Origin of the sequence: Sharpea azabuensis DSM 18934, assembly GCF_000702165.1 — a bacterium.
Lineage (GTDB): Bacteria > Bacillota_I > Bacilli_A > Erysipelotrichales > Coprobacillaceae > Sharpea > Sharpea azabuensis.
In genome coordinates, this window is record NZ_JNKU01000022.1 from 1 (window position 1) to 44,370 (window position 44,370).

Consider the following 44,370-nt stretch of genomic DNA (forward strand, 5'->3'; position numbering starts at 1 on the left):
CTTCATATTTTTCCTGGGCTTTTACAGGAATATATCTATCATGCTCCTTGAAATTGCTCCAGGTACGGTATGAATTTCTTTTTATCTCTCGGGAAATGGTGGAAGGACTTCTATGAAGTGCCTTTGCAATCCCGCGTATACTCATGCCCAGAGTGAGAAATTGATAGATGCAGGAACGCTCATTTATGTTAATATGGTTATAGTTCATAGGCTTATCTCCATTCTATGTTTTTTTTGGTCACTCACATAGTAGCATAGATAATTCCTATGAACTTTTCATGTGTTGCACTTGTTATGATAATTTATCCATAGAAAAAGCCCATCTTAATCGATGGACTTAAATGTTTTCATAAAGTGTTCAATTTTATCTGTTGCTTTCTTTAGCTCATCAAGTGAATAGGCATAGGAGATTCTAACATAACCTTCACCGCCACTGCCAAATGCACTTCCTGGGGTAAGCGCAATACGTTCTTTTTTCACAAGTTCAACACAGAAATCATAGGAAGAAAGGTGTGTAGAAGTAATATTGCTGAAGGTATAGAAGGCGCCTTCGGGCATGAAGGTTGGCAAGCCGATCTCATTTAAGCGAGCAACCAGAAAGTTACGACGACGACGATAATCATCACGCATGTTTACAACATCATTTTCACAAGACTTTAAGCCAGCCAGGGCACCATATTGAGCAGGGGTATTTGCACAAATAGCACCAAACTGATGAATCTTCACTATTTCGTCAGTCAAGTCTTCATGGGCAAGTAAATATCCCACACGCCAGCCAGTCATCGCAAAGGCTTTTGAGAAACCATTGATCGTAATGACCTGATCTTTGATTTCATTGAAAGAAGCCAGTGAACAATAATCATGATCATAGCTTAATTCTGAATAGATTTCATCGCTGATGACAATCAGTTCATGCTTTTTAATAATGGGTACAAGCTGAGCAAGTTCTTCCTTTGTCATCATTGCGCCAGTAGGATTATTAGGATAATTCATGAGAAGGACTTTTGTTTGCTTTGTTATGGTTGCTTCAAGTATTTCTGGCTGGATCTTGAACTGATGTTCTTCATCAAGAGGAAGAAAAACCATTTTACCATTTGCAGCCCTGATGGCTGATTCATAAGCTACATAGCCAGGGTTAGGAATGATGATTTCATCACCAGGATCAATTAATGTTCTGATGGCAAGATCGATTCCTTCGCTACTACCAGTTGTTACAATGACATTCTTATTGGCATCATATTCAACACCATAACGCTCTTTATAGTAATGACAGATAGCCTGACGCAATGCTAAAAGGCCGCGATTGGCAGTATAGTGTGTTTTGCCGTCCTGAACAGCTTTGATTGCCTGATCACAAATGTCCTTAGGAGTATCATAATCAGGCTCACCAACGCCTAGAGATATCACATCATCAAAAGTGCGCGCATAGTCAGAAAACTTTCTTATTCCTGAAGGTTTGATATTGATGATGCGCTGACTTACTTTATCCTTTATATTCATATCTATTCCACCTTTACCTATTTTAAAAGAAAAAGGCCCACCAAATAAATTGATGGAACCTTTGAGAATTAACCAAGTCTGTTGTAGTATTCAACAATTAACTGTTCGTTGATTTCCTGATTTAATTCAGATCTTTCAGGAAGTCTTACATATTTACCAGTTCTCTTGTCAGCATCAACTTCAACGAAACCTAAAGTTGCAGTCTGTGCTTCTAATGCGTTCTTGATAACATCTAACTGTAATGATTTTTCTTTTACAGATACTGTATCACCAGGCTTAACAATAGTAGAAGGGATGTTGTTCTTCTTGCCGTTTAATAAGATATGACCATGGTTAACTAACTGTCTAGCCTGTCTTCTTGTAGCAGCAAATCCCATTCTATATACAACATTATCTAATCTTGATTCAAGTAAGAATAAGAAGTTTGCACCTTGTACGCCTTCCATCTTAGTTGCTTTGTTGTAAGTGTTGTGGAACTGTTTTTCATTTAAACCATACATATGTCTTACTTTCTGCTTTTCAGCTAACTGTAAGCCATATTCAGTCATCTTGTGTCTTCCCTGACCATGCTGACCTGGAGCATATGGTCTCTTTGCTAATTCTTTTCCATTTTCCAATACTGAGAAACCTAATCTTCTAGACTTCTTCCAAACTGGACCTGTGTAACGTGCCATTCACGTTTCCTCCTTATTGTATATTTGCAATAAGTAGAGTTCATATTCTATTTTACGAATGTTCCCATAAAGCCGTTGGTCAGCGGTTGACTACTAGACATCCTTTAAGTTGAGAACATAGCTGTAAAACTCCTATGTACCGCTATTCATACTGCAAGCAACATTATACCGTTTTTTACTGCTGTGTCAATGAATTTTTCTTCAATTCATCGCCTATTTTAGGTAATATAAGCAAGGGGGTGAAATAATGCGAACATTTAAAGAAGGCGATATCGTCCAGCATTTCAAAAGAGAAACGGTTGATCCAGCGACAACAACTTATCTTTATCGTATTATTGGGATAGCTACACATTCAGAAACACGTGAAGAAATGATGGTTTATCAGGCACTTTATGGTGATCAAGGATTATATGTACGTCCTTTAGAGATGTTTATGAGTGAAGTGGATCATGAGAAATATCCTGAAATTCATCAAAAATATCGTTTTGAGAGAAAAGATGATTGATGTAAATGATTTGCTGATGAAAATACATAACAAATATGGTATGATTAGCTATATATAGAAAGAGGTTGGATTTATGGCAAGTGTTTCTTCATATATTAATCATATTATAGCGGTTGTGGGTTATCGTAACCTGATTATTATTGGCATTATCATTGTTCTTCTCATTATTGCCATTATTATTTATCGCTCATTACGTTTAAAAGTCTATCGTCAGGAAATTGTTGAAATAGAAAATCATGTGAATGGCATTAAGTCTTTGCCGATTCAATATCGTTTAGGCAGAGTTAAGTCAATTGCTAAAAACATGAGTGAAGTGGCAGTGAAATATACGAGCTTTGCAGCTGAATTTGAACGTCTTTCGGAATTCCAGCAAAATGAGCTTGGTGTACTGATGAATGATGTTGATGAACAATTGTTCTATGGGAAAATACGTGGGGTAGGACATAAAATCAATGAGCTAAAAGAAATGGCGGATGAATATGATCGTGATTCAAAGGCATTGCTTGCAGAAATTGAAAAAGTTACGGAAATCGAGAATGAACAACGTATAGAAATCATTAAGGTCAAAGAAAAATATCGTACTGTAGTTAATGCTTATGACAGCATTCGTGTAAAGGTTGAAAGTTTTGTACCTGAACTTGCTGATATCTTTAAGCATATTGATGATGATTTTGTGAAGCTTGAAGGCATGATGAATAATCAGTTATTTGCCGATGCTAAGACATTTACGAATGAACTTGATGAACGTATTAATATGCTTTCTGAAAGCATGAAAGACTTGCCTTCCTATGTTTCTGTTGTCAAACAGCTTTTACCAAGCAAAATTCATGATATCGAAAAAATGATTAATGAATTGGCTGATGATGAATATGCATTAGAAAAGTTCGATGTTGAAAACCGTTATGATACAATTGTAGATGAGCTTTCAAAGAGTACGGCATTAGTCAAAGATGTCCAAATTCAAGAAGCAGGCGTCATGCTTGAAACTTTAACAGATCATATTGAATCACTCGCTATTGATTTGAATACTGAAAGAGAGTCATTTGTGAAATTCCAGAAAGCATGGATGAAGTGTAAGCAGGTCTATGAAGATGTCAATGAAAAATATGAGAAGGCCTTAACTGATCTTGATAAGCTTTCGACTTATTATATTATTAATGAAAATGAAGTGACATTAAAAAAGACATACCGTGAATTCAAGGTTCTCTATGATAGCTATAAACAAATTGAAGAAGAAATTATTTCTGGACACTTCTCCTATAGTGATGCACTATTAAGAGTAGAAAAGCTTAATGAAGATGTTAAAGAACATAGTGATCATATTGCTGACTTCAATGCTCAGCGCAATGCTTACTACAAGACGGAACAGAAAGCTATTGAAGAACTTGAAAATATCAATATTGTCTTATTAGAAACAAAGAGTGAAATCAAGAATCGTCATTTACCAATGATTAATGATTCTTATAAAGATTATATTCAAGAGTCCTATGCAAAAGCTAGCGGTATCCAGTCTTTTAGAAATCGTCGTCCAATTAGTGTTGAAGAACTTTCTGAAAAAGTCAAGGATGCAAAGGATATTATTTATAAACTATATGACAATGTCCATAATCTTGTTGTAACAGCTGAAATGGTTGAAGAGGCAATTGTTTATGGTAATCGCTATCGTTCGACATATCTAGAAGTGAATACAGAACTTACAAAGGCCGAAGTGCTCTTTAGAAATGGCGAATATACAAAGGCTTTACAGACGGCTGTTGATATCATTGAAAAAATTCAGCCAGGATCTTATGAACGTTTGATTAAGAAACAGGAAACAGCTGCAACAGAAGGAGCTTAAGCTCCTTTTTTTGTTGTGATCAATCGTGATGTTTTGTATACTAAGTAAAAAGGAAGGAACTTATGAAGAAGAGAATTTATACTGCTGTACTTATATGTGCATTGATGCTTACGGGATGCACAAAGAAATCAACAAAACAAAATACAAGCCCCCATAATGTTGTGGCATGCTCAAGATCACTGGGGGAGATGTGGATGCTTTCAGGGGGCAAACTTGCTGGAATCACGGATGATGGAAAGGATCTTGGTCAGAAGATTAAAGTTGTCGGGACTTTAATGCGTCCAAGTGTTGAAGAAATCATTGCCTTAAAGCCAAGTCTTGTCCTACTTACAGGCGATATTCCAACCCAACAAAAAGTGAAAAAATCGCTCTCAGATGCTCATGTAAAAGTGAAAAGTGTAAACGTGGATAATTTTCAGGACTATGACAAATATATGAAAGAGTTCACTAAAATGAATAAGCGCTCAGATCTTTATGAGAAGAATGTTGTTGATGTATCAAAGCGCATTGAAGCAATTAAAAAGAAAGTGAATTTTAAGAAACAAACTTATTTAATGCTTCGCGTATCGTCAATGAAAAACAAAGTCTTAAAAAATGCTTACTTCGCCTGTGAAATAGCCAATGATATGAATATGGTCAATATTGCTCAGGATGACAGCGCCCTTGATGATATTAATGTTGAAGAAATCATGAAGAAGGATCCTGACTATATCTTTGTAGTCTATCAAGGAGAAGAAAAGCAGGCACAGGAAGCTTACAATAAGATTGCCGCAATGCCTGGATGGGATCAGCTTAGCGCTTTGAAAAATAAACATGTGAAAGTATTGCCTAAGAACTATTTCCAATTCAAACCTAATGCGAAATGGGACAAGGCTTATCAGTATCTCTATGACTATCTCGCTTAAAAAGATGATTTGTGTTGGCATGATTGTCAGTATCATTGCCTTGATCATTTCTTTAGTAGCTGGTTTATCTTTTCATGTAAGCCAGCTCTTTACTCTTTCAATTGATGAAAGCGCTAAGATTATCTTGTATAAAGTACGTCTACCACGTTTTTTGGCGGCTTATTTTGTCGGTGCCGCTCTGGCAATTGCTGGGTTGACATTGCAGAGTGCACTTAATAATGCACTTGCCTCACCAAGTGTGATTGGCATTAATGCTGGTGCTGGCTTCTTCACCTTATTGGCTGCTTTGCTTTTTCCTTATTTTTTGCATGCACGGATGTTTTTTGGCTTTATTGGTGCATTGGTCAGTGCACTAGCAGTTTATGGCATAAGTCATCAGGCAGGCGTCAGCAAGACGACTTTAGTACTTGCCGGGCTTGCTGTGAGCAGTTTAATGAGTGGTTTTGTGAATGCAATGATCACTTTCTTTCCAGCAACAGTGGGAGATAAAGTGGCTTTTAATCTCGGAGGTTTTTCAACAGTTATTATAAGTCAGCTTTATTTTGCCCTGCCTGTCATTATTATAGCTGTAGTCATTTTATTAAAACTAAGCCGGGGGATTGATTTATTGCTTTTAGGTGATGAAATGGCAACAAGTTTAGGTATTCATGTTGAACGTCTTCGCTTTATCCTTGTTATCTTGGTTGCACTTTTAAGTGGTGTCAGTGTTGCTATAAGTGGGCTAATCAGTTTTGTTGGGCTGATTGTTCCGCATATTGTCAGAAGACTGACGAAGGCCAATACGAAAGTCAATATTGTTGTTTGTGGTTTATTTGGGGGCAGTTTCTTGGTTTATTCAGACTTGCTTGCGAAGTATCTCTTTTATCCCTATGAATTACCAGTGGGTTTATTGTTGAGTGTGATTGGTGCGCCATTCTTTATTTATCTGCTGATTCATAAGAAGAGGAGACTGAAATTATGATTGAGATGCATGACTTAGTCGTGAAATATGGCAATCGTCAAGTCCTATATATAAAAAATCTCACATTAAAAAAAGGTGAAATAGTGACGATAATTGGCCAGAATGGGGCTGGGAAATCGACTCTGCAGAAATGTTTGACTAGTCTAACTGAATATAAAGGTGTTATCTTAATAGATGGAAAGAGTTTGAAAGAGCTTCCAGCACGTCAGCGCGCACAAAAAATCGTTTACTTGCCTCAGGCACAAAGTTCTCCTGCCATGCAAGTTAGAACATTAGTAAGTCATGGCCGATTTCCATATCTTGGCTATAGTCATACTTTAAGCGTTGAAGACAAACAAATTGTTGAGGAAGCTATGAAGGCTACACATGTTGATCTACTGAAGGATCGTTTTCTTGATGAATTGTCTTTAGGAGAAAGACAACGTGCTTTTCTCGCAATGGTCATTGCTACAGGAAGTGACTACTTGCTACTAGATGAACCTGGTACTTATCTTGACCTGATAAGCCAACATGAGCTGATGCAGATTCTGCAATCGCTCAAGAGAGCAGGGAAGGGAATTGTTCTCATTAATCATGATTTACCACTGAGTTTTTCAATGAGCGACCAGCTCATTTTGCTTGATCAAGGTCAGGTATTACAGGTGGAAGCACCGGATGATTTTATCAACCATCAAGAGCATTTACGCCGTATCTTTCATGTTGGCATGAAGAAAATTGAAGATCCTAGTTTGCTTTATCAATATGTTATTATTCAATAGGAGGAAAATATGGGGTTTGTTATGAATAAGGAAGACTTTTCAAAGACAATAGAAAAGCTTTCTAAAGATTATCGTTTATATGCACCAGTTTTGAAAAAAGGAGAGGGACGTTGTCTTGATGAAGATATTGTGCGTTATGACTTTGTCAAGAATGCTGATGACATTGAATTAGAGTTAAAATCCGATTACTCTTTTAAAGAAATTCTCTTGCCTTTATCAGAAACATTATTCTATTTTACGGAAAATGAAACAAAGGTAGCTGATAAGGATTTATCAGACGTCCTTGTTTTCTTAAGAAGCTGTGACTTACATGGCTTAAGAAGACTTGATGATATGTATTTAAGAAATGGTAAAGAAAAAGATTTCTTCTATAACCGTATTCGTGAACATGTGCATTTTGTCTTAATTGGCTGTACACATTCCTATAAGGATTGTTTCTGTGTTTCAATGGGAGCCAATAAGATTGATGATGGCTATGTTTTCTCGATAGAACCAAGGGATGACGAGTTTGCGAGTGAAATCAAAGATGATGCTTTCACATCTTATTTTGTTGGTCAAAAAGAAGATGTTGCTGTAAGTTATGTGACTGAAAATGAGACAAAGGTTAATGTTCCTGATCGTGTTCCTTTGTCAATTTATAAATCAGATATGTGGCGTGAGTATGATGCAAGATGTATTGGCTGTGGTCGCTGTACATTAGTATGTCCAACATGTACTTGTTTCACCATGCAGGACACATTCTACGATGCGAAAGGCAAAGTTGGAGAACGCCGTCGTGTGAATGCAAGCTGTATGATTGATGGTTATACGAATGTTGCTGGAGGAGGTAGCTATCGTCAGCCTAAAGGCGAACGTATGCGTTTTAAAGTCCTACATAAAGTGAATGATTTTAAAGCCCGCTTTGGCTACAACATGTGTACAGGATGTGGGCGTTGTGATGCCGTTTGTCCTGAATATATCTCATTCTCAACGCTTATTAATAAGCTTGATGCAGAAATTAAGAAGGAGGCAGAATAGTCATGGAAAATGCATATATTCCTTTTCCCTCTAAAGTATTAGATGTCATTAAACATACTGATATTGAATATACATTCCGTTTAGAATTTACTGGGGATGTTAAGCCCGGTCAGTTCTTTGAAGTATCCATTCCTAAATTTGGCGAAGCTCCAATATCAGTAAGTGGAATTGGTGATCACTATGTTGATCTGACAATTAGACGTGTGGGTGTTGTCACAAATGAAGTCTTTGAAAAATATGTTGGTGATTCTCTGCTTCTTAGAGGTCCATATGGTAATGGTTTTGATGTTGACCTCTATAATGATGGGGAAACAGTAGTTGTGGCAGGTGGTACAGGTGTATCACCAGTAAGAGGTGTTATTGATGCTTTAAGCCAGAGTGCTGATCCTCAAAATAAGTATGCGATTGTTGGCTTTAGAAGTCCTGAACATATGCTTTTTAGAGATGATTTAAAAGCATGGGATGAAAAGATGAATCTCATCCTAACTGTTGATGGAGCAGAAGAAGGCTATCAGGGCAATATTGGCCTAGTTACAAAATATATTCCAGATTTACCTATTAAAGATGTCAATACCGCAAAGGCTGTTGTTGTTGGTCCTCCTGCAATGATGCGTTTTTCTGTCATGGGCTTGCTTGAAAAAGGATTCAAGGAAGAAAATATCTGGGTTTCTCAGGAGCGTAAGATGTGCTGTGGACTTGGTAAATGTGGCCATTGCCGTATTGGTGAAAAATATGTCTGTATTGATGGACCGGTCTTTAACTATACTGAATCAAAGGGCTTAATAGACTAGGAGGAGCGAGAATATGGGATTAGATGTTAATGCAAAGAAAATGATGAAAAATGCCTTTCGTATCTCCAAGGTCAGAGGGGAAACAGCGTCACGTGTGCGTATACCTGGTGGCCTGATTGATGCGAAAAGCCTTGTTAAAGTAACAGAAATTGCAGAAAAATATGGTAATGGTCAGATCTTTTTGACAAACCGTCAGGGTATCGAAATTCCTGGTATTAAATGGGAAGATGTTGATGCTGTTAAGGAAGAGCTTCAGTCCATTATTGAAGCTATTGGGACTAATCAGGTTGATGATGAAACAGGCTATCCTGCGAGCGGTACAAGAAATGTTGTGGCATGTCCAGGGGCTCGTCTTTGTCCTTTTGGCTGTTATGATACAACGGAGCTGGCAAGAAAGATGGAAGATGTTATCTTCCCTAATAACCGCCATGTCAAGATTGCCTTTACGGGCTGTTCAAATGACTGTGCCAAGGTAAGAATGGATGATATTGGGGTCATTGGCATGACTGAACCACAATATGATCCTGATCGCTGTATTGGCTGCGAACAGTGTGTGAAATGGTGCAAGAAGAGATCAGTTGGTGCTTTATCCATGTTGAATGGTAAAGTCAAACGTGATGAAGATTTATGTATTGGTTGTGGTGTCTGTGTTCATTATTGTCCAACACGTGCCTGGACAAGAAGTAAGGAACACTACTTCCGTGTTGTCTTAATGGGACGTACGGGTAAGGTCAATCCAAGACTGGCAGAAGATTTTGCAAGATGGATTGATGAAGACTCTGTATTAAAGATGGGACATAATCTTTATGCCTATATTGAAGAATACATTTCTAAAGATGCGCCTAATGGCAAGGAACATGTTGGTTATATTGTAGACCGTACCGGCTTTGAGACATTCTATGAATATCTCATGAAAGATGTGACACCAGGACCTAAGGCTGAAATTGCAACGACAATGTACTGGGGCGGCAAACGTTATGACCGTTCCAACAATCTCAAATAATGAAAGGGATATTAATTGTCAGTCATGGCACACTAGATCAGGAAGCAAAAGCACGTTCACTCGATCTTCTCTATGAAGAAAATAAGCAAAGGGCAGAAATTGTCCTTGCTTGCTTTGTTTCTAAGAAGACAATTGTTGGAAACAATATGCTTTCTCTTGATGAAGCCATGAAGAAAATGCTGGAGCTTGGTGTTGATGATCTTCATATCTATAATACATTTGTCATTCCTGGTGATATCTATCACCATTTCCTTACTACAATTATTCCTTATGAAGCCTTCTTCAAGCGCTTTGTCATAGAAAAGCCATTGTTTCATGAAAATAGTGATTTTTCTTCACTTGCCCGCATGCTTACAAGGGAATATGCCATTAAACCCAATCAGACCTATCTTCTTGTTGGCCATGGCTCTTCTCCTCATACAAATAAGCTTTATGCATTTCTTGAAGCTGCTTTTATGAAGCAGCAAACAACTAATGTCCATCTTGTCTTAATGCATGGTCATCCTTCTATCGATGATCTTATGCCTACACTTCATACAAAACAAAAGATCATTCTTTTACCATTAATGATGAGTGCAGGTCATCATGTTGCTCATGACGTGAAGCAGTTTAAGAAATCATCCATTGAAACAAAACTTCTTGAACATGGCTTTGAGGTTGAAGTGATTGATAAGGGATTGGCTGAATATCGTACGATAAGAGATTATATTATGCATAATGAAAAGACTTCTATTTAAAATAGAAGCCTTTTTTCTACAAGTCTTTGAGCCATTGGATGATTTTCTTGAAGTTCAAGATGATTGTTATAAGTAAGATGATAAAAATGATTAATGCGATTATTAAGCCAATCATATTAATCCTCCCTCTCTTCCTTTATCATAATGGGAAATATCATAGACAGCAAGACATTCCAACTCGCTAAGACATTTTTGTTGTCACAAGATAAAAATAGTGTACAATAAGAACGATTAAGGAAGTGGATAAAGTGATATATCTAGATTATGTGGCAACAACACCACTTGCTCCAGAAATTAAGGAGACATATATAAAACTCTTAAATAAATATTTCATTAATGCAGATTCGGCCTATGCGCCTGGTTATGAAGTAAGCGGATTAATTGAAAAAAGCCGCAGTCATATCGCCAAGATGCTCAATGTCAGAAGTGATGAAGTGCTCTTTACTTCATGTGCATCTGAAGCTAATAATTTGGCGATTAAAGGGACAGCCTTTCAATATATGAATCGTGGCAAACATATCATTACAACTGCCATTGAACATAGCTCTGTGGCGAATAGTTTTAAAGAACTGGCTGATGTGTTTGGCTTTGAAGTCGATTATCTTCATGTTAATCATCAGGGTGCACTTGATCTTGATGAATTACGTCATCTTATCCGTGATGATACGATTCTTGTCTCAACGATGTATGTCAATAATGAGATTGGGGTGATTAATCCCATTCATGAAATTGCCTCCATCATTCATGCAAAGAATCCTAAGACAAAATACCATGTCGACTGTGTTCAGGCTTTGGGCAAATTGCCGATTGTTCTTGATGATATTGATCTTGCGAGCTTTTCTGCCCATAAGATCTTTGGCTTAAAGGGAAGCGGTTTATTATACAAGAAGCACAATACTTCTCTCGTCCCACTTATTAATGGCGGACAGCAGGAATTTGGCTTAAGAGGAGGCACAAGCAATGCGGCGAATGAAATTGTCTTTGCGAAGACAATGCGTCTTGCTTTAGAAGCAAGAGAAGAACATTATGCCTATGTGAGCAAACTTAACCACTATTTAAGAAGTGAGCTTTTAAAACGTCCGGGTATTGTGATCAATTCACCAGTTGAAAACTGTTCACCATTTATCCTCAGTATCAGTATTCCTCACTATAAGCCTGAAGTTCTTGTCCATGCATTAGAAACATATGATATTTATATTTCGACAAAAAGCGCATGTTCAAGCAAGCATACGGATGTCTCGCATACACTTGCGGCAATGCATTTAGATGATGAAATTGCAAAGAGTGCATTACGTATTTCCTTTTCCCATTTAACGACTCAACAAGAAATCGATACATTCCTAAAGGCCTTGGATGAAAGCCTGAAGAATGTCAAGAAACAGAGGTAGAAAGATGATTCCAAATCATATTATTGTGCGTTTTGGTGAACTGACAACCAAAGGCAAAAACAGAAAAAACTTTACAAGAAAACTACTAAATAATACCAAAGAAATCTTAAAAGACTTTGACAAACTGACCTATCAGCTGACCTATGATCATTTATATATCATGCTTAATGGCAGTGACCCTCAAGGTGTCATGGACAAGCTTAAGACGGTCTTTGGGATCCATTCCTTCTCATTATGTTATAAGGTTGATGCAGATCTCGAAAAGGTCAAAGAAGTCGCTGCCTATATCATTAATCATGATGAAGGCATGAGCTTCAAGATTGATACAAAACGAAATGACAAAAGCTTCCCTATGACATCATTGGAAATGAATAAGGCAATTGCAGGCTATGTGTTCCACAATACGACAAAAGAAGACTTACGTGTTGATGTCCATCATCCCGATATTCTTGTTAAGGTAGAATATCGTAAGGATTATGCTTATGTCATGGACAATGTGGTACTTGGAGCTGGGGGATATCCTGTAGGCATTGGCGGGAAGGCACTGTTGATGCTTTCAGGTGGCATTGATTCACCAGTTGCAGGTTATCTGATGATGAAACGTGGGATTGATATTGAATGCATTCACTATGCTTCACCACCTTATACAAATGAGAAAGCCCGTGAGAAAGTGCTTGATCTTGTTGATGTCATGAAAAACTATGGTCATGGCAAGATTACTGTACATATTATTCCTTTTACGCAAATACAGCTTTCTATTTATGATCATGCTGATGAATCGTACGCTATTACCATCATGCGTCGCATGATGTATCGTATCGCCCAGAAAGTTGCACAGGAAAGAAACTGCAAGGCTATTGTTAATGGTGAATCTGTTGGTCAGGTGGCAAGCCAGACACTCGATTCCATGCAGGTTATAAATGAAGTCATCAATACACCGGTGATTCGCCCTGTTGCCTGTGCGGATAAGCTTGAAATCATCAAGCTTGCAGAGGAAATTGGAACATATGATATTTCCATTCGTCCATTTGAAGATTGTTGTACAATCTTTACACCTCATAACCCAGCTACGAAACCCAAGAGCTATCGTTGTGAAGCTTATGAAAGTGAATGGGATTATCAAGCACAGATTGATGAAGCAGTTGCCAATAAGGAAACAATTGTCATTGACTCAACATATAAGAATGATGAAGAGGACGACTTATTCTAGTCGTTCTTTTTTTACAAAAAGTGCTATAATATCGTACTAGGAGGGATTTGATATGAATAGAAATCTATTAGTAGATTTCACGCATATCTATCAGCCTACAAAACCCATCCAACAGGATTTTGCCCACTTAGATATGAGTGATATGCATTCAGTCAAAATGTATTTAAGTGATGAAAGCAAGAAGGAATTAAGAAAGCGCCTTGCCCGTTATCCTATTTCTGGCATACATTTTATTGATTCAGGGGATTATCATTATGTGACGGAGTTCTTTGTTGAAAGAATCCATCGACCTTTTTCATTAATTCTCTTTGATCATCATAATGACATGCAGCCATCTTCATTAGCTGATATGACGACATGTGGCAGCTGGGCACTAGAAGTCCTTCTTAAGAATCACTATCTTGTTCAGCTTATCTTAGTTGGGGCAAGCCAGCGTCATATTAATGAAATACCTGTTCATTCTTCTAAGCTGATCACGATTTCAGAAGAAGAATTAAGAGAAGGGAAGCTGGCAAGAAAAGGAAAAAATATCTGTCATCAGGTACCTTTCTATATTTCCATTGATAAAGATGTCTTAAGTCAACATTATGCTTTGACGAATTGGTCACAAGGTCATATGCGTATGACAACACTCTTTCATATACTTGACATGATTTTTCAAAAAGAGAAGGTCATTGGTGTAGATGTTGCGGGTGAAATGGATGAGGATGATGGAGGAAGTACCTATTTAAAAGCTAAAGCACTGAATGACAAAACAAATCTTGCATTATATCAGTATCTGAAGCATATAAATGCAAAGAAAAGTTGAAAACAAAGCAAAAAATGAAAATTCCTATAGAAAAGTGTAAGCGCTTCTAGTAGAATAAAGATTAAGTTGTTAGGAGGATTTATACATGTCTAAAATAATGTCAGTCAATGCTGGAAGCTCATCATTAAAATTCCAGTTGTTTAAAATGCCTGAAGAAGAAGTGATTTGTTCAGGTGTTGTTGAGAGAATTGGTCAAGCCATGGGAAGCTTCACAATGAAACATAATGGTGAAAAGAAAGTTATTGAAGAACCTATTCCGGATCATGGAAAAGCTGTTGATATGCTTTTAAAAGCGTTAATAGATGATGGTATTGTTGAAAAGCTTGAAGAAATTGATGCCGTTGGTCATCGTATTGTCCAGGGTGGGCCATACTTTAGTGACTCTGCTGTTGTCGATGATGATGTGATCGCAAAGGTCGAAGAACTTGCAGAATTAGCACCATTGCACAATCCAGCTCACTTAATTGGCTATCGTGCGATTGCCAAAAAGTTGCCAGGTGTGAAACATGTCTTTACATTTGATACCGCCTTCCATCAGACAATGGATGCGGAGAGATATTTATATCCATTACCTTATGAATATTATACAGACTTAAAGGTACGTAAATATGGTGCTCATGGTACGAGCCATAAGTATGTCAGTGAACAGGTGATTGATATGCTTGGCAATCCAAAGCATTCAAGAGTCATTGTTTGTCACCTTGGCAATGGAGCAAGCTTAAGTGCTGTTCAGGATGGTAAGTGCATTGATACATCAATGGGCTTCACACCTTTAGCTGGTGTAATGATGGGGGGAAGATGTGGTTCCGTTGATCCATCTATTATGCCTTATTTATGTAAGAAGCTAAACAAAACACCTGATGAAATCCTATATATCTATAATCATGAATCAGGTATGAAGGGTGTTTCTGGTATTTCTAGTGACTCACGTGATGTTGAAAATGCCCTCTTTAATAAGGATGGCAAAGCAACAGCTGAACAGAGTGAACGTGCTTTATTGACTTCACTTCTCTATGCTCGTATTGTTTCTAAATATATTGGTCAGTATTATGTGGAATTAGGTGGTTGTGATGCGATTGCCTTTACAGCTGGTGTTGGTGAAAATGCGGCTTATTTACGTCGTTTGATTATTGATGACTGCTCAAGAGCACTTTCTGTCTTCCTTGATGAAGAAGCCAATAATATTCATTCTAGCGAAAATAGAATTATCTCTAATGAATATTCTAAGATTGATGTCATGGTTATTCCTACTAATGAAGAAGTCATGATTGCAAGAGATACAGTCAGATTATTACACTTAGATGCATAATGTGAGGGGAACTACAAGTCGTAGTTCCACCTCTTTTTCTTTGTGCTATAATCTTTTTGGAGGGGCTTATGGAAATACGTGATAATGTTTGTACATATATTAGATTTAAAGGTGATTGTTCATTTAAAAAGATGGCTTTTAATGAAGTTGATGCGATGATCTTTGCCTTATTATCCTATGTGGATTTTAGAGGAATCCTTGATCAGCCATGTACATTAATAGATGCCTATCGAAGACTTTTAGTCGTTGAAGAAAAGGGCATTGATGATAGCCGTCCCCACATGTCCACAAGTCCGGATTTATTGGAAATGGTCAAGCTGATGGCAAATTCAGTACGTTTTCATGATATTGTTCTTGATCATTATGTGGATGAATATTCACTTTCACAAAGTGAACAGTTTGCGGCTTTAATGATAACTTTCATGCCACGCTTTCATGTCTTTAGTTTTAGAGGAACGGATGATTCGCTAGCTGGCTGGAAGGAAAACTGGGAAATGATTTATAAGATGCCAGTATCTGGACAAACCAAAGCCTTAGCCTATATTCAACAACATATTTTATCAAAATGGTATCACAGCTTTGATCACTACTGGCTTGTTGGTCATTCAAAGGGCGGTAACCTAGCTGTCTATGGGGCATGCTGCCTTGAGGAAAAGCAAGCTAAAAAGATCGCTGGTATTTACAATTTTGATGGACCTGGTTTTCGTTTTCCACTGACCAATTTCCCACACTATACAGCATTAAAGTCACGTATTCATAGCTATACCCCTAGTTTTTCAGTCATCGGTATGACTTTTGAGTATTATCATAAGGATTATACGATACAGTCATTTGAAGAAGGCTTAGGTCAGCATCTTGGCTTTAGCTGGGTTGTTTGTAATGATCACTTTGTCCGCAGTACGCGTGATGAAGAAAGCAAACAAGTAGAAGAGCTGTTTCATAGCTGGCTAAGCGAAATTCCTTTAGATGAACGTGAACAGTTTGTTCAATCATTATTTGAAGTGCTTGAGCAGGCCAAAATCACTAATCTACAGGAATTTCTTCATATGGATATGAAAGCAATGATTGAAGTGGTCAAGGCAATGGGTGGCATTGATGGCGAAAGAAGGAACTTGATTATTCGTATTCTAACGCTCCTAGTAGCCAAAAGTGCCAAACCACGTGTTGAACGCTTAAGCGAGAACGTTGAGAAAATTGGTAATGCATTAAGCTTGAATACACAAAAGATTATCGATAAATTCAGTAAGAGAGGTAACGACAATGAGTGATATGAATTTAACTGGTCCTTGGCCAGGCCCTGAAGGCCTGATTCCAGAACCACCAAAGAATGCTGCTGATGCGAATGGGCATACGAGAAATTATTTAGACAGTATTTTAATTGAAGAACGCATTATTGATGCGATTGAACCAGATTTACATTTTGACTTATGGGGTAAGTCATTTGCCTCACCCATCATGATGCCAGCTTTTTCTCATTTAAATAAGGTTGGAGAAAATGGCCGTACACCAATGGAAGAATATGCCCAGGCAGCCAAAGAACTACAGGTTGTCAATTGGGTAGGCATGGAACCTGATGATGAATTTGAAAAGATTGCCGCTGTCGGTGCGAAAACAGGACGCATCATTAAGCCATTCAAAGATAAACAAGAAATCTATCGCCAGATTGACAAGGCGCATGAATGTGGAGCGATTGCTGTAGGTATTGATATTGATCATGTTTTTGGCAAGGATGGCAAGTATGATGTTGTTGATGGGATTGAACTAGGAAGTGTGACATGTGAGGATCTTAAGAATTATGTCAACTATTCAAAGGTGCCTTTTGTCGCTAAGGGTGTTTTGAGTGTGACTGATGCGCTTAAATGTAAAGAAGCCGGAGTCGATGCCATTTTTATCTCGCACCATCATGGCCGCATGCCTTTTGCGATTCAGCCTCTCGCTATCTTGCCGCAAATCAAGAAGGTGCTAGCGGGTACAGGAATGATGATTTTTGTTGATTGTCATATTGATGATGGCTATGATGCCTATAAGGCACTTGCTTTAGGAGCGGATGCTGTATCAGTAGGACGTGGAATTCTACCTGGCTTGTTGAAAGAAGGCACTGAGGGTGTCATCAAGAAAGTCAATAAAATGAATGAACAATTAAGTGAGTTAATGGGTTATACAAATGTGCATAATGTCAATGAGTTTGACCCAAGTGTTCTCTACATTTATGGCCATCAGTTTGAAAAGGAGTAAAGAAATATGCTTGAAGTAGGAAGTCTTGCACCAGATTTTTCATTACCGGATGAAAATGGTGAGATCCATAAGTTAAGTGACTATCGTGGTCAAAAAGTGATTTTATATTTCTATCCAAAAGACAATACCGCCGGATGCACAAGGCAGGCATGTGGCTTCAAAGACCGTTATCCGCTTATTCAAGAAAAGGGTGCTGTTGTTTTGGGTATTTCAAAAGATTCTGCCAGAGCACATAAGAATTTTAAGACCAAATATGATTTACCCTTTACTTTGTTGTCAGATCCTGAACACCAGGTGATTGAAATGTATGATGTCTGGAAGGAAAAGAAGAATTATGGCAGAGTCTATATGGGCATTGTCAGAAGTACTTATCTGATTGATGAGAAGGGCATTATTGTCAAAGCTTTAGAGAAAGTCAAACCTGATCAGAATCCTCAGGATATGGTGGATGTGCTATGAGAATCATCTTCTCACCGACAAAGAAAATGGTTCATGATGAATATGCCTCCTATCAACATCTGCCCGTCTTTCTTGATGAGACAAGCAAGATCTTAGCTTATCTTCAGTCATTAAGCTTCGAAGAACTCAAGAAACTATGGAAATGTAATGACAAGCTAGCGAAAGAGAATTATGAACGTATTCAGGATATGGATTTAAGGGGTCATTTGACACCAGCTCTTTTTGCCTATACAGGTTTGGCTTTTAGCCATCTTGCCCCCAATATTTTAAGTGAAGAGGCTTATCAATATCTTGAAGAACATTTGCGTATTCTTTCAGGCTTCTATGGTGTCCTCAAGCCCTTTGATGGCGTAACGCCTTATCGCTTAGAAATGCAAAGCAAGACAAAGATAGAGGGCTATAAAGATCTTTATATGTTCTGGGATTATAAGCTCTACGAAGAAGTTATTGATGAGAGTCATCTGATTATCAATCTTGCCAGCAAGGAATATGCCAAGTGTATTGAGAACTTTCTAAGTGATGAAGATCTGATGGTAACGATTGTATTTGGTGAATATAAAGATGGCAAGGTCATTTCCAAAGGTACAAAAGCGAAGATGGCAAGAGGTGAAATGGTACGCTATCTGGCAATGAATAGAATTGAAGATCTTGAGGGTATAAAAGGCTTTGATGCTATGAACTATCAGTACGATAAGACACTGAGTGATGAACGCACATATTATTTTATAGAAAATGATGTTGAGGAGTGATGTCATGAAGAAACTCTATTTCACAAGACATGGCCAGACATTCTGGAATGTTGAAAACAAAATATGTGGGGCAACGGATATCGGTTTAACAGAACTTGGTCATAGACAGGCTATTGCCTGCGGGCAAGCTATTCTTGATGCCCATTTGCCTATCGATCTCATTCTCTATTCGCCTTTAATAAGAGCTAAGGATACAGCTATGCATATAAGTGAAATCACCGGTATTAAGGCGATGGAAGAAAGAAGGCTTAAGGAACAGAATTTTGGTAAGTTTGAATCAACACCCCGTGATGGTCATGATTTCTATCTTGCGAAAAGGACATTCTGTTATGACTTTGATGGAGGCGAAAGCATGATGCAGATGGCTCATCGTATCTATGGGCTGCTTGATGAATTAAAAGAAAGTGACAAGACGTATTTACTAGTGGCACATAATGGTATTGCACGCATTGTTGCGTCTTATTTTCACAATATGACCAATGATGAATTTGCGAGTGCGGGCATTAAAAACTGTGAAGTTGTGACTTATACATTCAAGGATGTTTAAGATAAAGGAGTAAATGATGTTAAAAATAATTGAAAAGATCAATGCATATGAAGAGATTCTTATCTATCGCCATGTCAATCCAGATCTGGATGCCTATGGCTCACAGCTAGGCATGTATGCCTTCTTAAAAGCAAATTATCCTTTTAAGAATATTGTGCTTATGGGACAAGAGGATGAAGGCCTCAATAAAATCTTCTTACCTGAAGGCATGCCAATTACAAAGCCAACAGGCAAGAAAGCATTAGCCATCGTACTCGATACTGCCAACAGAGAACGAATTGATGGTGATTTATCATTAGCACAGGAAGTGATTAAGATTGATCACCATTTAGTTGTTGATCAATATGGTGATTTAAATTATGAACGCGTGGATGCTTCTAGCTGTGCTGAGATTGTGACATTGTTGATTGGGGAAGTACTCGGCAGTTACAATCTAAGTGTGCAGGGAGCACGGGCACTTTATATTGGGATTGTGGGGGATTCTAATCGCTTCCTCTACCGTAATACTTCAAGACATACTTTTGAAGCAGCTTCAATCTTGATTGATCAAGGTATTGATATTGAAGAAATCTATGCTTCAATGTATGTGCGTAAAGAGAAGGATTTGCAGGTTACAAAATATATTCTGAATCATTATAAGAATGCAGGTGGCTTTGCCTATTATTATCTTAGTGATGAGACCCTAAAAACACTTGGCATTAGCCGTAATGAAGGTTCAAATTATGTCAATGTTTTAAGCAATGTTGAAGAATTCAAAATATGGGGTGCAATTACTGAAAATAAGGAAGCAGGCAATATTCGTGTTTCCTTGCGTTCAAGACATTATCCGGTCAATGAAGTCGCTTCACGTTATCATGGTGGGGGGCATATGCTTGCAGCAGGCGCCACACTAGAAACAATTGATCAACTGCCTGATCTTATTAACGATGTGCAGGAGGTGATTGCACATGGACGAGAAGAAGAGTGAGGAGAAGAAAAGAGAGAAAAATCCTTTTAAAGAGACATTACTCGCCCTGCTTATTACATGCATTATGTTTGTGGCGAGCGAGTATTTTACTTTAACACCGATTAACTTTCATAGTCGAACATTTCTTGTCACATTGGCTATTACGATTGGCGTCTTCGTCTTTCTGCGTTTGATTTTTTTGCATCGTTTTGATAAGTTGCAGTGGCTTTTATGCCTATTGATCGTTGTAGCTCTTGGCGTGAATGCAATTGGTCCTTATTTATCGACAGAAATGTTGAATGCGAAAAAGTATGCGCGTCAAATACAGCTGACAAAAAGCAATGATTTCTATAAAGATAATGAGAAAGTGACAGAGAATGCCATCCCTGTTGTTGACAAGCAATCGGCAATTAAGCTTGGTGACAAGAAGATGGGCTCAATGAGTGAATATGTCAGCCAGTTTGTGGTTGATAATACGTATAACCAGATCAATTACAATGGTAAAGCTGTTCGTGTGACGACACTTAACTATGGTAGCAATCTTAAATGGCTGACGAATCACTGGTCCGGGCTTCCCGCCTATATCATGGTTGATATGGTCACTCAGGATACAAAGATTGTGAAACTTGAAAACAAGATGAAGTTTACCATTCATGATCATTTCTTTCGTAATATTAATCGCTATATTCGTTTCCGTTATCCAACTTTGATGTATGCGAAACCAGCGTTTGAAATTGATGAAAAGGGTAACCCGTTTTATGTTGCGCCAGTCTACACTTATGAGATTGGATTATTTGGCGGCAGGGATATTAAGGGAGCGATTGTCGTTGATGCATCAAGTGGGCATGTGCGCTACTACCGCAGGGAAAAAGTGCCTAAATGGGTGGACCGTGTCTATCCTGCTGAGCTCATCTACAAGCAACTTGAAAATTCAGGCAAGTATTCAGGGGGCTTTTTCAATAACTACTTATCACAAAAAGGTGTCCTCAAGCCGACAAAGGGTTATTCCTATCTAGCTATTGATGATGATATTTATATGTATACAGGCTTTACATCAGTCTCGGGAGATAGCAGTAATGTTGGTTTTGCCCTTGTCAATATGCGCACAAAGAAAGCCAAATTCTATCCTATTGCAGGAGCAACAGAAGCGAGTGCGATGAAATCCGCAAAAGGCAAGGTGGAAAACTATGGCTATGATGCGACATTCCCTATCTTGTTGAATGTTGATAATGTCCCTAGTTACTTCCTTTCTTTAAAGGATGAAGAAGGCCTGGTTAAGAAATATGCCTTTGTCTCAGTCGAGAATTATGAGATTGTCGGCATTGGTGATAGTGTAAAAGAGGCCCGGGAAAATTATATGAAGCTGATTAATGATTCAGGGCATGCGAAAATCAAGACCTTGACAAATAAAACTGAAGGCAAGATTGCTTCCATCAAGGAAGTCGTTGTTGATGGCAATACAACCTACTATTTCACTTTAGAAAATGATACGAAGACATATATTGCTTCCATCAAGGTAAACCCACAGCTGCCTTTAAGCAAAGCAGGGGATGAAGTCAAACTGACTTATCTTGATGATAGTAATGAAGCAAAAACTGTCACAAAACTTATATTTATCACAACCAAAAGCTAATCATCATGGTTAGCTTTTTTGGTCTATAATTATAAGGGCTTCTATGTTATAATGTATGGTATTGTGGGGTGATTATCATGAAATCTAAGATTATGATTGTCGATGATGAAGAACATATTAGAGAATTGGTAAGATTCTATTTAGATAAAGAAGGTTTTGAATGCATTCAGGCGGCAAATGGTGAGCAGGCGATAGAAATCGTTGAAAACCAGTACATTGATTTGGCCATTGTGGACATAATGATGCCTGGTATGGATGGCTTCACGCTTGTTGAAGAGATGCGTCAGTATCGTGCATTTCCTGTTATTATGCTGACGGCAAAGTCACAGTCAAAAGATAAGCTCAAAGGCTTTTCTCTTGGTGTTGATGACTATGTCACAAAGCCATTTGATCCAGAAGAGCTATTAGCCCGTGTTAAGGCAATCTTAAAACGTTATTCCATTAATTCTTCGAATATTGTTGAGATTGGTGATGTTGTCTTTGATGGTGATAAATATGAAGTACGCTATCTTGATGAAACGATTCATCTGCCATTGAAGCAATTTGAATTAGCCTTTGAGCTCGCTAAACATCCTAATCAGATCTTTACACGTGAACAGCTTATTGAGAAGATCTGGGGCATGGACTATGACGGCTTTGATCGTACTGTAGATGTACATGTTAAGCGTATACGTGAAAATCTCAAAGGTTTACCAGGCTTTAAGTTTGTAACAGTTCGTGGTGTTGGCTATAAGCTTGAGGTGGAATAATGAATCTCAAATCTGTTTATTCGAAATTGTTTATGGGATTTCTTATTACCCTCATCCTTTCTTTTAGCGCAACGGGCTATTATATTGTTAAACGCTCTTCAAGCAATACACAAAGTGTTGCTTTGGAAGAATTGAAGGGTAGAAATGAACATATCGCGGATCTAGTAGAAGCTGTTGATGAACAGGATATTAGACGCATCCTTGATGATTATGCCAAGACAAGCAAGAGTGCCTTTCATATTGAAGGGGGTACGCTTCATGATAGTTTTGGCAAAGTTCAGATTGGCTTAGTGCTTGATGATGCCTCAATGAAGTCAATGAAAGACAAGGAAGGCGTTGTCAAGATGAGAAATCATGATAATTTCTATCAGTACTCCAAAAGCTATAAAATTCATAATCAAATCTATATTATTACTGTCCAGAAAGATGTCAGCAAATCCGCATCAGCCTTTTTAGATTCTTTTATCTTGTCAGGTGTGATCATGTTTCTTGTTGGGACAGTGGTATTTTTGGTTGTGAGTGATATTATTGTTAGACCTATTAGTAAATTAACGGCTGCCACAAAGGAACTATCAAAAGGGAATTACAAGGTTCGTGTTGGCTATGCGGGAGACGATGAGATTGGCAAGCTCTATGTTGCCTTCAATAAAATGGCTGTTGAGCTCAATAAGCAAGAAGCAAGAAGACAACAGTTTATCTCCGATGTTTCCCATGAGTTCCAGACGCCATTAACAGCCATCAGTGGTTTTGCGGGTATCTTGAAAATGGAAGATTTGCCCGCTGAGCAGCGTATGAAATATGCGGATATTATTGCCTTTAATGCTAAAAGACTCTCAACACTCTCAAAGAATATGTTGCAGTTGACTTTGCTGGAAGGTGAAGATGTCCAGCTAGAAAAAAGCAAATATTCCCTTATTGATCAGCTCAACCGTGTCATTGAGACGGAAGACAATAATGCTTTATCAAAAGATATCGAAATTGAATTCAAACATCCTCGTGGTGATATTGAAATCGTTGGTGATGAAGCAAGAATGGAACAGGTCTGGATTAATCTTATTGGCAATGCCATCAAATATACTAATGAACATGGTGTCGTGACGGTAGATGTGCGTAAGACGACAAAGGATATTGAAGTACGTGTAGAGGATACGGGGGTAGGCATGAGTGAAGAAGCCATCAGTCATATCTTTGAACGTTTCTATCGTGAAGATAAATCTCGCAGCGTAGAAGGCAATGGGCTTGGTCTATCAATTGTTAAGAGAATCATAGATTTACATGAATTCTCTCTTGATGTGACAAGTCAGGAAGATGTTGGCAGTGTTTTCACTGTCAAGATTCCCTATGCACCATTTAGTGATTTTGCGAAAAGATTAAATATAAAAAGAGATAAAGAACATGAAAATACTGGAAAAGAAGATTAAAGAAGAAGGATATGTAATTGAACCGGATATTCTCAAGGTGGATAGTTTCCTCAATCATCAGATTGATGTGAGTTTGTTTCAGGAAATGGGACAGGCCTTTCAAAAACATTTTGGGGATAAAAAGATTAATAAGATTCTTACGATTGAAGCAAGTGGGATTGGTTTAGCTGTGATTTGTGCACAGTATTTTAATAATTGTAAAGTTGTTTTTGTGAAAAAGGCAGCTTCAAAGATTACGGATGATCATGCCTATACAACAACTATTCATTCCTTCACCAAAAATACAGATTACACTGCCCGTGTTTCTGCTGATTATTTAAATGAAGATGATCATGTGCTTATTCTCGATGATTTTCTTGCCAATGGTGAAGCCATATTAGGGATGTATGATTTATGCCAGCAAGCACATGCGACTGTTGAAGGGATTGGAGTTGTTATTGCGAAAGGATTCCAGTCTGGCATGAGAAGAATTCAGCAAGAAACTGGATTGGATGTTTATGCCCTAGAAGTCATTGAAGGCTTTGAAAAGGGAAAAGTTATATTAAGGAAGTAGATATATGTATCTAAAAAGAGTAGAACTGCAGGGGTTCAAGTCTTTTGCGGATAAGAGTGTAATAGAATTTGAACCTGGTGTAACAGGCATTGTTGGGCCTAATGGCTGTGGAAAATCGAATATTACCGATGCGATACGCTGGGTGCTTGGTGAAAAGAGTGCAAAGGCCATGCGTGGGGATACGATGACGGATGTTATTTTCTCCGGCTCAGAAGATCGTAAGCCACTCAATATGGCAGAAGTGACTTTGGTTTTTGATAATGAAGATCATTACCTTGATAATGACAGCAATGAAGTCGAAATCACAAGACGTATTTATCGTGATGGTGGCGATGCAGAATATTATATTAATCGCCAGCAATGTCGTTTAAAGGATATTACGGATCTTGTGATGGATACGGGACTAGGTCGTGATTCTTTATCAATTATCTCCCAGAATTCCATCAATGCCTTTGTTCAAAGCAAGCCAGAAGAGCGCCGTGGGATGTTTGAAGAAGCTGCTGGGGTTGCACGCTATAAGCAGCGTAAGAAGGAATCTGTCGCAAAACTAGAGCGGACAACGACAAATCTTGAACGTGTTGAAGATATTGTCAATGAGCTTGAACGCCAGCTCAATCCCTTGAAACGACAAAAAGAAAAAGCAGAAACCTATCTGTCATTAAAAGATCAGCTTCAGGAAATTGAAGTCAGTGTTCTTGTCAAAGAAATCCAGAAATTTACAGAAGAACTCAAAACTGTTGATCAGGAATTAAAGAAGCTTGATAGTGATAAAGTGCAGAATGAAGCCCAAATGACACTTAATGAAGGCAAGAAAGAAGAACTTGAAGCGAAAATGTATCAGCTTGATCAGGAAGTCAATGACTTGCAAGGGAAACTTTTAGCAGCAATGAATAGAGTCAATGACTTAGAAATGCAGAAAGTTGAGATTGACGCTAATCGTAAACATATTCTTGAATCGACAAATAAAGAAGACCTTGAAGCAAAAATTGCCAATATGAAAGCGATGCTTCAGGATGCATTAAGTGAATATAATGATCGTGTTGAACGTTATAATGAAACAAAGAAAGAAAAAGAAGAACTGGATGAAAGAACACGTCAGTGTGATATTGCATCAAACAATCAACGCAACAAGATTGAAAATATCAATATCTCTTTGCATCAGCTCCGGGCAACAAGAGCCCAGATCAAGGATCAGCTTGAAAACAAATCAGGCTTGTCTTATGGGGTACGGACCATCTTAAAAGCTGCCGATACACTAGCTGGTATAAGAGGTGTTGTCAGTGATTTGATTGTCCCAAATGAAGGCTATGAAAAGGCCGTTGGGGTATCGCTTGGGGGCAGTGCCCAGTTTATTATCACAGTGAGTGAACGTGATGCCAAAAATGGTATCAATTATTTAAAGCGCAATAAGGCTGGACGTGCAACATTCTTGCCTTTGGATGTCATCAAGGGGCGAACAATACGCAGTGATCTTGCCATGATTGCGACAAGTAGTGAAGGCTATTTGGGCGTTATGAGTGATTTTGTCACATATGACAAGGATATTGAACAAATTGTCCTGAACTTGCTTGGACAGATTGTTGTCACTGATACACTGGATCATGCGACAAGACTCTCAAAGAATATTCATCATCGTCTCAAGGTTGTTACCTTGGAAGGTGACGTGGTCAATGTAGGTGGTTCATTAACAGGTGGTAGTTTAAAGAATACCAACAACACTTTCACCCATAAAGGTGAGCTAGAACGCATTGAAAAGCGCATTGGTGAAGAGGAAAACAACCTGCGTAATGCAAGAATGGAATTAGCGCGTTTGGAAAATGAGGGGCGTGAAATTCATCAGATGTTCTTGCAAAAACAGGTCTCATTTGCGAAACTTGAGGTTGTGGTTACCAATAAGATGAACGACTTGCAGGTTGCGAAAAGCGAATATGAAGCCCTCACCCATCAGTCAGCCAACTTAGAAGAACTTGAAGCAGATCCTTCTGATAACAAGCTTCTCGATGAACTCAATGAAGCAAAGCGTGAACGTGATGCATTGAAAGAAGAAATTCAATACAAGCGTGACATGCGCATGCGTTATGTCAATGAAAATGATATGCTTTCAAGTGAACTACGTGAATTGAGGGCAACACAGAGGGTGATTGAAAAGGGCATTACAGATCATCGTATTGCGAAAACAAAATATGAAACAGATATTCAGAATGCTCTCAACCGCCTTAATGAATCCTACCAGATGACTTATGATCATGCCTTGGAGTTCTTAAATGAGGACGTTGATCTTGATCAGGCTAAAGAAACGGTTCGTTCACTCAGAATGCGAATTGCCTCTCTAGGCAATGTCAATCTTGATGCCATTCAAGAATATGAAGATGTTTCATCGCGTTATGAGACACTCAATAAAAACCGTATCGAATTACGTGAAGCACAGGATGCATTGATGAAAGCCATCAGTGATATGGATCAGATTATGGTTGAACGTTTCTCGGATACATTTGAAAAGATCAATACGGAATTTAACCGTGTCTTTAGATATCTTTTTGGCGGTGGCTATGCCCAGCTCAAATATACGGATCCGGATAATATCTTAGAGACGGGTATTGATATCGAAGCCCAGCCACCAGGAAAAGCGGCTAAGCTTCATTCCTTCTCGGGGGGCGAAAATGCCTTAATTGCCTTGAGCTGTCTTTTTGCGATGATGTCCGTAAGAACCGTGCCTCTTTCTATTCTTGATGAAGTAGAGGCAGCCTTGGATCCTGCCAATGTTGAAAGATTTGCGAAGTACTTACAGGAATATTCTGACAAGACACAGTTTATCGTTGTTACCCATCGTGAAGGTACGATGGCCCAATGTGATTTATTATATGGGGCAACGATGCAACAAAAAGGTGTAACGAAACTTGTCAGTGTAAAGTTTGAAGATGCCACACAGATGGCGAGTGCTTAATGGAGGAGAAATATGGGATTTTTTAAGAGTATTAAAGAAGCCATTGTCGGTAAGTCGGCAAAGACAAATGAAAAATATGTAGCGGGTCTAGATAAGTCATCAGAAACCTTTTCTTCACGAATGAATGCTCTAGCAGCTCGCTATCGTGAAATTGATGATAATTATTTTGAAGAACTTGAAAACATCCTGATCATGAGTGATGTGGGTGTGAATATGGTGATGACGATTGTTGATGAAATTAAGAAGGAAGTGCGTCTTAATAATATCAAGGATCCCCGTGAGATTAATGAGATTATTGCGGATAAGATGTTTGTCATTTATGCCAATGATTCCATTATGACAACTAAGCTCAACTATGCCAAAGAAGGCTTAACGGTCATCTTGATGGTTGGTGTCAATGGGGCTGGCAAGACAACAACCATTGGCAAGCTTGCCCATAAGATCATGGAAGAAGATCATAAGAAGGTCATGGTGGCTGCTGGTGATACATTTAGAGCTGGGGCAATTGATCAGCTGGCTGTCTGGGCAGAACGCTTAGGAATTGAATGTGTTACAGGCAAAGAGGGTGGCGATCCTTCATCAGTTATTTTTGATGGCTTAAAAAGAGCGAAAGAAGCTCATGCTGATGTCTTAATCTGTGATACAGCTGGCCGCTTACAAAACAAAGTTGGCTTGATGAAAGAGCTTGAGAAAATGAATCGCATTATTAAGCGTGAAGTGCCTGATGGACCTCAAGAAACCCTTCTTGTCATTGATGCAACAACAGGTCAGAATGGTGTCAATCAGGCTGTTGAATTCAGCAAGATTACCGATATTACAGGTATTGTCTTAACGAAGATGGATGGCACAGCTAAGGGTGGTATTGTGCTTTCTATTAAGGATATGTTGAATATTCCGGTGAAGTTTATTGGTCTGGGTGAAAAGATTGATGACTTACAGGAATTTGATCTTGAACAATATATTTATGGCTTATGTCATGACTTGATGGGGTAGGCATGGAAGATTTATTAGAGAAGAAAGAACATATTATTTTACTTCATGATATGTATGGAGATTTATTGACAGATAAACAGAATCAGTATATATCTTTATATTATGAAGAAGACTTGTCTTTAAGTGAAATTGCAGATGATTTACATGTCAGTAGAAATGCCGTCTATGATAATCTCAAAAGAGCAATTAAGCTAATGGAGAAGTATGAAGAAAAACTTCATCTTTTAGAGCGTCATCAAAAGCGTATGGCTTTGATTGATGAAATAGAAGAAGAAAATAAGAAGAAACATGAAGATATTGATGAATATCTTGAGATGTTGAGAAGATTATAGGAGGACATTATGGCTTTTGAATCATTATCAGATCGACTTCAAGAGTCTCTTAAGAAAATTAGAGGACAATCCGTATTAACTGATGAAAATATGGAGGATATGCTAAGGGAGATTCGTTTAGCATTACTTGAAGCAGACGTAAACTTTAATGTAGTAAAAGAATTCATTGATCATACACGTGAAAAGGCTAAAGGACAGAATGTTGTTGGTTCATTAAAACCAGGACAGCTTGTTGTTAAGATTGTGCATGATGAATTGGTGGAATTGCTTGGGACAGAGGTCTCTGAAATCAATGTTGATAAGAATCCAACAATCATTATGATGGTTGGTCTACAAGGTTCAGGTAAAACAACTTCAGCAGGTAAGATTGCGAAATATTTACGTGATAAAAAAGGCAAGAAGCCATTAATGGTTGCAGCCGATATTTATCGTCCAGCTGCCATTGAACAGTTAAAGACTTTAGGTGAGACACTTGATGTTCCAGTGTTTGCGAAGGGTACCGAGTTCTCAGCTGAAGAGATTGTCACAGAAGCTTTGGAATATGGCCGCACCAACAATAATGATGTGATCTTGATTGATACCGCTGGACGTTTACAAATTGATGAACGCTTGATGAAGGAGCTTGAAAACCTTAAAGCTATTGCCAATCCGGATGAAATTCTTTTAGTTGTGGATGCTTTAGCCGGTCAGGAAATTGCGAATGTAGCACAGAGTTTTAATGATCAGCTTGGTGTAACTGGGGCTGTTTTGACAAAACTTGATGGTGATTCTAGAGGTGGTGGAGCTATCTCTATTCGCTATATGACAGGTGTGCCTATTAAATTTATTGGTACAGGTGAAAAGCTAGAGAATATTGATTTGTTCTATCCTGATCGTATGGCTGATCGTATCCTGGGCATGGGGGATGTTGTTTCCTTGGTTGAAAAGGCTCAGGAAGTCTATGATGAAAAAGAAAGCATGAAGGCCATCACAAAGATGCAGAATGGTACTTTTGGCCTGGATGATATGCTTGTCCAGATGCACCAACTGCAGAAAATGGGACCTTTATCAGGCATTCTCAAGATGATTCCAGGTATGCCTAAATTACCTAATTTCAGCGATGAAGATTCAGCGGCTAAACTTAAGATTACTGAATCCATCATCTATTCCATGACGAAAGAAGAACGTCGTCATCCAGACATTATTACCTTGAAACGCAAAGAGAGAATTGCGAAGGGCTGCGGTATGGATGTGGCTGCTGTTAATCGTCTTTTAAAGCAGTTTGAAGAAAGCAAGAAGGTTATGAAGATGATGGGCAATATTGATCCTCGTACAGGAATGCCTGGTCGTCCAAAGCAGAATCCTTATATTGGCAATCAGAATCGTAAGAAGGTTCGTAAAAAGAAAAAGAAGAAATAATGTATTGGACGTGTTGTTACACGTCCTTTTTTGGTATGATAGCTTAGAGGTGATAAGAAAATGCTTTTAATCAAGAATGGTCGGGTTATTGATCCAAAAACAAAAACAAATGCCATATTAGATATATTGATTGATGAAGATAAAATCATCAAGATTGATGAACATATTGAAGAAGAAAATGCGGATGTTCTTGATGCTACAAATCTCATCGTTGCACCAGGGCTTATCGACAATCATGTGCATTTTAGAGATCCTGGCTTTACCCATAAGGAAACCCTTGAAACAGGGGCCAATGCGGCCAAGGCAGGCGGTTTTACAACAGTTGTCTGCATGGGCAATACAAAGCCATGTGTGGACAATGTCGAAGTGCTTCAAGATATTCAAAAACGGGCAGAAAGCTTGCCGATTCATGTCTTACAAACTGCCAATGTAACCTTGGGGATGAAGGGCAAAGAGCTTACGAACATGGTTTCCTTAAAAGAGGCGGGAACGATTGGTTTTACTGATGATGGTGTTCCAATCAGTGATCCTAAGGTGATGCTTGAAGCAATGCGTGTTGCGAAATCGCTCAATATGCCTATTTCCCTTCATGAGGAAGATCCAGCTCTTGTTGGCAGTGCAGGTGTTAATGCAGGACCGATAGCAGATAGTCTTGGAATTGCTGGAGCGAGCCATTTAGCCGAAGAAACGATTACGGCAAGAGATTGTCTCCTGGCAAAAGAAACCGGCTGTCGTATTGATATTCAGCATCTTTCCTCAGGAACGAGTGTTGATATCATTCGCTTTATGAAAAATCTGGGCGTTGATGTCTGGACTGAAGTTACCCCTCAGCATCTCACCCTAACTGAGGAAGATGTTCTTACCCAGGGGGCTAATGCAAAAGTCAATCCACCACTAAGAAGCGAAACAGATCGCATGAAATTGATTGAAGGCTTAGTCGATGGAACAATTGATATGATTGTTACTGATCATGCTCCCCATGCCAAAGAAGAAAAGGATAAGGGCATTGTTCATGGTGCACCTTCAGGAATGATTGGCCTAGAAACATCATTAGCTCTTTCATTAACAGCTTTGGTTGAACCTGGCTTTATGAAGGTGGAAGATGTGATTGAAAAGATGACCCTTAAGCCAGCTGAGTTCTACCGTATGGATAAGGGAACGATTACAGTTGGTAAGGATGCAGATTTATGTATCTTTGATGAAAATGAACAATGGGTAATCAGTGAAGCTGATTTTCATTCCAAGAGTCACAATTCACCATTTATTGGCCGTCGCGTCAAAGGTCGTGTGCGTTATACAATTTGTGGTGGCAAGATTGTCTATAGCCACAATCAGGAAGTCGCTTAAGCGGCTTTTTTGTCTCTCAAGAAACCGTTTACAATATTTTAGTTTCCATCTATAATGATATTGTCAAATGGGAGGAAGAATATGTCTGAAGTAGATTTAAGCTATCTAGAGAATCCTGAGGTCTTTGCCATCAATGTTCTCAAACCAACAAGTAGTCATAAGCACTATCGTCATTATGAAGACTTAAAAAATCATCAAGAGAGTTTTAAGCAATCGCTGAACGGCGAATGGCTTTTTAGCTATGCACCAAATCCAGATATGCGAAATAAAACTTTCTATAAAGCAGAAAATGTCGATTATCATGATTTTAAGACAATTAAGGTCCCTGGTCATATTGAAATGCAGGGCTATGGACAAATGCAGTATATTAATACGCTCTATCCATGGGATGGCCATGAATATTTAAGACCTCCCTATGTCAGCAAGACGGATAATCCAGTTGGAAGCTATATTTGTAATTTTTCTATTAAGCCTAGTTTAGCTAATAAACATATCATTCTGCGCTTTGAAGGTGTTGAGAGTGCTATGAATGTCTATTTAAATGGACATTTTGTAGGCTATAGTGAAGACTCTTTTACACCTAGTTCGTTCGATATAACACCCTATATCCTTTCTGGCACTAATAAACTTGCCGTGGAAGTCTTTAAGCATTGTTCGGGAAGCTGGCTAGAAGATCAGGATATGTGGCGGTTCTTTGGCATTTTTAGAGAAGTTGCTTTATATGGCCTACCTGATTGTTATATTGAAGATGTCCATGTGACAACACCCTTAAGTGACATGTATCAAAAGGCTAAGGTCAATGTTGCATTAAGGATGGTTGGTAAAGACTTTCATTTTAAGGCAAAATTGATGGAGGATGAAGATGTGGTTGCATCTTATGAAGGATGTGATACAACTTTCTCTTTTGATTTAGATAATCCACACTTATGGAGCAGTGAAGACCCTTATCTCTATCAGCTGGTTATTGAAGTTTATAATCAAAACGAATGCTTAGAAATTGTACCAGTCAATGTTGGTATCAGGGAGTTTGTGATGCGTGATGGCATCATGCAGCTCAATGGAAAGCGAATTGTATTTAGAGGTGTTAACCGTCATGAATTTAGCTGTGATAATGGGCGTGTTATTTCCCATGAGGAAATGCTTTATGATATTCGTTTCATGAAACAACATAATATTAATGCTGTACGTACGTCTCATTATCCTAATGTCAATGAATGGTATGACTTATGTGATCAGTATGGTATTTACTTAATTGACGAAACAAATATGGAATCCCATGGATCATGGCAGAAACTTGGTCAGTTAGAACCAAGCTGGAATATACCTGGCAATCTTAAAGAATGGCAGGAATGTGTCCTTGCTCGTGCTAAAAGTATGTTGGAGCGTGATAAGAATCATCCAAGTGTTCTTATTTATAGTTGTGGCAATGAAAGCTATGCGGGCGAGGATATTGTCAATATGGCCAACTATTTTAGAGCGACGGATCCTACACGCCTTGTTCACTATGAAGGCTGCACTTGGAATAGAGACTATAGTGAGGCAACGGATATGGAAAGCAGGATGTATGCCAAAGCCAAAGACATAGCAGACTATCTTCAAAATGCGCCAAAGAAGCCTTATATCAGCTGTGAATATATGCATGCCATGGGCAATAGCTTAGGAGGCATGGAGAAATATATCGAACTAGAAGATCAATATGAGAAATATCAAGGTGGATTTATCTGGGATTATATTGATCAGGCAATTAGCCATACGAATGATTTTGGTGAAAAGGTTTTAGGATATGGGGGAGACTTTGATGACCGCAATACGGATTATAACTTCTGTGGCGATGGGATTGTCTTTGCGAATCGCATGCCATCTCCTAAAGCAGATGAAGTCAAATACCAATATCAGGATATCATCTTGAAGGTTGATGAATCAGGGGTATCTATTCGTTCCAAACGTCTTTTCAAAGACACATCTGATCTCATTTTCAAATACCAGGCAACACAGGGAAAAGAAGTCATCAGGGAAGGAGCATTTGAAGCCATCGTCAAGCCGCAAGAAGAAATCCATGTCCCAATTGATTTTGGAACATTCCATCCTGGTGAAGTCATTCTCACGGTTAGTGCGCATCTAAAAGAACAATGCTTATGGGCAGATCAGGGATTTGAAGTCGCATTTGGACAGTGTGTCTTAGGCCGTTATAATGATATGCCTTATGTTGAAGAACCACTTGTGGTGATACCTGGAGATGGTGATTTAGGCGTTAAATGTCAAGACTTTGAAGTTCTCTTCTCACAAGAAGGCTTATCTTCACTTAAATATCGCAATAAGGAATATATGATCCGTGGACCACGTCCTGTCTTTATGCGTGCTACAACGGATAATGAAAGAGGATATGCCCATCATTTTACAAGTAATGTCTGGAATGGAGCTTCTAATGCGCAGGCGCTAACGAATATGAACTATCATATTGCAGAAGACTTGCATGAAGTAAGCATTACATATGAATATACTGTTTTATTACAGCCAAGAGTTCGTGTTGAACTGACTTATTATGTACGCTCACCTGGTATTGTTAGAGTGAAATATCATTACTATGGACAGCCTCATTTACCTGAAGTTCCACTTTTTGGCACACTCTTTACTTTAAGCCACAAGCTCGATCATTTCAGCTATCTAGGGCGAGGACCACATGAAAACTATGTTGATCGTAAGAAGGGCAGCCGTATCGGTTTCTTTGAATCAACAGTTAAAGACAATCTTACGCCATATCTCAAGCCACAAGCTTGTGGGAACCGTACGGATGTGCGGGAAGTCACATTGCTCGATCATGATGAGGAAGGCTTGCGTTTTACGATGGTTGATGCACCTTTCGAATTCACAGCTCTGCCATTTAGCTGGCAGATGATTGATGCCACCTTGCATCAATATGAATTGCCAGAAAGAAGCTACTATACCTACCTGACAATCATGAATAAACAGATGGGTGTTGGTGGTGATGATAGCTGGGGTGCCCCAGTGCTTGATGAATATTGTCTAAAAGCTGAAGATGATCAGGAATATATATTTGATATCATGCCGATTCATCAAGAAAAAGATTAAGTGTTAAGTAAAAATACTTGACACTTGTCTTTCTTATGTTATACTTGGAATGCAACTTAAAGGAGGATATACACATGGCTGTTAAAATTAGATTAAAAAGAATGGGCGCTAAGAAGGCTCCTTTCTATAGAATTGTAGCTGCTGATTCAAGAGCACCAAGAGATGGTCGTTTCATTGCTCAGTTAGGTACATATGATCCAAGACAGAATCCAGCAAAAGTGACATTAAATAAGGAAGAAGTTTTAAACTGGTTATCAAAAGGTGCTCAGCCTTCAGATACAGTAAAGAACATCCTTTCTAAAGAAGGCGTCATGAAGGCATTCGCAGATTCAAAGAAGGCTTAGCCTATGGATTACGTTAAGACATTACATGATATCGCTGTAGAATTAGTTCACAATAAGGATCGTTTAGAGGTAAGAGAAATGCCTTCACTTGATGAAGATACATTAACTCTTGTTGTCTATGCTGATCATGAAGATATTGCGAGACTCATTGGCAGACACGGTATTATGGCGAATTCCATTAGAAGATTAATGAGTGTGCCAAGCCGTATGAACAATAAGCGTTTAGATATCAAGTTTGAATCTTATGGTGAAGAATAAGGGATGTCGCTGACATCTCTTTTTTATTGAGGTGGATATGGAAAAGGTTAGAGTAGGTAAGATTGTGAATACATTTGGCATCCGTGGTGAATTGAAAGTGGATGCTTATACAGATTTTCCTGATGAAAGATTTCAGGTTGGAAATAGTCTCTTTGTACGTTTTCATAATGAAGATGTTGAATTGGAAATTAGCCGTCATCGTGTTCATAAGGGCTATGATTTGATTACTTTTAAGGATTTGGAAAATATTAATTTTGTGGAACAGTATAAGGGCTGTTTTCTCTATGCCTATCGTGATGAAAGCTTATTGGATGAAGATGAACATTATGTTTCTGATTATATTGGCTGTATGGTTTATAACTATGGCAAGGAAATTGGTAAGGTTGTAGATCTAAAGGATAATACATATCAGGATATCTTTGTTGTTGATTACAATGGCAAACAGGTTCTTATTCCTAAGGTGGATGCGTTTGTCAAGAATGTTGATATTGATCAGAAACGTATTGATGTGGAATTGATTGCGGGGTTTATTGATGAAGATTGATATTCTGTCACTCTTTCCTGAAATGTTTGAAGGCTTCTTACATACTTCAATCATTAAGCGTGCCATCGATAAGGGTGTTGTTGAAATTGAAATCCATAACTTTCGAGATTTTGCCTTGGATAAGCATAAAAGTGTGGATGATACACCTTATGGAGGGGGAGCCGGCATGGTCCTTAAATGTCAGCCACTATTGGATTGCTTAAAAACTGTTGTGACAAAGGACTCATTAGTCATTCTTATGTCACCTCAGGGAATGCGACATACACAGCACTATGCAGAAAAGCTTTCATTAGAAAAGCATCTGGTGATTATTTGCGGTCATTATGAAGGTTTTGATGAACGTATTAGAGATTATGTTGATGTTGAGTTATCGATTGGTGATTATGTGCTAACGGGTGGTGAGCTTGGCAGTATGGTTGTGGCTGATAGCGTGGTGCGTTTACTCGAAGGGGCAATAAGAGAAAGCAGTCATGAAGACGATTCTTTTACCAACGACTTATTAGAATATCCACAATATACAAAGCCTGCTGAATATGAAGGCAGTCGTGTTCCTGATGTCTTATTAAGTGGTCATCATGAAAATATCCGTAAATGGCGCCTTTATCAGTCGCTATTAAAAACAAAACGTAAACGCCCGGATTTATTAGAAAAACACCAGTTTACAAAAGAAGAAGCAGAAATGATGCGTGAAATCAATAAAAATGATTGATTAAAGTATCAAATAGTGCTATTATATCACAGTCGTAAAGACGCAGGAGCTCCGCTGGTTATATACGAATGAGCTTTGAAGACATTATATCTATAGGAGGAAGCATAATTATGAATATGCAGTTAGTTGACGAAATTACAAAGAGTCAGTTAAGAAATGACGTTCCTACTTTTAAGCCAGGTGATACTTTAAAAGTATACGTTAAGATTCAGGAAGGTAATAAGACACGTTTACAGTTATTTGAAGGTGTCTGCATTGCTAGAAAAGGTAAAGGCATTGGTGAAACTTTCACAGTTAGAAAGATTTCTTACCAGGTAGGTGTTGAAAGAGTATTCCCTATTCATTCACCAATTATCGATCATATCGAAGTAGCTAAAATCGGTAAAGTACGTCGTGCTAAATTACACTACTTACGTGGTTTATCTGGTAAAGCTGCTAGAATTAAAGAAATTCGTCAGGACTAAAAAGAGTGAATGGAGCTTGCCTCCATTCCTTTTTTTCTAGGGGGAATGTATATGAAAAAATATAAGAATGTTGTATTGTTTTTATTGATTGTCCTAGTATTCTCTCTAACGATTAGAATCAATACCTTACCCGTATTGGTCGATGGACGTTCGATGGAACCAACACTTTATGATCATGACTTCTTTTTAAGCAATAGAAACTCCATCAAGTCTTTGAAGCGATTTGATATCGTTGTTGCCTATAGTCACCAGCTTAATGAAAATATTGTCAAGCGCGTTATTGGCATGCCCTTTGACAAGATGGAATATCGAGATAATAAGCTTTATATTAATGGACAATATATCAAGGAACCCTTTTTACAAGATAGTATGACAAATGATTTCACAATCACTTTAAAAAAGAATCAGTATTTCTTGATGGGAGATAATCGACTCCATTCCACCGACTCGCGTGAACTTGGTCCTTTTTCACTGCAGGATATTAGTAGCCGGGATGGTGTAGTTGTCTTTCCATTGAGTCATTTTAAGAAAATACAATAGGAGGATATGATGGCACAATTACAATGGTATCCTGGGCATATGGCAAAAGCTCAGCGGGAAATTGAAGGGCGTATAAAGCTTGTTGATATGGTTATTGAACTTGTTGATGCAAGAGCACCTTTCTCTTCACGTAATCATACATTTGATCGACTCTTAAAGAATAAACCCCGTCTTGTTATAATGACCAAGAAGGATTTAGCTGATCAGGCGTGTACGAATGCCTGGATAAAAAAATTTGAAGAACGTGGCTATAAGGCGATGGCCATTGATTTAAAGCACTTTAAAGATACAAATAAAATCATTAATTATTGTCTTGAAATCTTAAAAGAACAACGCGAAAAAGAAGCACGCAAAGGACTCAAGCCAAGAGCCATCAGAGCGATGATTGTGGGGGTGCCTAATGTTGGCAAATCAACTTTGATCAATGCCCTGGCAAAGCGCAAGGCAACAGTTACTGGCAATAAGCCTGGGGTTACGAAAGCCCAACAGATTATTCGTGTAAATAAGGATTTTGAGCTCTTTGATACTCCGGGTGTTCTTCCACCAAAGTATGATGATCTTGAAATAGCGCGAAATGTTGCCCTGATTGGCTCAATCAAGCGTGATATCCTGCCTCTTGATGAGCTCTTTATTTATGCTTTAGGCTATCTCAATAAGAATTATCCTGATGCCTTAAAAGGGCGCTATGATCTTGTTTTCAATGAGGATGAAGATTGGGTTCTTGATGCCTATGCACAAATCGCAAAGATTCGCCATTTACCCTTATTGAAGGGGGAAATTGACTATGAACGAGTTCAGGATGTCTTTTTCAAGGATTTAAGTGATGGCGTGTTTGGTGGCATTACATGGGAGAAAGCCGATGTGTGAGAGATTACAATTTGAAAATGAAGCTTACATGAAAGGCTATCATACCATTATCGGTTTAGATGAAGCTGGGCGCGGACCAATGGCAGGTCCATTAGTTGTTGGTGGTGTGATCTTTCCAAAAGATTTCTATGATGAACGGATTAATGACAGTAAGAAATTGTCTGAAAAGAAACGTGAATTGCTTTATGATTTTATTGTTGAAAATGCTTTGGCGTTTGACATTGAAATTATCTCGGTTGAAGAGGTTGATGAACTGAATGTCTATGAAGCAAGCCGGACGGGAATGCGTCGTATTATTGACCGCATTAGCGTCAAGCCTGATTTCGCCTTGACTGATGCCATGCCTCTAGGTGAGGGGGCTATTGATCATCTATCCATAATCAAAGGTGATGCAAAAAGTATGTCGATTGGTGGCGCAAGCATTCTGGCTAAAGTCACAAGAGACAGGATCATGAAAGAATATGGCAAGCTCTATCCTGGATATGGCTTTGAAAAAAATAAGGGCTATGTCACAAAAGCACATAAAGAAGCATTGGAAAAATATGGTGTTTGTCCTATTCATCGTCGTTCTTTTAAACCTGTTAGGGATGTGCTAAATAAACAATTATCAATCTTTGATGATGAATGATATTGAAAAAGTTATCAATTATGTTAAGGTAATATTGTTTTAAGGGAGAATGGGTATGCTTAAATATTTAATAAGTATTTTATTTGGTATTGTTGAAGGGATTACGGAATGGCTTCCAATCAGTTCAACCGGCCACATGATTCTATTGAATCAGTTTATTTCACTTGAAAAATTGACTTCACCTCAATTCTACAGCATGTATGAAGTCGTCATTCAGCTTGGGGCAATCTTAGCTGTTGTTGTCATTTTCTGGAAGCAGATTTGGCCTTTTAGAAATGATTCAAAAGAAACAGGCTATAAGCGTTATGTCAATATGGACATTATTGATCTTTGGTTAAAGATTCTTCTAGCTTGTGTTCCTGCTGCTATTATTGGTATTTTATTTGATGACTGGATTGATGCTCATCTCTATAATTATTGGGTTGTAGCCATTGCTTTAATTGTCTTTGGTGTTGGCTTCATCATTATTGAAAATAAAAATAAAGATTTAAGTCCAAAAATTCATTCATTAAAGACATTAAATGGCAAGACAGCCTTACTTATTGGTGTTTTCCAGGTTATTGCAGCAGTATTCCCAGGAACTTCACGTTCTGGTGCAACAATCCTAGGTGGATTAATGCTTGGCGTTAGCCGTACGGTAGCTGCAGAATTCACATTCTTTTTAGCAATTCCTGTCATGTTTGGGGCAAGCTTGCTGAAGATTGCAAAATTTGGCTTAGCCTTTACATCTACAGAAATTATGGTCTTGCTTGTTGGCTGTATTGTTGCATTTGTGACAAGCATGATCGTTATTAAGTTCTTAATGGGATACATCAAGAAGCATGATTTCAAGGTTTTTGGCTGGTATCGTATTGTTTTAGGACTGATTGTTCTAATTTATGGTATTGTCACAACACTTTAAACATCTCTAATTGAGATGTTTTTTTATTTTTTTCTTTTTTAGGTGAGAAAAATGCCTTTTATTTACGAATAAATAAATAGGAGGTGTTTTTTAAATGGAAAATGAAATATGTCATATTCATCTATGTCATGAAGGCACAATTGTAATCAACCAGAAGCAATCGATCTTTTTAAGTGGAGGTCATCTTTTTCTTGCCAATGCATTGTTAGAAATTATCATGCATAATGGTCGTTTCAACATGAACGAGAGTGCTCCCTTTATCAAGCGTTTTGCCGTTTTTTACGATATAAGCACGAATGCCAATTACTTACGAGCTACAAATAAGCTTTCTCCTAATATGCTTAACATATTAAATTTTAAGGATATAGGTGTTTTTAAGGAAGAACATTCCTTTCACTTTTCTTCTTTCTATGACAATTTGAATTACCGGCAGAAAGCTCTTGTATTAAGTATTATTCTAGGCAATAGTCTTTGTGAAAGTGAAGCAAGATGTGTTGAGCTCATTGCGGATGAATTATATTTTGATGTCGAGAGAAGGGCGAATATCCTCATTCGAAAGGGGATGAAATTATGAGGGTGGTGACAAGTATTGAAGTAATTCAAAATAGGTTATGTGTTAAAATGGATGATGTGAATAAGAAGAGGCTCTTTGATGATCTTTATCATGAAGTGTTCTTGTTGTTTGGCTATGATGAAGATTTTAATGTCGATATTTTTCTTAAAGGCTTTGAAGACGTCATGGCTGTCATGAAAGTGACGGGTATGCTTGAGGACTTTTGTCAGCTTAAGAATGTCCAGGTGATGTATTTGAAAGCTGAACTTGTTGAGGACAATGTTAGAACTTATAGCCTGAAGTATGATCAAAAGCCACGACTGACTGAACATATTGTTGTTCTTGGGACGCTTCTTTATAGTTATTTTCATCATGATGAGATTGCTGAATTCTTTGGCTTGCTGTTCCATGATATTATTGAAATCATTGACCAGATGGATCAGGATGCCTTTTTGAAGGGGAATATGTGATGGAGGAAGTATTATTATATTTTGCATTGAAGTATCGGGGAGATTTTCATGCCATCATGCAAGCCGTACAAAATAAAGAAGAAGTCAATCAAGATGAAGCAATGGCACTTAAGGCCAAGCTTCATTCAAACTATGTGACAATTTTATCGCCGCATTATCCTTCTGCCCTCAAGAATATACAATGCCCACCTTTTGTACTCTTTTATTATGGCCATATCGAATTATTGAATGAGCCATCAATTGGTGTTATTGGCATGCGTCATCCATCGGATTATGGCCTTTATGCAACTAATCATCTTGTCAAAGGACTTGTAGAGCACCATCTGACCATTGTATCGGGGATGGCTATTGGCATTGATGGCGCAAGTCATCGGGCTGCTATGCGCTATCATGGTCATACTGTGGCTGTATTAGGTGGGGGGATTGATTATATCTATCCTAAAAGCAATACGGATATCTATGATGTCATGAAACATGAGCATCTCATTATATCTGAAATCCCCTTTGATCAAATGCCTCGGCGTATTGATTTTCCCAAACGCAATAGAATTATCGCTGGATTATCAAGTAGCCTTCTTGTTGTTGAGGCACAAGAAAAAAGTGGGACAATGATAACTGTCGGATGTGCTCTAGAACAAGGGAAAGATGTCTTTGCGATTCCCGGCCGGATCTATGATCATGGTGGTTGTAATAAGTTGATTGACCAAGGGGCAAAGCTTGTTATGAAGGTGGAAGATATTATTGAGGAATTATATTAATGTTGACAATTTCAAGAAATATGATTAATAATAGAAAAACGTAAGGAGGTTTGGTGTATGAGCTCTCTAGTAATTGTCGAATCACCATCTAAATCTAAAACCATCGGTAAATATCTTGGTAAGGATTATGTGGTTACATCATCAAAGGGACATATTCGTGATCTTGCAACATCGGGCAAAGGTGGATTAGGTGTTGATGTTGAGAATGGGTATGAACCAAGCTATACTATCAATAAAGATAAGAAGAATGTTGTAAAAGAACTAAAACAATATGTAAAAGATGCAGATAAAGTCTATCTTGCAACCGACCCTGACCGTGAGGGAGAGGCGATTAGCTGGCATTTAGCACAGGTACTTGGTATTCCAATGGATGAGGATAACCGTGTTGTTTTCCACGAGGTGACAAAGCGTGCCGTCACTGAAGCCCTGCAGCATCCTCGTCAGATCGATCAGGATCTTGTAAAGTCCCAGGAAACAAGACGTGTACTTGATCGTATTATCGGTTTTAAGCTTTCTAAGCTTTTACAACGTAAGATTAAAAGTAAATCTGCTGGCCGTGTGCAGTCAGTAGCTTTAAGACTTATTTGTGAACGTGAAGCAGAAATTAATAAGTTTGTACCTGAAGAATACTGGAGCGTACAAGCACATTTTGTCAAAGATGGCATGGAATTTACAGCTGATCTTTCAAAATACAAGAATAAGAAAATCAAGCTTTCTTCACAAGAAGAAACAGATGCTGTCTATAATGCTTTAAATAAGGAATTTGTCATTGAGACGCTCAAGAAAACTGTTAAGCGCAGAAATTCTAAAGCACCTTTCATCACTTCTACATTACAGCAAGAAGCAAGCACAAAACTAGGCTTTAAGGCAAAGCGTACAATGCAAGTTGCCCAGTCGTTATATGAAGGTGTGGATATTGGCAGTGAGACAGTTGGTCTTATCACTTACATGCGTACTGACTCAATCCGTTTAGCACCAGAATTTATTAGTGCTGCTCATGATTATATTGAAGAAAATTATGGGAAGCAGTATGTAGGGCGTGTGAAGGTTTCAAATAAGACAGAAAATGTACAGGATGCTCATGAAGCCATTCGACCAACAGATATTACACGCACGCCTGAATCAATTAAGAGTCATTTGAATACGGATCAATACAAATTGTATTCACTTATCTATGCCCGTGCTCTTGCATCATTGATGTGTGCGGCTAAGGTGGATGCGACAAGTGTTATATTAGACAATAATGATTATAAATTCAATGCATCAGGTTCACGCATTCAGTTTGATGGCTACTTAAAGGTTTATAGTCAGTATGAGAAAAACAAGGACACATTCTTACCAGAACTTGTTGAAGGTGAACACCTTGAAAGCCAGAAGGTTGATAAAGAACAGCACTTTACCAATCCTCCAGCTCGTTATTCCGAAGCTAAGCTAATTAAGGAACTTGAAGAACTTGGCATTGGTCGACCATCTACTTATGCGACAATTATTGATACGATTGTGGCAAGAGAATATGTCGAAATGGTGGATAAGACGTTTAAGCCAACAGAAAGTGGCATGCTGACGAATGAAAAGCTTGTTGAATACTTTGATCCAATCATTAATGTTGAATATACGGCCCAGATGGAAAATGAATTAGATGAGATTGCGAATGGGGAAGATACTTATCTCAATGCCATCACAACCTTTGAAAACAAGTTTGAACCATTGCTTGATAAGGCAAACAAGGAAATGGAAAAAATTGAACCAAAGAAGACAGGTGAAAAATGTCCTGAATGTGGTGGTGACTTGGTCATCCGTAAAGGACGCTATGGAGAGTTTGTTGCTTGTTCAAATTATCCTGAATGTAAATATATCAAAAAAGATCCTAATGACAGAACTGGTCAGCCAACTGGTGAGACTTGTCCAAAGTGTGGTTCACCAATGGTTTATAAACGTGGACGTTATGGTGAATTTGAAGCTTGTTCGAACTATCCAACCTGCAAATATATCAAGAAGAAGCCACGTGAAGGTGATGAACTGATTGGAAAGCCAACTGGTGATAAATGTCCAAATTGTGGTGCTGATGTTGTCTGGAAACGAGGACGTTTTGGCTTGTTTAAGGCTTGTTCAAACTATCCTGAATGTAAAACCATTATTAAAACACCAAAAGAGAAGAAATAGGAGGTATGAAATCATACCTCTTTTGTATTGTAGTACAAGCGAAGCTTGTATCTAGTCTTTAGACAGTTGAGCGTACGTAGGACGTGAAACAATAAACCACCTGCTATGCAGGTGGATGGCAAGACAGTTATACAAAAACATCACCGTTCCTTCTATAATGGTAAGTGTTCAAGTTACCGCTAAAAAAGAAAGGAACGGTGATGTCTCATGGCTCATAAAGCCAATTCGCTATCGCATACAAAATGGTATTGCACATACCATATCGTATTCACACCAAAGTATAGACGAAAAGAAATATATGGTCAATATCGAAAAGACCTTAAGGAAATCATAAAGGAACTCTGCAGGTACAAAGGGGTGGAAATCGTAGAA

Annotated in this window: 46 protein-coding genes; 43 read left to right on the top strand and 3 right to left on the bottom strand. The window is 38.3% G+C overall.

Going from position 1 to position 44,370, the window contains the following annotated elements:
* From T529_RS13345 to rpsD, 3 genes are all read right to left on the bottom strand, one after another.
* Positions 1 to 208: helix-turn-helix domain-containing protein (locus T529_RS13345; protein ID WP_033162634.1), on the bottom strand; the 208-nt coding region annotated here is incomplete at its 3' end.
* A 116-nt stretch (positions 209 to 324) separates the two neighbouring features.
* Positions 325 to 1,500, bottom strand: coding sequence for a pyridoxal phosphate-dependent aminotransferase (locus T529_RS0105590; protein ID WP_033162635.1), 1,176 nt, complete (start codon positions 1,498 to 1,500; stop codon positions 325 to 327).
* A 68-nt stretch (positions 1,501 to 1,568) separates the two neighbouring features.
* Positions 1,569 to 2,174 (bottom strand): 30S ribosomal protein S4, encoded by a 606-nt coding sequence (gene rpsD / locus T529_RS0105595; protein ID WP_033162636.1) that lies wholly within the window; start codon positions 2,172 to 2,174, stop codon positions 1,569 to 1,571.
* A gap of 247 nt (positions 2,175 to 2,421) precedes the next feature.
* Here rpsD and T529_RS0105600 point away from each other — a divergent pair, with 247 nt between their 5' ends.
* The 43 genes from T529_RS0105600 to T529_RS12770 form a co-directional block, all read left to right on the top strand.
* Positions 2,422 to 2,679: a DUF1653 domain-containing protein gene (locus T529_RS0105600; protein ID WP_033162637.1), complete on the top strand. Its 258-nt coding sequence runs from the start codon at positions 2,422 to 2,424 to the stop codon at positions 2,677 to 2,679.
* A gap of 73 nt (positions 2,680 to 2,752) precedes the next feature.
* Positions 2,753 to 4,516 (top strand): septation ring formation regulator EzrA, encoded by a 1,764-nt coding sequence (locus tag T529_RS0105605; protein ID WP_033162638.1) that lies wholly within the window; start codon positions 2,753 to 2,755, stop codon positions 4,514 to 4,516.
* A gap of 62 nt (positions 4,517 to 4,578) precedes the next feature.
* A complete protein-coding gene (locus T529_RS0105610) occupies positions 4,579 to 5,421 on the top strand; it encodes an ABC transporter substrate-binding protein (RefSeq protein WP_033162639.1) in 843 nt (280 codons plus the stop codon).
* On the top strand, positions 5,405 to 6,382 hold the full coding sequence (locus T529_RS0105615; protein ID WP_162172990.1) for a FecCD family ABC transporter permease: 978 nt from the start codon (positions 5,405 to 5,407) through the stop codon (positions 6,380 to 6,382). Before T529_RS0105610 ends, T529_RS0105615 begins: the two co-directional genes overlap by 17 nt.
* Positions 6,379 to 7,140: an ABC transporter ATP-binding protein gene (locus T529_RS0105620; protein ID WP_033162640.1), complete on the top strand. Its 762-nt coding sequence runs from the start codon at positions 6,379 to 6,381 to the stop codon at positions 7,138 to 7,140. Before T529_RS0105615 ends, T529_RS0105620 begins: the two co-directional genes overlap by 4 nt.
* Before the next feature lie 9 nt (positions 7,141 to 7,149).
* Positions 7,150 to 8,157 (top strand): anaerobic sulfite reductase subunit AsrA, encoded by a 1,008-nt coding sequence (asrA, locus tag T529_RS0105625; RefSeq protein ID WP_033162641.1) that lies wholly within the window; start codon positions 7,150 to 7,152, stop codon positions 8,155 to 8,157.
* Between the two features lie 2 nt (positions 8,158 to 8,159).
* Complete coding sequence (asrB, locus tag T529_RS0105630) at positions 8,160 to 8,948, top strand: anaerobic sulfite reductase subunit AsrB (protein WP_033162642.1); 789 nt, start codon at positions 8,160 to 8,162, stop codon at positions 8,946 to 8,948.
* 13 nt (positions 8,949 to 8,961) lie between these two features.
* Entirely contained in the window at positions 8,962 to 9,951 is a 990-nt protein-coding gene (asrC, locus tag T529_RS0105635; RefSeq protein ID WP_033162643.1) for a sulfite reductase subunit C, read from the top strand.
* Positions 9,951 to 10,688 carry a sirohydrochlorin cobaltochelatase gene (locus T529_RS0105640; protein WP_033162644.1) on the top strand — a complete coding sequence of 246 codons (738 nt, stop codon included), beginning with the start codon at positions 9,951 to 9,953 and terminating at the stop codon, positions 10,686 to 10,688. The genes asrC and T529_RS0105640 overlap by 1 nt, the downstream gene beginning before the upstream one ends.
* Before the next feature lie 248 nt (positions 10,689 to 10,936).
* The gene (locus T529_RS0105645) at positions 10,937 to 12,076 is read left to right on the top strand and encodes a cysteine desulfurase family protein (protein WP_033162645.1); all 1,140 of its coding nucleotides are present in this window, start codon (positions 10,937 to 10,939) and stop codon (positions 12,074 to 12,076) included.
* A gap of 4 nt (positions 12,077 to 12,080) precedes the next feature.
* The gene (gene thiI / locus T529_RS0105650; RefSeq protein ID WP_033162646.1) at positions 12,081 to 13,286 is read left to right on the top strand and encodes a tRNA uracil 4-sulfurtransferase ThiI; all 1,206 of its coding nucleotides are present in this window, start codon (positions 12,081 to 12,083) and stop codon (positions 13,284 to 13,286) included.
* 52 nt (positions 13,287 to 13,338) lie between these two features.
* Positions 13,339 to 14,094: an arginase family protein gene (locus T529_RS0105655; RefSeq protein ID WP_033162647.1), complete on the top strand. Its 756-nt coding sequence runs from the start codon at positions 13,339 to 13,341 to the stop codon at positions 14,092 to 14,094.
* An 85-nt stretch (positions 14,095 to 14,179) separates the two neighbouring features.
* Positions 14,180 to 15,403, top strand: coding sequence for an acetate/propionate family kinase (locus tag T529_RS0105660; RefSeq protein ID WP_033162648.1), 1,224 nt, complete (start codon positions 14,180 to 14,182; stop codon positions 15,401 to 15,403).
* 68 nt (positions 15,404 to 15,471) lie between these two features.
* Positions 15,472 to 16,671: an Mbeg1-like protein gene (locus T529_RS0105665; RefSeq protein ID WP_033162649.1), complete on the top strand. Its 1,200-nt coding sequence runs from the start codon at positions 15,472 to 15,474 to the stop codon at positions 16,669 to 16,671.
* Positions 16,664 to 17,638 carry an alpha-hydroxy-acid oxidizing protein gene (locus T529_RS0105670; protein ID WP_202962270.1) on the top strand — a complete coding sequence of 325 codons (975 nt, stop codon included), beginning with the start codon at positions 16,664 to 16,666 and terminating at the stop codon, positions 17,636 to 17,638. The genes T529_RS0105665 and T529_RS0105670 overlap by 8 nt, the downstream gene beginning before the upstream one ends.
* Positions 17,639 to 17,644: 6 nt before the next feature.
* The gene (gene bcp, locus T529_RS0105675) at positions 17,645 to 18,097 is read left to right on the top strand and encodes a thioredoxin-dependent thiol peroxidase (protein WP_033162650.1); all 453 of its coding nucleotides are present in this window, start codon (positions 17,645 to 17,647) and stop codon (positions 18,095 to 18,097) included.
* Entirely contained in the window at positions 18,094 to 18,846 is a 753-nt protein-coding gene (yaaA, locus tag T529_RS0105680; RefSeq protein WP_033162651.1) for a peroxide stress protein YaaA, read from the top strand. Before bcp ends, yaaA begins: the two co-directional genes overlap by 4 nt.
* Positions 18,847 to 18,850: 4 nt before the next feature.
* A complete protein-coding gene (locus T529_RS0105685) occupies positions 18,851 to 19,393 on the top strand; it encodes a histidine phosphatase family protein (RefSeq protein WP_033162652.1) in 543 nt (180 codons plus the stop codon).
* 16 nt (positions 19,394 to 19,409) lie between these two features.
* Positions 19,410 to 20,360, top strand: a complete 951-nt coding sequence (locus T529_RS0105690) for a DHH family phosphoesterase (RefSeq protein WP_033162653.1) — start codon at positions 19,410 to 19,412, stop codon at positions 20,358 to 20,360.
* Complete coding sequence (locus T529_RS0105695) at positions 20,341 to 21,972, top strand: hypothetical protein (protein ID WP_033162654.1); 1,632 nt, start codon at positions 20,341 to 20,343, stop codon at positions 21,970 to 21,972. Before T529_RS0105690 ends, T529_RS0105695 begins: the two co-directional genes overlap by 20 nt.
* A gap of 77 nt (positions 21,973 to 22,049) precedes the next feature.
* Complete coding sequence (locus tag T529_RS0105700; protein ID WP_033162655.1) at positions 22,050 to 22,721, top strand: response regulator transcription factor; 672 nt, start codon at positions 22,050 to 22,052, stop codon at positions 22,719 to 22,721.
* Positions 22,721 to 24,142: a sensor histidine kinase gene (locus tag T529_RS0105705; protein WP_033162656.1), complete on the top strand. Its 1,422-nt coding sequence runs from the start codon at positions 22,721 to 22,723 to the stop codon at positions 24,140 to 24,142. Before T529_RS0105700 ends, T529_RS0105705 begins: the two co-directional genes overlap by 1 nt.
* On the top strand, positions 24,117 to 24,695 hold the full coding sequence (locus T529_RS0105710; protein ID WP_033162657.1) for a xanthine phosphoribosyltransferase: 579 nt from the start codon (positions 24,117 to 24,119) through the stop codon (positions 24,693 to 24,695). Before T529_RS0105705 ends, T529_RS0105710 begins: the two co-directional genes overlap by 26 nt.
* Positions 24,696 to 24,699: 4 nt before the next feature.
* Positions 24,700 to 27,639 (top strand): chromosome segregation protein SMC, encoded by a 2,940-nt coding sequence (locus tag T529_RS0105715; protein WP_033162658.1) that lies wholly within the window; start codon positions 24,700 to 24,702, stop codon positions 27,637 to 27,639.
* 12 nt (positions 27,640 to 27,651) lie between these two features.
* Positions 27,652 to 28,632, top strand: coding sequence for a signal recognition particle-docking protein FtsY (gene ftsY, locus T529_RS0105720; protein ID WP_033162659.1), 981 nt, complete (start codon positions 27,652 to 27,654; stop codon positions 28,630 to 28,632).
* A 2-nt stretch (positions 28,633 to 28,634) separates the two neighbouring features.
* Entirely contained in the window at positions 28,635 to 28,964 is a 330-nt protein-coding gene (gene ylxM, locus T529_RS0105725; protein ID WP_033162660.1) for a YlxM family DNA-binding protein, read from the top strand.
* A 9-nt stretch (positions 28,965 to 28,973) separates the two neighbouring features.
* The gene (gene ffh, locus T529_RS0105730) at positions 28,974 to 30,362 is read left to right on the top strand and encodes a signal recognition particle protein (protein WP_033162661.1); all 1,389 of its coding nucleotides are present in this window, start codon (positions 28,974 to 28,976) and stop codon (positions 30,360 to 30,362) included.
* Positions 30,363 to 30,422: 60 nt separating this feature from the next.
* Positions 30,423 to 31,709, top strand: coding sequence for a dihydroorotase (locus T529_RS0105735; protein WP_033162662.1), 1,287 nt, complete (start codon positions 30,423 to 30,425; stop codon positions 31,707 to 31,709).
* An 81-nt stretch (positions 31,710 to 31,790) separates the two neighbouring features.
* The gene (gene lacZ / locus T529_RS0105740) at positions 31,791 to 34,799 is read left to right on the top strand and encodes a beta-galactosidase, LacZ type (protein WP_033162663.1); all 3,009 of its coding nucleotides are present in this window, start codon (positions 31,791 to 31,793) and stop codon (positions 34,797 to 34,799) included.
* Between the two features lie 74 nt (positions 34,800 to 34,873).
* A complete protein-coding gene (gene rpsP / locus T529_RS0105745; RefSeq protein WP_033162664.1) occupies positions 34,874 to 35,143 on the top strand; it encodes a 30S ribosomal protein S16 in 270 nt (89 codons plus the stop codon).
* A 3-nt stretch (positions 35,144 to 35,146) separates the two neighbouring features.
* Positions 35,147 to 35,401 carry a KH domain-containing protein gene (locus T529_RS0105750; protein ID WP_033162665.1) on the top strand — a complete coding sequence of 85 codons (255 nt, stop codon included), beginning with the start codon at positions 35,147 to 35,149 and terminating at the stop codon, positions 35,399 to 35,401.
* A 37-nt stretch (positions 35,402 to 35,438) separates the two neighbouring features.
* Positions 35,439 to 35,945 (top strand): ribosome maturation factor RimM, encoded by a 507-nt coding sequence (gene rimM / locus T529_RS0105755; RefSeq protein WP_033162666.1) that lies wholly within the window; start codon positions 35,439 to 35,441, stop codon positions 35,943 to 35,945.
* Positions 35,935 to 36,654 carry a tRNA (guanosine(37)-N1)-methyltransferase TrmD gene (trmD, locus tag T529_RS0105760; protein ID WP_033162667.1) on the top strand — a complete coding sequence of 240 codons (720 nt, stop codon included), beginning with the start codon at positions 35,935 to 35,937 and terminating at the stop codon, positions 36,652 to 36,654. Before rimM ends, trmD begins: the two co-directional genes overlap by 11 nt.
* A gap of 110 nt (positions 36,655 to 36,764) precedes the next feature.
* Positions 36,765 to 37,118 (top strand): 50S ribosomal protein L19, encoded by a 354-nt coding sequence (gene rplS, locus T529_RS0105765; protein ID WP_081823074.1) that lies wholly within the window; start codon positions 36,765 to 36,767, stop codon positions 37,116 to 37,118.
* A gap of 51 nt (positions 37,119 to 37,169) precedes the next feature.
* Positions 37,170 to 37,658, top strand: coding sequence for a signal peptidase I (gene lepB / locus T529_RS0105770; protein WP_051646872.1), 489 nt, complete (start codon positions 37,170 to 37,172; stop codon positions 37,656 to 37,658).
* Positions 37,659 to 37,667: 9 nt separating this feature from the next.
* Positions 37,668 to 38,525 (top strand): ribosome biogenesis GTPase YlqF, encoded by an 858-nt coding sequence (gene ylqF, locus T529_RS0105775; RefSeq protein ID WP_238560787.1) that lies wholly within the window; start codon positions 37,668 to 37,670, stop codon positions 38,523 to 38,525.
* Positions 38,518 to 39,153: a ribonuclease HII gene (locus T529_RS0105780; protein WP_051646873.1), complete on the top strand. Its 636-nt coding sequence runs from the start codon at positions 38,518 to 38,520 to the stop codon at positions 39,151 to 39,153. Before ylqF ends, T529_RS0105780 begins: the two co-directional genes overlap by 8 nt.
* 49 nt (positions 39,154 to 39,202) lie before the next feature.
* Entirely contained in the window at positions 39,203 to 40,054 is an 852-nt protein-coding gene (locus T529_RS0105785) for an undecaprenyl-diphosphate phosphatase (RefSeq protein ID WP_033162670.1), read from the top strand.
* Positions 40,055 to 40,148: 94 nt separating this feature from the next.
* Positions 40,149 to 40,628: a hypothetical protein gene (locus T529_RS0105790; RefSeq protein ID WP_033162671.1), complete on the top strand. Its 480-nt coding sequence runs from the start codon at positions 40,149 to 40,151 to the stop codon at positions 40,626 to 40,628.
* Complete coding sequence (locus T529_RS0105795) at positions 40,625 to 41,077, top strand: hypothetical protein (RefSeq protein WP_033162672.1); 453 nt, start codon at positions 40,625 to 40,627, stop codon at positions 41,075 to 41,077. The genes T529_RS0105790 and T529_RS0105795 overlap by 4 nt, the downstream gene beginning before the upstream one ends.
* Complete coding sequence (gene dprA, locus T529_RS0105800) at positions 41,077 to 41,835, top strand: DNA-processing protein DprA (protein ID WP_033162673.1); 759 nt, start codon at positions 41,077 to 41,079, stop codon at positions 41,833 to 41,835. Before T529_RS0105795 ends, dprA begins: the two co-directional genes overlap by 1 nt.
* Before the next feature lie 57 nt (positions 41,836 to 41,892).
* Entirely contained in the window at positions 41,893 to 43,998 is a 2,106-nt protein-coding gene (topA, locus tag T529_RS0105805) for a type I DNA topoisomerase (RefSeq protein ID WP_033162674.1), read from the top strand.
* 207 nt (positions 43,999 to 44,205) lie between these two features.
* A partial coding sequence (locus T529_RS12770; RefSeq protein ID WP_202962271.1) for a transposase occupies positions 44,206 to 44,370 on the top strand: 165 nt, incomplete at its 3' end.

Bases quoted from the DNA above. Each gene is read 5' to 3' on its own strand.
- T529_RS0105605 (WP_033162638.1), top strand. From the start codon at position 2,753: ATGGCAAGTGTTTCTTCATATATTAATCATATTATAGCGGTTGTGGGT.
- thiI (WP_033162646.1), top strand. From the start codon at position 12,081: ATGATTCCAAATCATATTATTGTGCGTTTTGGTGAACTGACAACCAAA.
- rpsP (WP_033162664.1), top strand. From the start codon at position 34,874: ATGGCTGTTAAAATTAGATTAAAAAGAATGGGCGCTAAGAAGGCTCCT.
- T529_RS0105695 (WP_033162654.1), top strand. From the start codon at position 20,341: ATGGACGAGAAGAAGAGTGAGGAGAAGAAAAGAGAGAAAAATCCTTTT.
- yaaA (WP_033162651.1), top strand. From the start codon at position 18,094: ATGAGAATCATCTTCTCACCGACAAAGAAAATGGTTCATGATGAATAT.
- T529_RS0105715 (WP_033162658.1), top strand. From the start codon at position 24,700: ATGTATCTAAAAAGAGTAGAACTGCAGGGGTTCAAGTCTTTTGCGGAT.
- T529_RS0105735 (WP_033162662.1), top strand. From the start codon at position 30,423: ATGCTTTTAATCAAGAATGGTCGGGTTATTGATCCAAAAACAAAAACA.
- rplS (WP_081823074.1), top strand. From the start codon at position 36,765: ATGAATATGCAGTTAGTTGACGAAATTACAAAGAGTCAGTTAAGAAAT.
- T529_RS0105615 (WP_162172990.1), top strand. From the start codon at position 5,405: ATGACTATCTCGCTTAAAAAGATGATTTGTGTTGGCATGATTGTCAGT.
- T529_RS0105665 (WP_033162649.1), top strand. From the start codon at position 15,472: ATGGAAATACGTGATAATGTTTGTACATATATTAGATTTAAAGGTGAT.
- ylqF (WP_238560787.1), top strand. From the start codon at position 37,668: ATGGCACAATTACAATGGTATCCTGGGCATATGGCAAAAGCTCAGCGG.
- T529_RS0105795 (WP_033162672.1), top strand. From the start codon at position 40,625: ATGAGGGTGGTGACAAGTATTGAAGTAATTCAAAATAGGTTATGTGTT.
- T529_RS0105610 (WP_033162639.1), top strand. From the start codon at position 4,579: ATGAAGAAGAGAATTTATACTGCTGTACTTATATGTGCATTGATGCTT.
- rimM (WP_033162666.1), top strand. From the start codon at position 35,439: ATGGAAAAGGTTAGAGTAGGTAAGATTGTGAATACATTTGGCATCCGT.
- T529_RS0105640 (WP_033162644.1), top strand. From the start codon at position 9,951: ATGAAAGGGATATTAATTGTCAGTCATGGCACACTAGATCAGGAAGCA.
- lacZ (WP_033162663.1), top strand. From the start codon at position 31,791: ATGTCTGAAGTAGATTTAAGCTATCTAGAGAATCCTGAGGTCTTTGCC.
- T529_RS0105705 (WP_033162656.1), top strand. From the start codon at position 22,721: ATGAATCTCAAATCTGTTTATTCGAAATTGTTTATGGGATTTCTTATT.
- T529_RS0105780 (WP_051646873.1), top strand. From the start codon at position 38,518: ATGTGTGAGAGATTACAATTTGAAAATGAAGCTTACATGAAAGGCTAT.
- topA (WP_033162674.1), top strand. From the start codon at position 41,893: ATGAGCTCTCTAGTAATTGTCGAATCACCATCTAAATCTAAAACCATC.
- T529_RS0105600 (WP_033162637.1), top strand. From the start codon at position 2,422: ATGCGAACATTTAAAGAAGGCGATATCGTCCAGCATTTCAAAAGAGAA.
- T529_RS0105710 (WP_033162657.1), top strand. From the start codon at position 24,117: ATGAAAATACTGGAAAAGAAGATTAAAGAAGAAGGATATGTAATTGAA.
- asrA (WP_033162641.1), top strand. From the start codon at position 7,150: ATGGGGTTTGTTATGAATAAGGAAGACTTTTCAAAGACAATAGAAAAG.
- T529_RS0105785 (WP_033162670.1), top strand. From the start codon at position 39,203: ATGGGTATGCTTAAATATTTAATAAGTATTTTATTTGGTATTGTTGAA.
- ftsY (WP_033162659.1), top strand. From the start codon at position 27,652: ATGGGATTTTTTAAGAGTATTAAAGAAGCCATTGTCGGTAAGTCGGCA.
- rpsD (WP_033162636.1), bottom strand. From the start codon at position 2,174: ATGGCACGTTACACAGGTCCAGTTTGGAAGAAGTCTAGAAGATTAGGT.
- T529_RS0105670 (WP_202962270.1), top strand. From the start codon at position 16,664: ATGAGTGATATGAATTTAACTGGTCCTTGGCCAGGCCCTGAAGGCCTG.
- ffh (WP_033162661.1), top strand. From the start codon at position 28,974: ATGGCTTTTGAATCATTATCAGATCGACTTCAAGAGTCTCTTAAGAAA.
- asrB (WP_033162642.1), top strand. From the start codon at position 8,160: ATGGAAAATGCATATATTCCTTTTCCCTCTAAAGTATTAGATGTCATT.
- ylxM (WP_033162660.1), top strand. From the start codon at position 28,635: ATGGAAGATTTATTAGAGAAGAAAGAACATATTATTTTACTTCATGAT.
- T529_RS0105685 (WP_033162652.1), top strand. From the start codon at position 18,851: ATGAAGAAACTCTATTTCACAAGACATGGCCAGACATTCTGGAATGTT.
- trmD (WP_033162667.1), top strand. From the start codon at position 35,935: ATGAAGATTGATATTCTGTCACTCTTTCCTGAAATGTTTGAAGGCTTC.
- T529_RS0105655 (WP_033162647.1), top strand. From the start codon at position 13,339: ATGAATAGAAATCTATTAGTAGATTTCACGCATATCTATCAGCCTACA.
- T529_RS0105660 (WP_033162648.1), top strand. From the start codon at position 14,180: ATGTCTAAAATAATGTCAGTCAATGCTGGAAGCTCATCATTAAAATTC.
- T529_RS0105700 (WP_033162655.1), top strand. From the start codon at position 22,050: ATGAAATCTAAGATTATGATTGTCGATGATGAAGAACATATTAGAGAA.
- T529_RS0105620 (WP_033162640.1), top strand. From the start codon at position 6,379: ATGATTGAGATGCATGACTTAGTCGTGAAATATGGCAATCGTCAAGTC.
- T529_RS0105790 (WP_033162671.1), top strand. From the start codon at position 40,149: ATGGAAAATGAAATATGTCATATTCATCTATGTCATGAAGGCACAATT.
- T529_RS0105590 (WP_033162635.1), bottom strand. From the start codon at position 1,500: ATGAATATAAAGGATAAAGTAAGTCAGCGCATCATCAATATCAAACCT.
- lepB (WP_051646872.1), top strand. From the start codon at position 37,170: ATGAAAAAATATAAGAATGTTGTATTGTTTTTATTGATTGTCCTAGTA.
- dprA (WP_033162673.1), top strand. From the start codon at position 41,077: ATGGAGGAAGTATTATTATATTTTGCATTGAAGTATCGGGGAGATTTT.
- T529_RS0105690 (WP_033162653.1), top strand. From the start codon at position 19,410: ATGTTAAAAATAATTGAAAAGATCAATGCATATGAAGAGATTCTTATC.
- bcp (WP_033162650.1), top strand. From the start codon at position 17,645: ATGCTTGAAGTAGGAAGTCTTGCACCAGATTTTTCATTACCGGATGAA.
- asrC (WP_033162643.1), top strand. From the start codon at position 8,962: ATGGGATTAGATGTTAATGCAAAGAAAATGATGAAAAATGCCTTTCGT.
- T529_RS0105750 (WP_033162665.1), top strand. From the start codon at position 35,147: ATGGATTACGTTAAGACATTACATGATATCGCTGTAGAATTAGTTCAC.